The sequence below is a fragment of the Mesorhizobium sp. Root552 genome, assembly GCF_001427285.1.
Classification (GTDB): Bacteria; Pseudomonadota; Alphaproteobacteria; order Rhizobiales; family Rhizobiaceae; genus Mesorhizobium.
The window spans coordinates 57349-115019 of sequence record NZ_LMFV01000034.1 but is presented as its reverse complement, the minus strand read 5'-3'; the positions used below and the strand labels follow the sequence as shown (position 1 = coordinate 115019).

Annotated in this window: 51 protein-coding genes (2 of these 51 only partly in view); 24 read left to right on the top strand and 27 right to left on the bottom strand. The window is 60.9% G+C overall.

The genetic code is table 11. The features are described from left to right. Positions 1 to 692, bottom strand: the 5' portion of a protein-coding gene (trpD, locus tag ASD50_RS14015; protein WP_056242366.1) for an anthranilate phosphoribosyltransferase. The gene continues 319 nt to the left of window position 1, outside the view; the window shows 692 of its 1011 coding nt (coding positions 1–692); the start codon lies at positions 690 to 692; its stop codon lies beyond the left edge, outside the window. Continuing rightward, the gene (locus tag ASD50_RS14010) at positions 689 to 2581 is read right to left on the bottom strand and encodes a SurA N-terminal domain-containing protein (RefSeq protein WP_056242589.1); all 1893 of its coding nucleotides are present in this window, start codon (positions 2579 to 2581) and stop codon (positions 689 to 691) included. Before ASD50_RS14010 ends, trpD begins: the two co-directional genes overlap by 4 nt. Before the next feature lie 122 nt (positions 2582 to 2703). Between ASD50_RS14010 and tpiA the strand changes: the two genes are divergently transcribed. From tpiA to ASD50_RS13990, 4 genes are all read left to right on the top strand, one after another. Continuing rightward, a complete protein-coding gene (tpiA, locus tag ASD50_RS14005; RefSeq protein ID WP_056242587.1) occupies positions 2704 to 3468 on the top strand; it encodes a triose-phosphate isomerase in 765 nt (254 codons plus the stop codon). A 186-nt stretch (positions 3469 to 3654) separates the two neighbouring features. Further along, entirely contained in the window at positions 3655 to 4122 is a 468-nt protein-coding gene (gene secG, locus ASD50_RS14000) for a preprotein translocase subunit SecG (RefSeq protein WP_056242363.1), read from the top strand. Positions 4123 to 4341: 219 nt separating this feature from the next. Continuing rightward, the gene (locus ASD50_RS13995) at positions 4342 to 5454 is read left to right on the top strand and encodes a L,D-transpeptidase (RefSeq protein ID WP_056242360.1); all 1113 of its coding nucleotides are present in this window, start codon (positions 4342 to 4344) and stop codon (positions 5452 to 5454) included. A 136-nt stretch (positions 5455 to 5590) separates the two neighbouring features. After that, on the top strand, positions 5591 to 7219 hold the full coding sequence (locus ASD50_RS13990) for a CTP synthase (RefSeq protein WP_056242583.1): 1629 nt from the start codon (positions 5591 to 5593) through the stop codon (positions 7217 to 7219). Positions 7220 to 7421: 202 nt separating this feature from the next. Here ASD50_RS13990 and ASD50_RS13985 read toward each other — a convergent pair whose 3' ends face one another. Beyond that, complete coding sequence (locus ASD50_RS13985; RefSeq protein ID WP_056242356.1) at positions 7422 to 8864, bottom strand: DEAD/DEAH box helicase; 1443 nt, start codon at positions 8862 to 8864, stop codon at positions 7422 to 7424. Positions 8865 to 9272: 408 nt separating this feature from the next. Between ASD50_RS13985 and ASD50_RS13980 the strand changes: the two genes are divergently transcribed. Then, positions 9273 to 10805: an acyl-CoA carboxylase subunit beta gene (locus ASD50_RS13980; RefSeq protein WP_056242354.1), complete on the top strand. Its 1533-nt coding sequence runs from the start codon at positions 9273 to 9275 to the stop codon at positions 10803 to 10805. Positions 10806 to 11101: 296 nt separating this feature from the next. Here the strand turns inward: ASD50_RS13980 and ASD50_RS13975 are convergent, their stop codons facing one another. After that, positions 11102 to 11944 (bottom strand): SDR family NAD(P)-dependent oxidoreductase, encoded by an 843-nt coding sequence (locus tag ASD50_RS13975; RefSeq protein ID WP_056242350.1) that lies wholly within the window; start codon positions 11942 to 11944, stop codon positions 11102 to 11104. 209 nt (positions 11945 to 12153) lie between these two features. On the opposite strand from ASD50_RS13975, the gene ASD50_RS13970 reads away from it, so the two are divergent. The 9 genes from ASD50_RS13970 to hflX all read left to right on the top strand — a co-directional run bounded on the left by ASD50_RS13970 (position 12154) and on the right by hflX (position 19956). Then, positions 12154 to 13188: a cysteine synthase A gene (locus ASD50_RS13970; RefSeq protein WP_056242347.1), complete on the top strand. Its 1035-nt coding sequence runs from the start codon at positions 12154 to 12156 to the stop codon at positions 13186 to 13188. Continuing rightward, entirely contained in the window at positions 13188 to 13931 is a 744-nt protein-coding gene (locus tag ASD50_RS13965) for an alanyl-tRNA editing protein (RefSeq protein WP_056242344.1), read from the top strand. Before ASD50_RS13970 ends, ASD50_RS13965 begins: the two co-directional genes overlap by 1 nt. 47 nt (positions 13932 to 13978) lie before the next feature. Next, entirely contained in the window at positions 13979 to 14830 is an 852-nt protein-coding gene (sseA, locus tag ASD50_RS13960) for a 3-mercaptopyruvate sulfurtransferase (RefSeq protein WP_056242341.1), read from the top strand. Between the two features lie 5 nt (positions 14831 to 14835). After that, positions 14836 to 15399 carry a GNAT family N-acetyltransferase gene (locus tag ASD50_RS13955; RefSeq protein WP_056242334.1) on the top strand — a complete coding sequence of 188 codons (564 nt, stop codon included), beginning with the start codon at positions 14836 to 14838 and terminating at the stop codon, positions 15397 to 15399. A 92-nt stretch (positions 15400 to 15491) separates the two neighbouring features. Beyond that, the gene (locus ASD50_RS13950) at positions 15492 to 16049 is read left to right on the top strand and encodes an OmpA family protein (protein WP_056242581.1); all 558 of its coding nucleotides are present in this window, start codon (positions 15492 to 15494) and stop codon (positions 16047 to 16049) included. 106 nt (positions 16050 to 16155) lie between these two features. Then, complete coding sequence (gene dapB / locus ASD50_RS13945; protein ID WP_056242333.1) at positions 16156 to 16962, top strand: 4-hydroxy-tetrahydrodipicolinate reductase; 807 nt, start codon at positions 16156 to 16158, stop codon at positions 16960 to 16962. Positions 16963 to 17309: 347 nt separating this feature from the next. Then, on the top strand, positions 17310 to 18173 hold the full coding sequence (locus ASD50_RS13940; RefSeq protein ID WP_056242579.1) for a D-amino-acid transaminase: 864 nt from the start codon (positions 17310 to 17312) through the stop codon (positions 18171 to 18173). A gap of 145 nt (positions 18174 to 18318) precedes the next feature. Further along, entirely contained in the window at positions 18319 to 18564 is a 246-nt protein-coding gene (gene hfq / locus ASD50_RS13935; protein ID WP_018428055.1) for an RNA chaperone Hfq, read from the top strand. Further along, positions 18565 to 19956: a GTPase HflX gene (hflX, locus tag ASD50_RS13930; RefSeq protein ID WP_082549666.1), complete on the top strand. Its 1392-nt coding sequence runs from the start codon at positions 18565 to 18567 to the stop codon at positions 19954 to 19956. A gap of 1 nt (position 19957) precedes the next feature. On the opposite strand, the gene mazG is transcribed toward hflX, so the two are convergent. Both mazG and ASD50_RS13920 read right to left on the bottom strand, forming a co-directional pair. Then, a complete protein-coding gene (gene mazG / locus ASD50_RS13925; protein ID WP_056242329.1) occupies positions 19958 to 20782 on the bottom strand; it encodes a nucleoside triphosphate pyrophosphohydrolase in 825 nt (274 codons plus the stop codon). Between the two features lie 15 nt (positions 20783 to 20797). After that, entirely contained in the window at positions 20798 to 21982 is a 1185-nt protein-coding gene (locus ASD50_RS13920; protein WP_056242576.1) for an aromatic amino acid transaminase, read from the bottom strand. Positions 21983 to 22225: 243 nt separating this feature from the next. On the opposite strand from ASD50_RS13920, the gene ASD50_RS13915 reads away from it, so the two are divergent. Beyond that, positions 22226 to 23065 carry a DUF1194 domain-containing protein gene (locus ASD50_RS13915; RefSeq protein WP_082549665.1) on the top strand — a complete coding sequence of 280 codons (840 nt, stop codon included), beginning with the start codon at positions 22226 to 22228 and terminating at the stop codon, positions 23063 to 23065. A gap of 45 nt (positions 23066 to 23110) precedes the next feature. Here the strand turns inward: ASD50_RS13915 and dgoD are convergent, their stop codons facing one another. Continuing rightward, on the bottom strand, positions 23111 to 24259 hold the full coding sequence (dgoD, locus tag ASD50_RS13910; RefSeq protein WP_056242325.1) for a galactonate dehydratase: 1149 nt from the start codon (positions 24257 to 24259) through the stop codon (positions 23111 to 23113). Between the two features lie 21 nt (positions 24260 to 24280). Then, complete coding sequence (locus ASD50_RS13905; protein WP_056242323.1) at positions 24281 to 25027, bottom strand: FadR/GntR family transcriptional regulator; 747 nt, start codon at positions 25025 to 25027, stop codon at positions 24281 to 24283. Between the two features lie 212 nt (positions 25028 to 25239). On the opposite strand from ASD50_RS13905, the gene ASD50_RS13900 reads away from it, so the two are divergent. The 7 genes from ASD50_RS13900 to ASD50_RS13870 all read left to right on the top strand — a co-directional run bounded on the left by ASD50_RS13900 (position 25240) and on the right by ASD50_RS13870 (position 33148). Then, the gene (locus tag ASD50_RS13900) at positions 25240 to 26232 is read left to right on the top strand and encodes an arabinose ABC transporter substrate-binding protein (protein ID WP_056242575.1); all 993 of its coding nucleotides are present in this window, start codon (positions 25240 to 25242) and stop codon (positions 26230 to 26232) included. Positions 26233 to 26303: 71 nt separating this feature from the next. Beyond that, positions 26304 to 27815, top strand: coding sequence for an L-arabinose ABC transporter ATP-binding protein AraG (gene araG, locus ASD50_RS13895; protein WP_056242318.1), 1512 nt, complete (start codon positions 26304 to 26306; stop codon positions 27813 to 27815). An 11-nt stretch (positions 27816 to 27826) separates the two neighbouring features. Continuing rightward, on the top strand, positions 27827 to 28777 hold the full coding sequence (gene araH / locus ASD50_RS13890; protein ID WP_056242315.1) for an L-arabinose ABC transporter permease AraH: 951 nt from the start codon (positions 27827 to 27829) through the stop codon (positions 28775 to 28777). Between the two features lie 8 nt (positions 28778 to 28785). After that, entirely contained in the window at positions 28786 to 29670 is an 885-nt protein-coding gene (locus ASD50_RS13885; RefSeq protein WP_056242312.1) for an aldose 1-epimerase, read from the top strand. Further along, on the top strand, positions 29667 to 30446 hold the full coding sequence (locus ASD50_RS13880) for an SDR family oxidoreductase (protein ID WP_056242310.1): 780 nt from the start codon (positions 29667 to 29669) through the stop codon (positions 30444 to 30446). Before ASD50_RS13885 ends, ASD50_RS13880 begins: the two co-directional genes overlap by 4 nt. Before the next feature lie 57 nt (positions 30447 to 30503). Beyond that, the gene (araD, locus tag ASD50_RS13875) at positions 30504 to 32219 is read left to right on the top strand and encodes an L-arabinonate dehydratase (protein ID WP_056242307.1); all 1716 of its coding nucleotides are present in this window, start codon (positions 30504 to 30506) and stop codon (positions 32217 to 32219) included. After that, positions 32219 to 33148 (top strand): dihydrodipicolinate synthase family protein, encoded by a 930-nt coding sequence (locus ASD50_RS13870; protein WP_056242304.1) that lies wholly within the window; start codon positions 32219 to 32221, stop codon positions 33146 to 33148. Before araD ends, ASD50_RS13870 begins: the two co-directional genes overlap by 1 nt. A gap of 56 nt (positions 33149 to 33204) precedes the next feature. Here the strand turns inward: ASD50_RS13870 and ASD50_RS13865 are convergent, their stop codons facing one another. The 16 genes from ASD50_RS13865 to ASD50_RS13790 form a co-directional block, all read right to left on the bottom strand. Continuing rightward, the gene (locus ASD50_RS13865) at positions 33205 to 33936 is read right to left on the bottom strand and encodes an ABC transporter ATP-binding protein (RefSeq protein WP_200952417.1); all 732 of its coding nucleotides are present in this window, start codon (positions 33934 to 33936) and stop codon (positions 33205 to 33207) included. Beyond that, entirely contained in the window at positions 33917 to 34642 is a 726-nt protein-coding gene (locus tag ASD50_RS13860) for an ABC transporter ATP-binding protein (protein WP_056242301.1), read from the bottom strand. The genes ASD50_RS13865 and ASD50_RS13860 overlap by 20 nt, the downstream gene beginning before the upstream one ends. Then, positions 34639 to 35589, bottom strand: coding sequence for a branched-chain amino acid ABC transporter permease (locus tag ASD50_RS13855; RefSeq protein WP_056242299.1), 951 nt, complete (start codon positions 35587 to 35589; stop codon positions 34639 to 34641). Before ASD50_RS13855 ends, ASD50_RS13860 begins: the two co-directional genes overlap by 4 nt. Further along, on the bottom strand, positions 35586 to 36464 hold the full coding sequence (locus ASD50_RS13850; RefSeq protein ID WP_056242298.1) for a branched-chain amino acid ABC transporter permease: 879 nt from the start codon (positions 36462 to 36464) through the stop codon (positions 35586 to 35588). Before ASD50_RS13850 ends, ASD50_RS13855 begins: the two co-directional genes overlap by 4 nt. 61 nt (positions 36465 to 36525) lie before the next feature. Then, positions 36526 to 37758 carry an amino acid ABC transporter substrate-binding protein gene (locus ASD50_RS13845; protein ID WP_162252025.1) on the bottom strand — a complete coding sequence of 411 codons (1233 nt, stop codon included), beginning with the start codon at positions 37756 to 37758 and terminating at the stop codon, positions 36526 to 36528. A gap of 363 nt (positions 37759 to 38121) precedes the next feature. Continuing rightward, a complete protein-coding gene (locus ASD50_RS23410) occupies positions 38122 to 38436 on the bottom strand; it encodes a DoxX family protein (RefSeq protein WP_162252024.1) in 315 nt (104 codons plus the stop codon). A 46-nt stretch (positions 38437 to 38482) separates the two neighbouring features. After that, on the bottom strand, positions 38483 to 39880 hold the full coding sequence (locus ASD50_RS13835; protein WP_082549663.1) for an amidohydrolase family protein: 1398 nt from the start codon (positions 39878 to 39880) through the stop codon (positions 38483 to 38485). A gap of 137 nt (positions 39881 to 40017) precedes the next feature. After that, positions 40018 to 41034, bottom strand: a complete 1017-nt coding sequence (locus tag ASD50_RS13830) for an ABC transporter substrate-binding protein (RefSeq protein ID WP_056242289.1) — start codon at positions 41032 to 41034, stop codon at positions 40018 to 40020. Positions 41035 to 41126: 92 nt separating this feature from the next. Further along, positions 41127 to 41987, bottom strand: coding sequence for an ABC transporter permease (locus ASD50_RS13825; protein ID WP_156465099.1), 861 nt, complete (start codon positions 41985 to 41987; stop codon positions 41127 to 41129). 50 nt (positions 41988 to 42037) lie between these two features. Next, the gene (locus tag ASD50_RS13820; protein WP_056242285.1) at positions 42038 to 42826 is read right to left on the bottom strand and encodes an ABC transporter ATP-binding protein; all 789 of its coding nucleotides are present in this window, start codon (positions 42824 to 42826) and stop codon (positions 42038 to 42040) included. A gap of 343 nt (positions 42827 to 43169) precedes the next feature. After that, a complete protein-coding gene (locus tag ASD50_RS13815; RefSeq protein ID WP_056242282.1) occupies positions 43170 to 43535 on the bottom strand; it encodes a hypothetical protein in 366 nt (121 codons plus the stop codon). After that, positions 43532 to 44392: an extradiol ring-cleavage dioxygenase gene (locus tag ASD50_RS13810; protein ID WP_056242279.1), complete on the bottom strand. Its 861-nt coding sequence runs from the start codon at positions 44390 to 44392 to the stop codon at positions 43532 to 43534. The genes ASD50_RS13815 and ASD50_RS13810 overlap by 4 nt, the downstream gene beginning before the upstream one ends. A 24-nt stretch (positions 44393 to 44416) precedes the next feature. After that, complete coding sequence (locus tag ASD50_RS13805) at positions 44417 to 45616, bottom strand: CaiB/BaiF CoA transferase family protein (protein WP_056242276.1); 1200 nt, start codon at positions 45614 to 45616, stop codon at positions 44417 to 44419. 8 nt (positions 45617 to 45624) lie between these two features. Continuing rightward, positions 45625 to 46437, bottom strand: a complete 813-nt coding sequence (locus ASD50_RS13800) for a citryl-CoA lyase (protein ID WP_056242272.1) — start codon at positions 46435 to 46437, stop codon at positions 45625 to 45627. A 24-nt stretch (positions 46438 to 46461) separates the two neighbouring features. Further along, entirely contained in the window at positions 46462 to 47040 is a 579-nt protein-coding gene (locus tag ASD50_RS13795) for an NADPH-dependent FMN reductase (protein ID WP_056242269.1), read from the bottom strand. Between the two features lie 287 nt (positions 47041 to 47327). Further along, a complete protein-coding gene (locus ASD50_RS13790; protein ID WP_056242265.1) occupies positions 47328 to 48128 on the bottom strand; it encodes an IclR family transcriptional regulator C-terminal domain-containing protein in 801 nt (266 codons plus the stop codon). 296 nt (positions 48129 to 48424) lie between these two features. On the opposite strand from ASD50_RS13790, the gene ASD50_RS13785 reads away from it, so the two are divergent. Next, positions 48425 to 51088, top strand: coding sequence for an EAL domain-containing protein (locus ASD50_RS13785; RefSeq protein WP_413813894.1), 2664 nt, complete (start codon positions 48425 to 48427; stop codon positions 51086 to 51088). Positions 51089 to 51181: 93 nt separating this feature from the next. Here the strand turns inward: ASD50_RS13785 and ASD50_RS13780 are convergent, their stop codons facing one another. Further along, positions 51182 to 52276, bottom strand: a complete 1095-nt coding sequence (locus tag ASD50_RS13780) for a patatin-like phospholipase family protein (RefSeq protein WP_056242264.1) — start codon at positions 52274 to 52276, stop codon at positions 51182 to 51184. Beyond that, positions 52273 to 55326 (bottom strand): hypothetical protein, encoded by a 3054-nt coding sequence (locus tag ASD50_RS13775; RefSeq protein ID WP_056242261.1) that lies wholly within the window; start codon positions 55324 to 55326, stop codon positions 52273 to 52275. The genes ASD50_RS13780 and ASD50_RS13775 overlap by 4 nt, the downstream gene beginning before the upstream one ends. A 223-nt stretch (positions 55327 to 55549) precedes the next feature. Between ASD50_RS13775 and ASD50_RS13770 the strand changes: the two genes are divergently transcribed. Beyond that, entirely contained in the window at positions 55550 to 57175 is a 1626-nt protein-coding gene (locus tag ASD50_RS13770) for a TIR domain-containing protein (protein ID WP_056242258.1), read from the top strand. 7 nt (positions 57176 to 57182) lie between these two features. On the opposite strand, the gene ASD50_RS13765 is transcribed toward ASD50_RS13770, so the two are convergent. Then, positions 57183 to 57671, bottom strand: the 3' end of a protein-coding gene (locus ASD50_RS13765) for a tetratricopeptide repeat protein (RefSeq protein ID WP_162252023.1). 711 nt of this gene lie beyond the right edge of the window; only the last 489 of its 1200 coding nucleotides appear in the window; its start codon lies off the right edge, out of view — the gene reads right to left on this strand; the stop codon is at positions 57183 to 57185.

The window sequence follows — 57671 nt, the reverse complement described above, 5'->3', positions numbered from 1 at the left end:
CCGGTCGTGGTGATTTCGTCGTAGCCGTCGCCGTGGGCGACCCATGCGTGCTCCGCGCCGAGCTTCTTGAGCGCTTCCGCCACGGGCACGACCCATTCGGGCGAGAATACGCCGACCATCTGGCGCTTGACGCCGGCCGGGTTGGACAGCGGCCCGAGCAGGTTGAAGATGGTGCGCGTGCCGAGTTCGACGCGCGTCGGCCCGACATGCTTCATGGCTGGATGGTGGGCGGGAGCGAACATGAAGCCGACGCCGCTTTGCTCGATGCAGCGGGCAATGACTTCCGGGGTGACGTCGATCTTGATGCCGAGGCCCATCAGCACGTCCGCCGCGCCGGTCTGCGAGGAGAGGCCGCGATTGCCGTGCTTGGCGACCGGCACGCCGGAGGCGGCGATGACGAAGGCGGAGGCGCTGGAGATGTTGACGCTGTGCGAGCCGTCGCCGCCGGTGCCGACGATGTCGATGGCATTTGCGGGAGCCTCAACGCGCAACATCTTGTCGCGCATGGTGGCGACCGCGCCGGAAATCTCGCTCACCGTTTCGCCGCGCACGCGCAGCGCCATCAGGAAGCCGCCGATCTGGCCGGGCGTCGCGTCGCCGGACATGATGATGTCGAAAGCTTCGCGCGCTTCCTCGAACGTGAGCGCGTCGCCCGCGGCGACCTTGGCGATATGAGGCTTCAGGCCGTTCATCTGGCGAGCGCCTGCGAAATCGCGACCTGATCGACCTCGACGCTGTACTGCGTCTGCAACTGGGCGACGAGCTGGTCGAGCAGGTCGTCGCTCATGCCGGAGGCAAACGCCTTGCGGGTGTCTTCCTCGATGGAGCTTGCCTCTGCGCCTGCCGGCTCGAACACCTGCACGACCTTGAACAGGATCTGGCCGTCGCCGGTGGGCGAGGGCACGACGCCCGTGCCGCCTTCGGCAACGCCGAACATGGCGGCTGCGCCTTCCTTGCCGAAATCGGCGTCGTCGGCGGCACGCTTCAGGCCGCGCTTAGTCTGCTTTTCAAGCGAGATTTCGGTGGCGATGGCGTCGAGGTCGGTGCCGGCCTTGAGGCGCTGCTCGAACTCGGTTGCCTTGGCGCCGAGCCGCTTGGCGGTTTCCGCAGCGGTCCAGTCGGCGGTGGCCCTGGCGCGCACTTCTTCCAGCGTGCGGTCGCGGGCAGGGATGGTGCCGTTGACTTCATAGAACAGGTAGCCGTTGTCCTTCGTGGTCAGGCTTTCGTTCTCGACGCCGGTTTCGGCATCGAAGGCGGCCCTGATCAGGTCGGCCGATTCCGGCAGGTCCTTGACCACGGCGCCGTCCGGCGCCTGGCCGGCGCGGTCGATCGCTTCCACGGTCACGACCTTGAGCTTCTGCTTCGACGCGGCTTCTTCCATGCTGTCGCCGCCGGCGCGGGCGTCTTCATAGGCGTCATGGGCATCGAGAAGTACGCGGCTGGCTTCGCCAATGGCGATATCCTTGCGGATCTGCTCGGAAACCTCGGAGAGCGGCTTCACCACTTCAGGGTTGATCTCGCTTACGCGCAGCAGGACGGGGCCGAAAGCGCCCTTCACGACCTGGCTGACCTGGTTGAGGCCGAGCGCAAAGGCTGCCTCAGCGACGGCCTGGTCGCCGATCTTGTCCCTGGAAAGCGTGCCGAGCAGCATATCGGCCTCGGTCTTGCCCTCGGAGGCAGCGATCTTGTCGAAGGTCGCGCCGGTATTGAGGGAATCGTGCGCTGCCTTGGCCGCGTCCTCCGACTTGAAGACGAGCTGCTCGATCTTTCGCGTCTCGGGCGTCGTATAGCGCTCCTTGTTCCTGGCGTAATCCTCCTCGACCTGCTGGTCGGTCACGGAGGTCAGGTCCATGATGTCTTCAGGCTCGAGGCGGATATAGGAGAACTTGCGGTATTCCGGTGCGGCGTAGGTCTTCTTGTTTTCTTCGAAGTAGGTCGAAAGATCGGTGTCGGAGGGGGTCGGGATCGGTTCGACAAGCGACTTCGGCAGCACAAGATAGTCGACGGTGCGGTCTTCGCCCTGATAGAGCGCGACCGCCTTGAGGAAGGTGTCCGGCGCCTTCAAGCCATCGGAGACGGCCTCGACGATCTGCTGGCGCTTGGCGACCTGCGAGCGATTGAGGAGGTAGTCGTCGGGACGCATGCCGATCTGGCGCAGCACGTAGTCGAAGGTCTGGCGGTCGAACTGGCCGCCCGGTCCCTGGAATGCCGGGTCCTCGCGGGTCAGCGCGGCAAGCCTGTCCTTGGAGATGCCGAGGCCCATCTTTCGTGCCTGCTCGTCCAGCAATGCGCCTGAAACCAGTTGCGTCAGCACCTGGTTGCCAAGGCCAAAGGCGTTTGCCTGCTCCTGCGTCAGCCGCTGGCCGAACTGCTGCGACATGAGGTTGACCTGGCGGTCGTAGGCGAGGCGGTAGTCGTTGACCGAGACGGTGGTCCCGCCCACCGTGACGACGGACTCGTGGCCGCCGATGACGCCCGAAATCTGACCGGAGATACCCCAGACAGCGAAGCTCAGCACCAGGATAAGAAGGAGAGCCTTGGAGACCCAGGTGTTCGCTGCATTTCTTAAGCTAGTGAGCATGATCACGTCCGGTTTCAGCTGTTGGAAGGGCAATAGCGTCCTTCTCCGCCAGTGTCGATTGCTTTGTGGTTTGATTTTGGTACTGAGTGTGCGCATCACGGATCCGTCGGAGAATGAACGCCATGACGCCAGGAATTCGCCCGCTTGTGGCCGGCAACTGGAAAATGAACGGCACCAGCGCCTCGCTCAATGAGCTGAGGATGATCGGCAACGGCTTCATGGGTGGACTGGACGCGCAGACGGAGGCGCTGATCTGCGTGCCAGCGACGCTGCTGACGCGCGCTGCCGAAATCCTCTCGCGGACCCCGGTTCATACCGGCGCGGAAGATTGCCATGCCAAGGAGAGCGGCGCACATACCGGCGACATCTCTGCCGAAATGATCAAGGACGCGGGCGCCAGCCATGTGATCGTCGGCCACTCCGAACGCCGCACCGATCATGGAGAGGACGACGCCACCGTGCAGGCAAAGGCGGTTGCTGCCTGGCGCGCCGGCCTTGTCGCCGTCATCTGCATCGGCGAGACGCACGCCGAGCGCGAGGCTGGAGCCACGCTTGACGTGCTTTCACGCCAGATCGAGGGATCGGTGCCGATGGGTGCGACGGCGGCCAATACCGTTGTTGCCTACGAGCCTGTGTGGGCAATCGGCACCGGGCTGACGCCGACAGCAGACGATGTTGCCAAGGCGCATGCCCATATCCGCGCAAGGCTGGGCGACAGGTTGGGCGCGATCGCGGACGGCGTGCGCATTCTCTATGGCGGTTCGGTCAAGCCTTCGAACGCGGTCGAGCTTCTCGGTGTAAACAATGTCGACGGAGCGCTTGTTGGCGGGGCCAGCCTGAAGGCTGCCGATTTTCTCGGCATCGCCGAAGCTTACAACCAGATGTGATCGACATTTCCGGAGGCGCGGCGCGGGCTGCGTCACAATAGTGTGTCGGCGCTGCCGATGCTTGCAAAGCAGGGATGGGGCACCATATTCCGGGCGCGGGCTTGGAAATGCCATCAAAGCATTGTATTGAGCCGCCTCCAAAGAGCAGCCGCATCGTAAGGCTGACAGGCATTGCCAAGGTAGATTATGGAAACCGTACTCATTGTCGTCCACCTGATGATCGTGCTCGCCCTTGTCGGCGTGGTGCTGGTGCAGCGCTCCGAAGGTGGCGGCCTCGATATCGGCGGCGGTTCGGGCTTCATGACGGCGCGCGGTGCGGCCAACGCCCTGACGCGTGCGACGGCTATCCTAGCGGCGGCGTTCTTCGCGACCTCGCTGCTGCTTTCGATCCTTGCCCGCTATGGCGACAAGCCAACCGACATTCTGGACAGCGCTCCCGCCACGCAAGGCACCACTCAAGGCAATGGCGTTCTCGACCAGCTTCCGGGCACGACCGCTCCGGCAGCGCCGTCCTCCACGAACGGCGCGGCGACCACGGCTCCCGCCGAGGCGCCGGCCAGCGGCGCCACCACTGCGCCGGCAACTGATTCGGCCACCACGCCTGCTCCGGCAGAGCCGGCCCAGCCGATGGCGCCGCAGGTTCCCAACCACTAATCGTACTTCGTATTTGTATTAGGTTTGCGGCAACTGTTGTTCTTTGAACACAGTTGCCGCAAATGCGTTCAGGGGTGGGCAATCGCCAAGCCGGGCGGCTTCGTGCCGCTTGAGAAAACCTGTTTTCTTCGCCTATAGCTTGGCTGCGGTGGATGTGGTGCCTGCGGGGTGCCGAGCAGGGCCGTGGGCAACAAGCTTTTCTGTGATCGGATTTTCGCCATGCAGCTTCGCAGCTTCATTTTAGCTGGCCTGTGCGCCGCATTTTGCATTGGGGCTCCCGCCTATGCAGCGTCGCCGGCTTCCACCGCGGCAGCACCTGCCGTAGCAACGACCGACGTCGTTACCGTCGCGGCCAAGAGCCCGACTGCGGAACTGCGCACGCTGAAGAAGAAAAAGAAGCCGACCGACGAGGACCTGGCGCGGATCAAGGAACTCGAAGCCAAGATCAAGGCCGACCAGGCTGCCGCCAAGGTGAAGGCGCTCGAAGCGAAGAAGCAGGCGATGCGCGATACGGCCAAGGCAAAGGCCGAGGCTTCGCGGCAAGCCTTCCTCGACAAGAAGGGCCAGAAGCCGGCTGCCAAGGTTGCCGAAGCCAAGCCGGCAAAGCAGATCAAGCCTGTCGAGCCGGCCGAACCGATCCAGCAGGTGGAAGAACCCATCCCGGCCGAGGCGATGAATGTTGCGCTCACTGGCAACAATGGCGAGCTGCGCAGCGAGCCGAAGCCGGGCGAGAAGCGGGTGAGAAGCAGCGGCGGCCTGTTTGCCGGCCTGTTCGGCGGCACAACGTCGTCGATGAGCATGCTGCCGGAAACACGTGCCCTGGATTCGGTGCTGCGCCAGCAGCAGGCCAAGAAGCAGTTCAAGGTGAAATCCGAATTCGAGCCGCAAGAAGTGAACTTCACCGGCTACAAGGCCGGCACCATCGTCATCGATACGAACGAGCGTCGTCTCTATCTGGTGGAATCCGCTTTCACCGCCCGTCGCTATGCGATTGCGGTTGGCCGCGAGGGCTTGCAGTTCAAGGGCATGACCACCGTCGGCGACAAGCAGGAATGGCCGCGCTGGATCCCCACCAAGGAGATGCAGGAGCGCGAGCCCAAGAAGTACGGCCAGTACAAGGACGGCATGGCAGGCGGACCCGAGAACCCGTTGGGTGCTCGTGCCATCTATCTCTACGAGGGCAAGAAGGACACGCACCTGCGCATCCACGGCACAAACCAGCCGCAGAGCATCGGAACGAGCGCCTCGAACGGCTGCTTCCGCATGATCAACGATCACGTGATGGATCTTTACCGACGCGTGAAAATGGGTACCCAGGTCGTTATTCTCTGACGCCCTGCCAGAACGACACAAAGGGCCGGCGGCCAGCCGGCCCTTTTGTTTTGAGCAAAGTCTTGGCCGGGAAAAACCACGCGCGGCGGTTTTTCCACTGGCGGAATCAGTCCAGCCGCGCTAAGCGATGGTTCCCATGGCGCGATATGTATTCATCACCGGCGGCGTGGTCTCCTCACTTGGAAAAGGCATTGCATCGGCAGCTCTAGGAGCTCTGTTGCAGGCGCGCGGCTATCGCGTGCGCCTCAAGAAGCTGGACCCGTACCTCAATGTAGATCCCGGCACGATGTCGCCGTACCAGCACGGCGAAGTGTTCGTGACCGACGACGGGGCGGAGACCGATCTCGACCTTGGCCACTACGAGCGCTTCACGGGACGTTCGGCAAACAGCCACGACAACATCACCACCGGCCGCATCTACAAGAACATCATCGAGAAGGAACGCCGCGGCGACTATCTCGGCGCGACGGTCCAGGTGATCCCGCACGTAACCGACGAAATCAAGAACTTCATTGTCGACGGCAATGAGGAGTACGACTTCGTGCTGTGCGAAATCGGCGGCACGGCGGGCGACATCGAGGCGATGCCGTTCCTCGAAGCGATCCGCCAGCTTGGCAACGACCTGCCGCGCAACAACGCGGTTTATGTGCATCTGACCTTGATGCCCTACATTCCGACCGCCGGCGAGTTGAAGACCAAGCCGACGCAGCATTCCGTCAAGGAGTTGCGCGGCATCGGCATCGCGCCGGACATCCTGCTTGTGCGCGCCGACCGGCCTATCCCGAAGGAAGAACGCCGCAAGCTTTCGCTGTTCTGCAATGTGCGCGAGTCGGCCGTGATCCAGGCGCTGGATGTGGGCCACATCTACGACGTGCCGATGGCCTACCATAAGGAAGGGCTCGATTCCGAAGTGCTGGCGGCATTCGGCATCGACCCGGCGCCCAAGCCGCGCATGGAGCCTTGGCAGGGCGTGTCGGAGCGCATCCACAATCCGGAAGGCGAGGTCACCATCGCCATCGTCGGCAAGTATACCGGCCTCAAGGACGCGTACAAATCGCTGATCGAGGCGCTCTCGCACGGCGGCCTCGCCAATCGCGTGAAGGTGAAGCTCGACTGGATCGAAAGCGAAATCTTCGAGAAGGAAGACCCGTCGCCGTGGCTGGAAAAGGTGCACGGTATCCTGGTGCCCGGCGGCTTCGGCGAGCGCGGTTCGGAAGGCAAGATCATGGCCGCGAAGTTCGCGCGCGAGCGCAAGGTGCCGTATTTCGGCATCTGCTTCGGCATGCAGATGGCGTGCATAGAAGCGGCTCGATCGCTGGCCGGTGTGGAGCACGCCTCATCGACTGAGTTCGGCCCGACCAAGGAGCCGGTCGTCGGCCTGATGACGGAATGGCTGAAGGGCAACATGCTGGAAAAGCGTAGGGAAACCGGCGACCTTGGCGGCACGATGCGCCTTGGGGCTTATGACGCTCGCCTGGCACCGGACTCCAAGATCGCGGCGATCTACGGCGGCAGCGAGATTTCCGAGCGCCACCGCCACCGCTATGAGGTCAACATCGACTACAAGCAGCGGCTGGAGGATTGCGGGCTGGTGTTCGCCGGCATGTCGCCGGATGGCGTGCTGCCGGAAACGGTCGAGTATCCCGACCATCCGTGGTTCATCGGGGTGCAGTATCACCCTGAACTGAAGAGCCGTCCGCTTGAGCCGCATCCGCTGTTTGCCTCGTTCATCGAGGCGGCGGTAGAGCAGAGCCGGCTGGTCTAGGCACATTCAGGTGAGGGTGGCCTGCGAATGCCGGGCGCCTGCGCGTCCGGTGCTCATGTACCTTCAGTACGTGTACCTTTGGTACCTTGGGCTCCGGTTCTTGGCAGCCGCCATTTTCGACTCACCCTGACCTGAATCCCAGCGCATCTATGTACTGACAGGTGAACGGAGCTGCTGCGAGCTCCGTTCGTTTTTCCTGTCGTCAGGCTGCGCGTGCGGCTGGCCGCTTGCCGCCGAAACGGCGCTTGTTGTTGCCCTTGAACGGCTTTGCGCCTTCGGGCTTGCGTTCGCCGTTCGGCTTGCCGGCAAAGGGCTTGTCGCCGAACGACCTCGTTCCCGCGGGCTTGCCGCCGAAACGCTTCTTCTTGCCGAAGCCATTGTTAGGCTTGCCGCCTTCGTGCTGGCGTGCCTCGCGCGGGCCGTTGCGGTCGTTGGCGGGCTGGAAATCACCATCGGTGCGCGGCTGATGCGGGGCGGGCTGCGGGTCCGGGCTATCCAGATGGTCCGCTATCACCGGCAGCTTGGTGCGGATGATGCGCTCGACCTGGCGAAGCTTGGCGTTCTCCGAAGGATCGACCAGCGTGACGGCCACGCCGTCCTGGCCGTTGCGGCCAGTGCGGCCAATGCGGTGGACGTAGCTCTCGGCTTCGTCGGGCAGGTCGAAATTGACGACATGGCTGATACCGGGCACGTCGATGCCGCGCGCGGCGATGTCGGTGGCAACGAGGATGCGAACCGAGCCGGCGCGGAACTCGTTGAGGGCCTTCTGGCGCGCGTTCTGCGACTTGTTGCCGTGGATGACGGCGGCGTTGAAGCCGTCGCGCTCCAGATCACGCACGACGCGGTCGGCGCCATGCTTGGTGCGGGCGAACACGATGACCGAGCGCATTTTTTCGTCAGCCAGCATCTTCGACAGGACCTGGCGCTTCTGCTTGGTGCGGGCAAAGACGACGCCCTGCACGATCTCGGCAGCGGCGGTGCTTTGCGGGGCGACCTCGACCCGAACCGGGTTCTTGAGAAGGCCCTTTGCAAGGTCGGCGATCTCATCGGGCATGGTGGCGGAGAACAGGGCCGTCTGGCGGTCCGGCGCGGTTGCCTTGGCGATGCGCTTGACGTCGTTGATGAAGCCCATGTCGAGCATGCGGTCGCCTTCGTCGAGCACCAGCCATTTGGTGTCGGCGAGGTTGAGGTCGCCTTCGCGGACCAGATCGGTGAGACGGCCGGGGGTTGCCACCAGAACGTCGACGCCGGGTCCGATCTTCTTGACCTGGCTGAAACGGGATACGCCGCCGAGAACCAGCGCGGTGGAAACATGCGCGCCCTTGGCGAGCAGCTTGATGGTGTCCTCGATCTGGACGGCGAGTTCGCGCGTCGGGGCGAGGATGAGCGCGCGCGCCGTCTTCGGGCGGCGCTTGGTGCCGAGCGCGATGATCCTGGAGAGGATCGGCAGGGCAAAGGCCGCGGTCTTGCCGGAGCCGGTCTGGGCGATGCCGAGGATGTCGCGGCCTTCGAGCTGGGCGGGAATGGCCTGTTCCTGAATCGGCTTCGGTTCGGTGAAGCCGGCGCCGTGGGTGGCCTTCAAAAGCTGGCCGGAAATTCCGAGTTTGGCGAAGCCGGTAAGCTCCGCAGTGGTTTCAATGGTCAAAATAATCTTCTTTCACGCGGCGCATTGGCCGCAAAGGGTTTGGCGACAGGGCGCAACCTGCCGTCGGTATAATCTTCGTGGAACGACAAGGCGGCGGACGTGACCGTCCGCGCGGCTGCGCTGTCGTGCCCGCAAGCGTTGTCTCGCGGGGCTTTTCGCCGCTTCGCCGAAAGCCGGAAAAGGGAGAAACAGACGCAACCAGTCTCATTCGAGGAGAGAGCCAGCGTATCCGGCCCAAGCGCCTATGGTTGCGCATATGGAGGAGTTCGCCCTGAAAAGCAAGGGCTTTCATGTTGCGGTGCAACAAAATCGGGTGGCAAACGGTGCCGATACTCTACCAAAGCCAAGCTTGCGCTCAGGCGAACGCACCGATACCAACACGGCAGGTTTGCCGAAGGGAGTGCCGCGATGAAGGATGTGCTGAAGGAACTTGAACGCCGCCGCGAGACAGCACGGGCCGGCGGCGGACCGGCACGCATCGAGGCGCAGCACAAGAAGGGCAAGCTTACGGCGCGCGAGCGCATCGAGATTTTTCTCGACGAAGGATCGTTCGAGGAGTTCGACATGTATGTCGAACATCGCTCCACCGATTTCGGCATGGAGAAGTCGAAGATTGCCGGCGATGGCGTGGTGACGGGCTGGGGCACGATCAACGGCCGCCCGGTCTATCTGTTCGCCAAGGATTTTACCGTGTTCGGCGGCTCGCTTTCCGAGGCGCACGCCGAAAAGGTGGTGAAGGTGCAGGAAATGGCGCTGCGCAACCGCGCGCCGATCATCGGGCTTTACGATGCGGGCGGGGCGCGCATCCAGGAGGGCGTGGCCGCACTTGGCGGTTATGCGGAAATCTTCCAGCGCAACGTGCTGGCTTCCGGCGTCATTCCGCAGATTTCGGTGATCATGGGACCCTGCGCGGGCGGCGATGTGTACTCACCGGCGATGACCGATTTCATCTTCATGGTGCGCGACACCTCCTACATGTTCGTGACAGGGCCGGACGTGGTAAAGACCGTGACCAACGAGACGGTGACGGCGGAGGAACTTGGCGGCGCATCGGTGCACACCACTAAGTCCTCCATCGCCGACGACGCCTATGACAACGACGTCGAGGCGCTGTTGCAGATGCGCCGGCTGATCGACCTTTTGCCGGCGTCGAACACAGCCGAAACGCCGGAGATCGAATGCTTCCAGTCGGTGACGGAGCATGACCTGTCGCTGGACCGGCTTATCCCGGACAACGCGAACAAGCCTTACGACATCAAGGAACTGATCCTGAAGACGATCGACGAGGGCGACTTCTTCGAGATCCAGCCGAGCTTCGCCAAGAACATCGTCACCGGCTTCGGGCGGGTGGAAGGCCGTACGGTCGGCTTCGTCGCCAACCAGCCGATGGTGCTGGCGGGCGTGCTGGATTCGGACGCCAGCCGCAAGGCGGCGCGGTTCGTCCGCTTCTGCGACTGCTTCAACATTCCGATCGTGACCTTCGTCGACGTGCCGGGCTTCCTGCCGGGTACGGCGCAGGAATATGGCGGTCTCATCAAGCATGGCGCGAAGCTTCTGTTCGCCTATGCCGAGGCAACGGTGCCGAAGATCACCGTCATTACGCGCAAGGCCTATGGCGGGGCCTATGACGTTATGGCCTCGAAGCATCTGCGCGGCGACATGAACTATGCATGGCCCACGGCGCAGATCGCGGTGATGGGAGCCAAGGGCGCGGTCGAGATCATCTACCGCAAGGATATTGGCGATGCCGACAAGATCGCGGCGCATACTGCGGCCTATGAGGACCGCTTCCTGTCGCCGTTCGTCGCGGCCGAGCGCGGCTATGTGGACGAGGTGATCATGCCGCACTCGACCCGCCGGCGCGTGGCGCGGGCGCTGAGGATGCTGCGCAACAAGGATCTGACTAATCCCTGGAAGAAGCACGACAACATTCCGCTATAGATTCAGGTGATCGCGGCCTGCGAACGGCACCTTCCTGCGCTTCCGGTGCTCGTGTACTTTTGTGTACACTGCGCTCCGGTTCTCGGACGGCACCCTTCTCGGCTCGCGCTGACCTGAATCCGGCGATCTCCAGAAGTTGTCGCGGCCTGCGAACGGCACCTTCCTGCGCTTCCGGTGCTCGTGTACTTTTGTGTACACTGCGCTCCGGTTCCCGGACGGCACCCTTCTCGGCTCGCGCTGACCTGAATCCCAGCGCACTCCAGAAGTGGTCGCGGCCTGCGAGCGGCACCGATCCGCTAACGATCGGCAGTTTCGGTCCTTTTGCGAGGGGCTTTGCGGCCGAAGCTCAGTGGCCGCGATTTCCAGCCTGTCAGCGTGGAAATCAGCCAGTGGCGCACTGGCTGCGGCATGATGCTGGCAAATTTCAACCCCCATACCAGCCTGCGCGGGAAGGCAATCTCGAAGCCGCCGGAGTTGATGCCCTTGAACAGGCGACGCGCCGCTTCTCCCGCAGGCATCATGGCGGGCAGCGAGGGAGCGGTCTGCTTGAGCAGCGGCGTATCGACAAAGCCTGGATTGGCGACCTGGATACGAATGTTGATCTTGTCGAAATCGTATTTCAACGCCTGCGCCATGACATTGAGCGATGCCTTGGAAGCGCCGTAAGCAGCGGTGGTGGGCCAGCCGAACCACGCACTGATCGAGCCGACGAGGAGCACATGGCCTTTTCCGCGCGCCTGCATGGATCGCACCGTGGGAACAAGGCCGTTGACCACACCCAGCACATTCACCTCGAAGGTGCGGCGGAACTTGCGCACCGACATGTTTTCGCCAGCCATCGGGATGTAGGCACCTGCGTTGAAGACGGCGAGCGCGATAGGGCCGACGCGGCCCTCGATCGCAGCAATTGTATCGGCCATGCGGATTTCGTCGGAAACGTCGCAAGGGAAGGAGACGATCTTGCCCGGCAGCGAAGCCGCCTCCGCTATCAACATGTCGATGGGGTCGCCTTCGCGCGCAGTGACCGCGACGGTGTAGCCTGCGCTGGCGAGTTCCTTGGCGAGAGCCCTGCCTATTCCCGAACTGCCGCCGGTAATCCAGGCGACGCCGTCCTGGGGGCTGGCCCGATAAAGTTTCATTCAAGTTCCCGTTGCTTGCTGGGCGAAGGTCTAAACAGCCGAATGTGGAAAGGGAAGGGCGAGGTCGGGGAAATCCAGATCATGGTATCGACTTTCGGCTACTGGACGCCGGCAAAGCCCAAATGCGACTGGTCCAGGCAAAATCGTGCCTTGAAAGGTGGCGTTCACATTTCTAGGGTTTGGCCGCACGCAGACAATGAGGAATTCCAATGCACCGTTCGGTGATCGACGCTATCGGCAACACTCCCTTGATCAAGCTGAGGCGCGCGTCCGAAGCGACGGGTTGCGAAATCTACGGCAAGGCCGAGTTCATGAATCCGGGCCAGTCGGTGAAGGATCGGGCAGGCCTGTTCATCATCCGCGATGCGGAAAAGCGCGGCTTGTTGAAGCCCGGCGGCGTGATCGTAGAGGGGACCGCCGGCAACACCGGCATTGGCCTGACGCTGGTTGCCAAGGCGCTTGGCTATCGCACGGTGATCGTAATCCCCGAAACGCAAAGCCAGGAGAAGAAGGACACGATCCATCTGCTTGGGGCCGAACTGATAGAAGTGCCTGCGGTGCCTTACAGGAACCCCAACAATTATGTGAAGCTATCGGGGCGGCTGGCCGAACAGATGGCAAAGACCGAAGCGAAAGGCGCAATCTGGGCCAACCAGTTCGACAATGTTGCGAACCGTGACGGACATGTCGATACGACCGCCAAGGAAATCTGGGAACAGACTGGCGGAAAGGTGGATGGCTTCGTCTCGGCTGTGGGGTCTGGCGGCACGCTGGCAGGCGTTGCCGAGGGCCTGAGGAAGCGCGGCAAGAACGTGAAGATCGCGCTGGCCGATCCGTTGGGCGCCGCGCTTTATTCGTTCTACACCGATGGCGAATTGAAGTCGGAAGGCAGCTCGATCACCGAGGGGATCGGGCAGGGCCGCATCACGGCAAACCTGGAAGGCTTTGCGCCTGATTTTTCCTACCAGATCCCGGATGAAGAGGCGCTGCCGGTTGTCTTCGATCTTATCCAGGAAGAGGGTCTTTGCGTGGGTGGCTCGACCGGCATCAACATTGCCGGTGCGATCCGGTTGGCCAAGGAACTCGGCCCCGGACATACGATCGTGACCATCCTTGCCGACTACGGCACGCGTTATCAGTCGAAACTTTTCAATCCGGAATTCCTGCGCGGCAAAAACCTACCTGTTCCGGGCTGGATGGAAGGCAAAAGCAATATCAGCGTGCCGTATGAACAGGTCGCATGATGGGGCGTAAGACAGAGACGCTGTTTCGCGCCGACTCTTATCTAAAAGAAGCCGAGGCCAGCGTCGTCGCGATCAACGAACGTGGCGGCGTTATTTTCGACGAGACCATCTTCTATGCGACTTCGGGCGGGCAGCCGGGCGATACCGGCTATCTCGAACGGAGCGATGGCAGCCGCATCGCCATCGCGGCAACCATTACCGGCGAGACGAAGGACGAGATCATCCATGTTCCCGCTCCCGAACAGCCTGCCGCGGCGATAGGTGAGCGGCTGAAACTGGTGATCGACTGGCCGCGACGGCACTTGCTGATGCGGATGCACACGGCTTGCCATTTGCTTACCGTCGTCTGCCCCTATCCGATCACAGGCGCTGCGGTGTCGGAGGACGATTCCCGCGTCGATTTCGATATTCCGGATACGGGATTCAGCAAGGAAGACGTGACGGCCAGGCTGATGGAGCTGGTTCGCGCGGATCATCCGGTTTTCATCCGAGAGATCGGCGATGAAGAACTGGCGGCCAATCCCGGACTGGTCAAGTCCAAGAATGTCAGGCCGCCGAGCGGAACCGGGAGGATAAGGCTGGTGTGCATCGGCAAGGACGGTGCGGTAGATAGCCAGCCCTGCGGCGGCACGCATGTGAAAAGCACGGCGGAAGTGGGCGAAATCCATATCGGCAAGATCGAGAAGAAGGGGCGCGAGAACCGGCGTTTCCGCATCCGTTTCGGGCCGCAGCCTGCCACTTGACCACAAACCCATTCCGCGCACAGTTTCGTGCGACAAAAGGAGACCACATGGCCGAGGACAGCCCGTTCACCGTCGATGCCGATTGGCTGCAGGAGCGGCTTGGCGAGCCCGGCATCACCATTGTCGATGCATCGTGGTACCTGCCGGCCCAGAAGCGCGACGCGCGCGGCGAATATGAGGCCGCACATATTCCCGGCGCGGTCTTCTTCGACCAGGATGCCGTGTCGGACGGCGCATCGAACCTGCCGCATACGTTGCCTTCGCCGCAGGATTTCGCCCGCTTCGTCGGCACGCTTGGAATTTCGGCAGACGACACCATCGTCGTCTACGATGGCCCCGGCTTCTTTTCGGCACCTCGGGCATGGTGGATGTTCAGGGTGATGGGCGTGTTCCAGGTCTATGTGCTGGATGGCGGATTCGACGGCTGGAAGGCTTCGGGGCGACCAGTCACCGCAGACATCACCAAGATCGCGCCTTGCATCTTCCACGCCGAATTCGACGAGGCGCGCGTTGCCAGCCTTGCCGACATGCGCCGCATCGTCGAGACCAAGGAAAGCCAGATCGCCGACGCGCGCGGAGCAGGGCGGTTTGCCGGCACCGAACCGGAGCCGAGAGCCGGCGTCCGCTCAGGCCACATGCCGGGCGCGCGCAATGTTCCAGTGTCCGTGCTGTCGGAGAACGGACAGTTGCTGCCAAAGGCGCGCCTGCGCGAGATATTCGAGGGAGCCGGCCTTGACCTTTCGAAGCCTGTGGTGACGTCGTGCGGCTCCGGCGTGACCGCGGCTGCGATCACCCTTGCGCTCGAAACACTCGGCCACACCGACAACCGTCTCTATGATGGCTCCTGGACCGAGTGGGGCGGGTTGGCCGATACGCCAGTCGCAACCGGCAAGGATTGATCTTCATGGATGAGGGCGTTCCCGACAGCATCGAGGTGACGGTCACGTTTCTTGAAATGGAGGCTCCGCCCGCGCACGCGCCGGCGCTGCCCTACAACCGCCAGATCGCATTGCTGAAGGCAAAGGACATGCCACTGCATTTCTACCGCTACCTGGCGGATCGCGTCGGCAGGAAATGGCATTGGGTGAACATCCTGCGCATGAGCGACGAAGAACTGGCGGCAGGCATTCATCACGAAGACCGCGAGATCAGCGTGCTTTACCTCGACGGTTCGCCGGCGGGTTTCTTCGATATCAAGCCGCATCTGCCCGACGAGGTGGAGCTTGCCTATTTTGGAATGATGGAGCATGCGACCGGGCAGGGGCTGGGGCGCTGGTTTTTGGGAACGGCAATCTCAGCCTGCTGGGCGCTGGGGCCGAAGCGGGTGACGGTGCAGACCTGCACGCTGGACCATCCGGCAGCACTGCCGCTCTACCAGAAGCTGGGGTTCAATCCGGTGGGGCAGAAGAAAGAGATCGTGCACCCGCTGCCCTTTGCCGAGCGGTCGGCAAGCGTCATGCGACCCTGAACGAGCCGTTCATTCCTGTTTCAGATTCGCTCTGCAATGTTGTCCGCATGAACCAACCGGCGGGGTGCCGGGGTGACGAGAAGGAGAACATCATGCTGAACCGCCGTGCCGTTGCGACTGGACTGCTTGCCGCCTTGATCATGCCGAGCGTTGCGCTGGCGCAGGCGACCACGCCTTCGGCGACGCAGATCGAACGCCAGCTCGAAGTTGCGCCGCGCATCCAGTTGCAGCCTAACAAGCGGGTGACGGTGCGCGAGTTCAAGCGCCGGCCGGACCTGCGGCGTGCGGCACCTTCCATCGACATCCAGTCGATCAATTTCGAGTTCGGTTCGGCGGAAATTCCGTTCTCTCAATATCGCAAGGTCGAGAACATCGCCGATGGTCTCAACCGCATTCTGCGGCGCGACCGGCGTGCAACGATCCTGATCGAGGGGCACACCGACGCGGTCGGCTCGTTTGCCTCCAACCAGGTGCTTTCCGAGCGCCGCGCGGACTCGCTGAAGCGCGTGCTGGTTCGCGAGTTCGGTGTTCCGTCGCGGTCGCTGGAAACAGTCGGATACGGCGAGGAATTCCTGCTGGTGCCGACGCGGAACGAAAACTGGCGCAACCGCCGCGTGACCTTGCGGCGAATCGACAGCTTCCTGCGCTGACGGCGCGCTTTCTCTGGCACAATGGTCTGCCAAGGGCCCGGCTTGACTAGCCGGGCCCTATTGGTTTCCCGTTCTGGCAAATCCGCAGGAAACGAAAGGAACGGGAATGGCGATCCGGGTGGTCATGGCTGGAGCGACGGGGTGGGTTGGCAAGGCGCTCATCCCTGCAATCGCTGCGCAAAAGGATTTCATCTTGGCCGGCGCCGTGTCGCGCAGCGCTGCCGGGCAGGATGCGGGCAGGGCAGTTGGAATGGATGCTAACGGTGTTACCGTGGCCGCTACGCTGGACGAAGCGCTTGCCGCTCCTTCGGATGTGATGGTCGACTACACCAAGCCCAATGTGGTGAAGGCAAACACGCTGCTGGCAATTTCGAAGGGCCGGCATGTGGTGATCGGCACTTCGGGTTTGGGAGCGGCGGACTATGCCGAAATCGATGCGGCGGCTCGCACCAACGGGGTCGGCGTGCTGGCGGCTGGCAATTTCTCGATCACGGCCACGCTGATGAAACGGTTTGCCCTGATGGCGGCGATGTATGTGCCGGATGTCGAGGTGATCGACTATGCCAGCGCCAAGAAGCCGGATGCTCCGTCAGGAACGGCGCGTGAACTGGCCGAGGCCTTGGCCGAGGTTCGCGGAAAATCGTCCGCGCGACCCAAGGCGGATGTGTCCGGCGTGCCGGAAACGCGCGGTGGTACGGTCGGTGCAGGTGAAGGCGTGCAGGTGCATGCGCTGAGGCTTCCGTTCTACATCCTATCCTGCGAGGCGCTGTTCGGCCTGCCCGACGAACGCCTGACGATCCGCCACGACGCGGGGTCTTCGGCTGCGCCATACGTGGCCGGGACCTTGCTGGCCATACGGCGCGTCGGCGGCATCAAGGGACTGGTGCGTGGGTTGGATGCGCTGATGGACTAGGGCGTGCGGGCATCTGGACGATGGTGGCCTGCAATGGCAGCGCACCCCAAGCGTTCGGAAACGAATCGTTAACCATCGTGGCCGCAGTATTAATGCGCCTGTCGTATTGCCGTAACATTGCTTCGGTAGAACGCAGGTGTCGACTGGATGCCGACCGCGGATGGACCGGCGGCAGACCTCGGCAGACGAGGAAGCGGGGCATTTGCTCCGCTTTTTTGTTTCTGACCCCTGGAGGGGTTGTATCCACGCAATCCTGACCAGTGAGCCAGCTACGGCGGGGCGTGGTTTGTGCGTTACGCGGTGCGCGGAATCACGTAATGAGGGGCGAAACCCTCCGTGAGTCCGATATGCCACGCATTTCCTATGTGAACGGGCGCTATGTCGCCCATAGAGACGCTTCGGTGCATATCGAGGATCGCGGTTTCCAGTTCGGCGACGGCGTCTATGAAGTCTGCGAGATTTCGCGCGGTTTCATCGTAGACATGACGCGGCATCTCGACCGGCTGGACCGCTCGCTCACAGAGCTTTCAATCGCCTGGCCGATGACGCGCAAGGCACTCACGGTTGTCATACGCGAGGTGATCCGGCGCAACCGGGTCGTGGATGGGCTCGTCTATGTGCAGGTGACGCGCGGTGTCGCCAGCCGCGACTTTGTTTTCCCGCGCTCTGACCTGCAGCCTTCGCTGGTGGTGATCGCGCGCAATGTGGACGTGGCCGCTGTCGCAAAGAAGGTCGAGAACGGCCTGAAGGTCATCACCGTGCCGGAGAATCGCTGGGACCGCGTCGACATCAAGTCGACCGGACTCTTGCCGAACGTGCTTGCCAAGCAGAAGGCCAAGGAAGCCGGCTGCCAGGAGGCGTGGTTCGTCGATGCCGACGGCAAGGTGAAGGAAGGCGGCTCGTCCAACGCATGGATCGTCACCAAGGATGGCGTTCTGGTGACCCGACCGGCCGACCACGGCATTTTGCGGGGCATCACGCGCACGACGCTTTTCGACGTGGCGGCGAAGCTGGGCTACAAAATAGAAGAACGTGGATTTAGCGTGGCCGAGGCCAAGGCCGCACGCGAGGTGTTCCTGTCTTCAGCAACCACCATTGCGATGCCGATAGTTGAAATCGACGGCCAACCGGTTGCGAATGGCCATCCTGGCACTATAACACTTTCATTGCGGCAGGCATTTTTTGACATTGCGGAAAAAAGTCCGGCCTGATAACCGCAAAGGTGGAAACAACAGAAATATATCTCGTTCTGCTTGTCGTCCTGGACGGCAAGGGCGTTTGCGAGCTTGACATGCGCTTCTTATTTTGGCGCACTGACTTGCAAATGGAAGGGGATCCGGCGGGAAGATAAGAACAATGGCGGAACGTTCGCAAAATCTCCAGGACCTGTTCCTGAATTCTGTTCGCAAGAGCAAAAACCCACTTACCATTTTCCTGATAAACGGCGTGAAGCTGACCGGTGTGGTGACCTCGTTCGACAATTTCTGCGTCCTTCTGCGGCGCGACGGTCACTCCCAGCTTGTCTACAAGCACGCCATTTCCACGATCATGCCGAGCCAGCCGGTTCAGATGTTCGATGGCGAGGAAAGCCAGGGCGGCTGATTGACACGTACCGACGACGCGGCGGGAAAATCCGGAACGCGACATGACAGCAATGGCGGGGATGGCAAGAAGCCGCCGACCCGCGCCGTTGTCATCGTGCCTGTCGTTACCCGCGCAACGGCGGACGACGGTGGCCGGCCACGCCTGAGCAGATCGCCCGAAGCCCGCCACGACGAAGCTGTCGGGCTGACGCGGGCTATCGATCTGGAACCGGTTCATTCCGCCGTTGTCACGGTCAACGATCCGCGCCCGGCAACGCTGCTCGGCAGCGGCAAGGTGGCCGAGTTCGCCGATATCGTGAAGGACAAGCACGCGGAACTGGTTATCGTCGACCATCCGCTGACACCGGTGCAGCAGCGCAATCTCGAGAAGGAAATGAACGTCAAGGTGCTCGACCGCACCGGGCTCATTCTCGAGATTTTCGGCGAGCGCGCCCGCACCAAGGAAGGCACGCTGCAGGTCGAACTGGCCCACCTGAATTACCAGAAGGGCCGGCTGGTGCGGAGCTGGACCCACCTTGAACGGCAACGCGGCGGCGCGGGCTTCCTTGGCGGTCCGGGCGAAACGCAGATCGAGGCCGACCGGCGCATCCTGCAGGACAAGATCGTCAAGCTGAAACGCGAACTGGAGACCGTGCGTCGCACGCGCGACCTGCACCGCGCCAAGCGCAAGAAGGTGCCGTTTCCGGTGGTTGCCATTGTCGGCTATACCAATGCCGGCAAGTCGACGCTGTTCAACAAGCTGACCGGGGCAGGGGTGCTTGCCGAGGACATGCTGTTCGCGACGCTCGACCCGACGCTGAGGCGCCTCGTCCTGCCGCACGGCACGCCGGTGATATTGTCCGATACGGTCGGATTCATCTCGGACCTGCCGACGCATCTTGTGGCGGCGTTTCGAGCGACGCTGGAAGAGGTGGTGGAAGCGGACCTCGTCATCCACCTGCGCGACATTTCCGACCCGGATACGGCAGCGCAAGCGGAAGACGTCGAGCGCATTCTCGACGATCTTGGCGTCGATGCGAATGACGACCGGCGGGTGATCGAGGTCTGGAACAAGATCGACCTGCTGGACGAGGGCAACCGCTCACGGCTTCTGGACGAGGCGCAGGGCCGCGAGGGCAGCAAGCCGGTCGCCATTTCTGCCATCACCGGCGAGGGCTTTGAGGCGCTCAAGGAAACGATCGAAGCGCGGGTATCCGGTGAACTGGCATCGCTTACCGTTACGCTTGCTCCGAGCCAGCTTGGGATGGTCGACTGGCTTTACCGCAATGGTGAGGTCACGGCGCGGATCGACAATGAGGACGGCAGCGTTGAGATTTCGCTGCGCGCGACCAAGAGCGCACGCGACGAAATCCAGAACCGCTTGCGCCAGGGCGGCTCCAAGAAGCAATAGGTCAGACTTTGCCCTTGGCCTGCTGCCAGAGGGCTTCCATTTCCTCCAGCGTTGCCGCTTCCAGGGAATGGCCCTTGTCCTTTAGTGCCTGCTCGACGTGATGAAAACGCTGGCGGAACTTGTCGTTGGTGCCGCTAAGCGCCGCTTCCGAATCAAGCTTCAGATGGCGGCCAAGGTTGACGAGCGCAAACAGGGTATCGCCAAATTCATCCTTGATCGAAGCGGTGTCGCCGCTGGACAGCGCTTCGCGCAACTCTGCGATCTCTTCTTCGATCTTGTCGAGGATGGGCGCTGCTTCGCCCCAATCGAAGCCGACGCGCGCGGCCTTTTCCTGAAGCTTCAACGCCCGGGTGAGCGCGGGCAGGTTGACCGGCACGCCGTCCAGGTAGCCTTTGCCGTGGTCCTCTGGGTCGAGGCCGCGCGCAAGCCGCGCCTGGCGTTTCTCGGCCTTCTCCTCGGCCTTGATCTTTTCCCACATGCCCTTGGCCATTCCGGCGCTGCGGGCCGTCTCGTCGCCAAAGACGTGCGGATGGCGGCGGATCATCTTGGTGGTGATGGCCTCGACGACATCGGCAAAGGCGAACTCCTCTGCTTCCTCGGCCATTTGGGCGTGATAGACGACCTGTAACAACAGGTCGCCGAGTTCTTCACGCAAATCATCGAGATCGCCGCGCTGGATGGCGTCGGCGACTTCGTAAGCTTCCTCTATGGTGTAGGGCGCGATGGTGTTGAAATCCTGCTCGATATCCCATGGGCAGCCGGTCTGGGGCGCGCGCAGCGCTGCCATGATCTCGATCAGCCTGGAAATATCCTTTGAGGGCTTCATCGCCAGGACCTTGCCCTAATCCAATACCGATACAATCGCTTTGGCCAACCAATCCAGCTTGTCTTCCGGCAAACCGGCAACGTTGATGCGACTGTCGCCAACCATGTAGACGCCGTGCTCGGTGCGCAAACGATCGACTTGGGGTTCGGTCAAGCCGAGGCGCGAGAACATGCCGCGATGGGTGGCGACGAAATCGAACCGGTCCGAATTCGACTGACGACGAAGCGCCTCGGCAAAGGCAATGCGCAGCCGCAACATGCGCAGGCGCATTTCCTCAAGTTCGGCCTGCCAGTCGGCTCGCAACTGAGCGTCTGCGAGCACGATGCGCACGGCAGCAGCGCCGTGATCCGGCGGCATCGAGTACATGGTGCGTGCGGCCGACAGCACCTGGCTCATGGCAATGTCTGCTTCGGCCCCGGTTCGGCCCATGACGATGGCGGCTCCGACGCGGTCGCGGTAGACAGCAAAATTCTTCGAGCAACTTGCCGCGACGACCATTTCCGGTGCTTTGCCGGCGAGGATACGCAAGCCCTCGGCATCGGCGTCGAGGCCTTCTCCGAAGCCTTGATATGCAATGTCTACAAAAGGCAGCAGGCCGCGCTTGACCAGCAAGTCCGCCACCGATTGCCATTGCGCGGCGGAAAGATTGGCTCCAGTCGGATTATGGCAGCAACCATGCAGCAGCACGATGTCGCCGCGGTCTGCCTGCCCCAACGCTTCCAGCATCGCCTCGAAACGTACGGTGCCGGATGCCGCGTCAAAATAGGGATATTCGCGAATCTGCAACCCCGCGCCACGCATCATCGGGATATGGTTCGGCCAAGTAGGATTGGATATCCAGACGGTGGCGTCCGCCTTGGTGCGCTTCAGCAGTTCCGCAACGAGCCGCAGCGCGCCTGAGCCTCCCGGCGCCTGTGCCGCCCGGATGCGCGAGAAGTCGGCCTGCTCGCCGAAAACCAGACTGGCAATTGCAGCGTTGAATTCGATATCGCCAGCAAGCCCAAGATATGTCTTGGATTTCTGTTTGTTCAGCAGGCGCTTTTCAGCCTCTCGCACGGCGCGCATTATCGGGGTCGCGCCATCGCGATCCTTGTAGACGCCGACGCCCAGATCAACCTTGTCGGTTCGTGGGTCAGCACGATAGGCGCTAATCAGCGCTAGAATCTTGTCGGCTGGAGCAGCTTGCAGGTCTTCGAACATGACGTGGATTCCGTTCACTTGGCGCGGGAGTGATACGCAAATCACCGGGCAACCGCCAGCGCTTTTCGCTGATCAGAAGTTGCGAATATATCGTATGATCGTATGATCGTACGCGTACCGACCGGGGGAATATTCGGCGGACGGGAACCTAGAGCAATTTGCATCCAAAACCGACGCTGCCTTGATTCGCTTCAGGCGCTGAGGAAGACAGTGACTGCTTTCGCTATTTGAGAGGGGATCGCCATGCGCGCGAACTTCCTTGTCAAGTTGGCGGCGATATCTGTTGTTGCCGCTGGCTCGACGGCCGAGGCTGGGGATGTCGATGTCGCCATTGTGTTTGCGGTTGATGTTTCGGCATCGGTCGGCCCGGCAACTGCCTATTTGCAACGTGAGGGCCACGCAGAGGCGCTGAGTTCGCCTGAAACGATGGCGGCCATTGAGATCAACCCTGTGGGCTGCATTGCCGTGACGTATCTGGAGTGGTCCAGCCCCGGCCAGTTGCGCACCATCGTGCCCTGGTCAACCATTTGCAATGCAGTCGATGCCGAACCCATCGCGGCTGCGATTCGCAAAAATGGCTACCAAGGCGCAGGTTGCGCTCGCAAATGCTCGACCTCGATTTCCTTCGCGCTCGACGCTGCCAGAACAATCCTGGGCCGCTACGCAGGAGCCGTCCGGCGCAAGGTGATCGATATTTCCGCCAATGGCGTCAACAACGATGGCTTTGCCGTCGAAGTCAGCCGGCAAGAGGCGGTCAATCAAGGCTACACGATCAACGCAATTGCGATCCCGGAACGGACCTATGGCGTGAAGGAGGACCTGTTCGGCTATTTTGCCGAAAAGGTCATTGGCGGTCCGGGCGCATTCGTTATCGAGCCTGCGGATTTGGGCGACTACGGAAAGGCGCTACGCCGCAAGCTCGTGCTTGAAATAGCGGATGCGAGCGGTGCTATCGAGGAGGCAAGCCCGAGCTACAGGCTCAAGAGCAGCATTGCGCGACGCCGACCCATTTCGGCAATGCCCATGCAAGTCGCAAAGGCGCGGTATCGCCCGGGCATGGCTCGCAACGGATACCGAGGATAGATGTGGGCAGCGGCGTCGGGAAATGATGTCGGATTGCGCCGGTGACTACCACTCCGCGAGAGAGCCGTCGGCGTGCCGCCATATCGGGTTGCGCCAGCGGTGGCCTTTCCTGGCGCGTTCCTTGACATAGTCCTCGTCGACATCGACGCCGAGGCCCGGTCCCTGCGGGATGGCAACGAAGCCATCTTCATAGCGGAACACGTCCTTGTTCTTCGCGTAGTCGATGAGGTCGTTGCCCTTGTTGTAGTGGATGCCGAGGCTCTGTTCCTGGATAAAGGCGTTGTAAGTTACGGCGTCGAGTTGCAGGCAGGCGGCGAGCGCGATGGGGCCGAGAGGGCAGTGAGGCGCTACCGCCACGTCATAGGCTTCGGCCATGGCGGCGATCTTGCGGCATTCCGTGATGCCCCCGGCATGCGACAGATCGGGCTGGATGATGTCGGCAGCCGCTTCCTCGAACACGCTCTTGAAGTCCCAGCGGCTGTAGAGGCGTTCGCCCAGCGCAATCGGCACGGGCGAGCAGGCGGCAATCTCCTTCAGCGCCTCGCGGCTTTCGCTGAGCACCGGCTCCTCGATGAACATCAGGCGATAAGGTTCGAGCTCCTTGACGAGGATACGCGCCATCGGGCGGTGGACGCGACCGTGGAAATCGACGGCGATGCCGATATGCGGACCGACAGCTTCGCGCACGGTGGCGACGCGTTCGACGGCAGCATCGATCTTGTCGTAGCTATCGACGATCTGGAGTTCCTCGGTGCCGTTCATCTTGAGCGCGGAGAAGCCGCGCTCAACGACATCCTTGGCGCCCGCTGCGACTTCCGATGGGCGGTCACCACCGATCCATGAATAGACCTTGATGCGATCGCGGCAGCGGCCACCGAGCAGTTCATGCACCGGCACGCCCAATGCGCGGCCCTTGATGTCCCAAAGGGCCTGGTCGATGCCGGCGATGGCGCTCATCAGGATCGGGCCGCCGCGATAGAAGCCGCCACGGTACATGACATTCCAGTGGTCTTCGATGAGGCGGGGGTCCTTGCCGACCAGATAGTCGGCGAACTCGTGCACCGCCGCCTCGACGGTCAGGGCACGGCCTTCGATGACCGGTTCGCCCCAGCCACTGACGCCTTCGTCGGTTTCAATTTTCAGGAACAGCCAGCGCGGCGGAACGATGTATGTCTTGAGGGCCGTGATTTTCATTTGAGCGCTTCTTTCTGCCCGTCAACTGTTTTTCAGGCTCTTGGCGCGGGCCAGATCGCGGGCGGCCAGATCGAGAATCTCAACCGATGCCTTGCGCGCCGCGGTCCCATCGCGCATGCGCAGGGCCTCCACCACGCCGAAGTGGGCCTTGACTGCCTCGTCGCGGCGGTCGACCGAGTTGGCGGTTGTTTCGAGCGCGAAGTTCAAAGCTGTTTCGATCAGGCCGCCGATCTGGCGGAAGATCGGATTGTGGCAGGCGCTATAAAGCACCTGGTGGAAGGCGGCGTCCGAGCGGGCAAAGCGGCTGACGTCGCTGCCGGCGTCGGCCATGCCTTTCCATGCAGCCTCCAGATCGGCAATTTCCTGCAACGAAGCACGCGTGGCGGCGAGTTCGGCCACCAAGGGTTCGATGGCGCGGCGCGTCTCGAGGATGGAATCGAACAGCTTCGGATCCAGCGTGTTGGGCGCGTGCCACTCCAGAACTTGCGGGTCGATGATGTTCCAATTGTCGCGCTCGCAGACGACTGTGCCGATGCGCGGGCGACTGAGCACCAGTCCCTTGGCGCCGAGCATCTTCAAGGCTTCGCGAATGACGGTGCGGCTGACGCCATATTCGGCGCCAAGGTCGTTTTCGCTGGGCAAGGTGGCGGCAGGCGGATAGCGGCCGGACAAGATGTCGGCGGCAATGGCGCGCACCACATCGGGCATCACGCGAGGGCGGCGCGACTTCGGCGCGGCGGTCCCGACGTTAGCCAAATCGCTGACCATGCTTGCTCTCCCCCTGGCTTGTTCTTTTCGTTCTTATGCGTGCTCTGTGCACCGGGCAACGCCTTCGGTTGTCGCGACCGACGTCGTCCCGCTCCTCGATTTCGAGAAGTTATCTCATTTATCATACAAGTGCAATTGACTGGTATGATAAAAGACGTTACTAACGGCTTGTCACACTGGGCTGGATGCCCGGCGCATTTTGGGAGGAAATCATGCGATTGTTGAATAAGGCGCTCATTGCTGGCGCCCTTGCCGTGCTGTCCGTCACCACCATCGCTTCTGCCTATGCGCAGGAGACCAAGATCGGCTTCATCGTGAAGCAGCCTGAAGAGCCGTGGTTCCAGGACGAATGGAAGTTTGCCGACCAGGCGGCCAAGGAAAAGGGCTTCACGCTGGTGAAGATCGGCGCCGAGGACGGCGAAAAGCTGATGTCGGCTATCGACAATCTGGGCGCACAGGGCGCGCAGGGTTTCGTCGTCTGCACCCCCGACGTGAAGCTCGGGCCTGGCATTGTCGCCAAGGCGGCTGCGAACAATCTCAAGCTGATGACCGTTGACGACCGTCTGGTCGGCGCGGACGGCAAGCCGATCGAAGAAGTGCCGCACATGGGCATCTCCGCCACCAAGATCGGCGAAGCTGTGGGGCAGGCGATTGTCGACGAGATGAAGGCGCGTGGCTGGAACGCTGACGAGGTTGGCGCGATCCGCGTCTCCTATGACCAACTCCCGACCGCGGTCGATCGCGTCGAAGGCGCGATTTCGGTGCTGAAGGCAAACGGCTTCAAGGCCGAGAACATCTTCGATGCGCCGCAGGCCAAGACCGACACGGAAGCTGCGCTCAACGCCGCGACGGTTGTTCTGAACAAGAACGCCAATATCAAGAAGTGGGTGGCATTCGGCCTCAACGACGAAGCCGTGCTGGGTGCGGTGCGCGCTTCCGAAAGCGTCGGCATTCCGGCTGACGGCATGATCGGCGTCGGCATTGGTGGCGCGGACTCGGCGATCAACGAGTTCAAGAAGCCGACTGCAACCGGTTTTGTCGGTTCGGTGATCATTTCGCCGAAGCGTCACGGCTACGAAACCGCGCTCAACATGTATGACTGGGTCGCCAACAACAAGGAGCCGGAGAAGCTGATCCTCACCGCCGGCGCCTTGGCCAAGCGCGGCGACTATGAAGCGGTGCGCAAAGACCTCGGCATCGAGTAAGCTTCTACATTGAACGGTGTCCGGCGGCGGGTTTGCCAATTCCCGCTGCCGGATATGTCGGAGGACCGTCGATGTCGTTTCTCGAATTTTCCCACATCTCCAAGACCTACCCCGGCGTCAAAGCCCTGTCCGATGTCTCGTTCAGCGTCGAGAAGGGCGCAGTCCACGGCTTGATGGGCGAAAACGGGGCCGGCAAATCGACGCTGATCCGCGTGCTTTCCGGTGATCAGCAGGCCGATGGCGGCGAGATCAGCATAGACGGCCAGGCGCAGAAATATGCGTCCACGCGCGATGCGTTCCATGCCGGCGTGATCGTGATCCACCAGGAACTGCAACTGGTTCCTGAACTCACGGTAGCGGAGAATTTGCGGCTCGGACGCTTCCCCGCCAATGCAGGCGTCATCCAGGCCAGACAGATGTTTTCCGAGGTTGGCGAGAAACTGAAGTCCGCCGGCATCGACATCGATCCGCGCCGTAAGGTGAAGACACTGTCCATCGGCGAACGCCAGATGGTCGAGATCGCCAAGGCGATAATGCTCGATGCGCGGGTGATCGCGCTCGATGAACCGACGTCATCGCTGTCTTCGCGCGAAAGCGAAATCCTTTTCGCCCTGATCGAGCGCCTGCGCGCCGAGGGCAAGGTCATTCTCTATATCTCGCATCGCCTCGACGAGGTGTTCAGGCTTTGCGACAGCTTGACGGTGCTGCGCGACGGCAAGCTCGCTGCCCATCATCCAAGCCTCAAGGACGTTACCCGTGAGCAGGTGGTGGCCGAGATGGTTGGTCGTGAGATCTCCAACGTATGGGGCTGGCGGCCACGCAAGGCGGGCGAGGTCCGGCTCAAGGTTGATGGAATTTCGGGTGAGAAGCTCCCGCAGCCGGCAAGCTTCGAGGTTCATGCCGGCGAAATACTGGGCTTCTTCGGGCTGATCGGTGCGGGCCGCTCAGAGCTTATGCGCCTGGTGTATGCCGCCGATGCTGCTGATGCAGGCAAGATCACGGTGGATGGCAAGCCGGTGCGCAGCGCCGACCCACATCAAGCCATACGGGCTGGAATCGTACTGTGTTCCGAAGACCGCAAGCACGACGGCATCATTCAGGGGCGTTCGCTCGAGGAGAACATCAACATCTCCTCGCGCCGCCATCATACGCGCTTAGGAATCCTCAATCCGAAAAAGGAGATTGAGGTTGCCGAGACCTTCATCAAGAAGCTGAAGGTGCGAACGCCATCGCGCAAGCAGGACATCGTCAACCTCTCCGGAGGCAACCAGCAGAAGGTTATCCTTGGCCGCTGGCTCTCTGAAGAAGGCATCCGCGTCCTGATCGTCGACGAGCCGACACGCGGCATCGATGTCGGTGCGAAGTCTGAAATCTACGATATCCTCTATCAACTGGCTGAAGACGGTATGGCGATCGTCGTCGTCTCCAGCGAGCTTCCGGAAGTGATGGGGATTTGCGACCGCATACTCGTGATGTGCGGCGGCCGCATCTCCGGCGAATTGAGGCGCGACCAGTTTGCTGAGAAGGCGATCCTGGCCGCGGCCTTGCCCGATAAGAAGACCCCAACAGCAATCGCATCTTGAGGACCCAAGGTATGACCACCCAGCTCAAGCGAATCCTGCTCGGCGATCAGGGCCTTGTCGTCATTTTCGTGGTGGCCTTTGCACTGGTCGCCCTTCTGGTGCCGAATTTCCTCACTGAACGCAACATACTGGGCCTGCTGCAATCGGTCGTCACGGTCGGCATCGTTGCCTGCACCATGATGTTTTGCCTGGCGGCGCGCGACTTCGATCTTTCGGTCGGTTCCATCGTCGCCTTTGCAGGCATGGTGGCGGTGATGGCCTCCAACGCTACCGGGTCGATTTTCGCCGGTGTGCTGGCCGCGTTGCTCTGCGGTTCGATCGTGGGCCTGTTCAATGGGCTGGTCATCGCCAAATTTCGCATCAACGCGCTGATCACTACGCTTGCGACGATGCAGATCGTGCGCGGCCTGGCGCTGATTTCGTCGGATGGCCGTGCCGTGGGCATCAACGATCCGAATTTCTATCAGCTTGCGCTCTCCAAGCTGGTCGGCATTCCGACGCCGATCTGGGTGCTTGCGATTCTGTTCCTGATCTTCGGCTTCGTGCTCAATCGCACCGTGTTCGGCAAGAATACGCTGGCCATTGGCGGCAATCCTGAAGCCTCGCGTCTTGCCGGCGTGAATGTCGACCGCACCCGCATCTGGATATTCGCATTGCAGGGACTGGTCTGCGGCATTGCAGGTATATTGCTTGCCTCGCGCATTACGTCCGGCCAGCCAAATGCCGCTGTCGGGCTGGAGCTTTCGGTCATCTCGGCCTGCGTTCTGGGCGGTGTCTCGCTCGCCGGTGGCAGGGCTACGATGGCGGGCGTCATCGTCGGCGTGATGATCATGGGCATTGCAGAAAACGTCATGAACCTGCTCAACATCCCGGCCTTCTACCAGTACATCGTGCGCGGAGTGATCCTGCTGCTGGCAGTGCTGCTCGACAACCTGCGGTCCAGTGCGCTCGGACGGCGCTGAGCCGTGAGATGGCGCAGTTTCTTGAACTTGCCAATGAGCGCCTGTCGCTGCGCGTGAGCGAACAGGGCGGGGCGGTCGTTGATGGCCGCACCAGCGACGGTCTGGCGTTCCTGCGACCGTATCGTGGTGCTGAAGATGCCTTCGATGTTCTGCAATGTGCCTGCTTTCCGCTCGTGCCGCTTGGCAACCGTGTCGAGGGCAACAGCTTTGACATGGGCGGGAGGCGTTACCGCTTCGAGCCGAACACCGAAGAACCCTTCTATATTCACGGTGACGGCTGGCTTGGCCGATGGAAGGTAGAGGAAAAATCCGAGGCGGGGATTACGTTGTCTTTCGTCCGGGATGAGCCGGGTCAGTCGCCGCATGTTTACCGGGCTATACAGTCGATCACGCTTGATGGTGCGACCTTGCGAATGAAGTTGTCGGTGCAGAATTGCGGGACCGAGCCGCTGCCGTTCGGGATCGGCTTCCATCCTTATTTTCCGCGCAGTGCGGGCATGAAGCTCGCCGCTCCCGCTTCATCATGGTGGACGGAAGCAGCTGACTATTTGCCGAAAGTGCAGGAGCCCGTGCCGGAGATGGCCGACTTTTCACGGTTGCGTGCGTTACCTGCCCGACGGTTGAACAACTGCTTTGAAGGATGGACTGGTAAGGCGGAGGTCGTCTGGCCAGAGATAGGGCTTGGCGCCAAGATCGCAGCCGACCCATTGTTTTCCAGATATATGCTCTATGCCCCGGAGGAAGATCTGGCGTTCTTCTGTCTGGAGCCCATGTCGCATGCGCCGAATGCACTGGCGATGGCGGGTCCGGATGGTCTTCATGTGCTCTCGCCGGGTGAAACTCTTTCCGGTGACTTTTCAATTTCGGTCTTCAATCACGGTGAAGCGCAATGACTGATCGTCTGGCCGGCAAGCGGATTTTCCTGACGGGGGCGGCGCAAGGCATCGGGCTCGCCATTGCCGAGGAGTGCCTGAAGGAAGGCGCAAAGCTTTTCGTCATCGACCGCGACGGGCCGATGCTGGGCGAGACCGTGGCGCGGCTGGGGACGGACGAGGGCGCGCTGGCCTCAGCGCAAGCCGACATATCCGATGCGCAGGCAATTGCCGCCGCGATGGCCGAAGCAGGAAAAACCATCGGGCCGATCAACGCGCTGATCAACAATGCCGGCATCAATGTCTTCAATGCGCCGCTGGAAACGACGGATGAAGAATGGCAGCGATGCTTCGACGTCAACCTGAAAGGCGCGTGGAACTGCTGCAAGGCGGCGCTTCCAGGGATGATTTCAGCCGGCGGCGGCGCAATCCTCAACATTGCCTCGACGCACTCTTTCACGATCATCCCGCACACATTTCCCTATCCGCTGGCCAAGCATGCGCTACTTGGCATGACAAAGTCGCTGGCGCTGGAATATGCGGCGGCCGGGGTGCGGGTGAACGCGCTGGCGCCAGGCTACGTCGAGACGCAGAAGAACATCGACTACTGGAACAGCTTTCCCGACCCGGCGAAAGCAAAGGCCGAGACGCTGGCGCTTCATCCTGGCAAGCGGATCGCCCAACCGTCAGAGATCGCCAAGGCCGCTGTATTCATGATCTCGGACGAATGCCCGTTCATGAACGCGGCGTGCCTGGTTGTTGATGGTGGGTTGAGTGTGCTCCAGCATGCCGTTTGATTGCCCGGCCAAAAAGGCTCGATGCCGCCATACGGACCAATAACAGGATAGACAAAAGTGACACGGAAATTGCGTTCCCAGGCTTGGTTCGGTGGTATCGGCAAGGATGCCTTCATTCACCGCAGCTGGATGAAGAACAACGGCCTGCCCGACGACGCCTTCGACGGACGACCGGTGATCGGCATCTGCAACACGTTTTCCGAACTCACGCCGTGCAACGCCCATTTTCGCGGCTTGGTCGAACATGTGAAGGCGGGTGTTCTGGAAGCAGGCGGGCTGCCGCTGGAATTCCCGGTGTTTTCGTGCGGCGAATCCAACTTGCGCCCGACGGCCATGCTGTTCCGCAATCTTGCTTCGATGGACGTCGAGGAATCCATACGCGGCAATCCCATGGACGGCGTCGTGCTCATGGCAGGCTGCGACAAGACCACGCCGTCGCTGGTGATGGGTGCGGCATCTTGCGATGTGCCGGCCATCGTCGTTTCCGGCGGGCCGATGTTGAACGGCCGCTTTCGTGGCAAGGCGATTGGTTCAGGCACCGATGTGTGGAAGTTCTCCGAGGATGTTCGCGCCGGCGTCATGAGCGAACAGGAATTTGCCGCTGCCGAAAGCGCGATGTCGCGCTCGCCCGGCCACTGCATGACCATGGGCACTGCATCGACCATGGCCTCCATGGTGGAGGCGCTCGGGTTGGCCCTGCCAGGCAACGCCGCCTATCCGGCAGTGGACGCTCACCGCGCGCGGCTGGCGAGGCTTTCGGGGCGGCGCATTGTCGAGATGGTGAAGGAGGATTTGCGCCTCTCGGCCATCCTGACGCGAAAGGCCTTTGCCAACGCCATCCGAGTCAATGGCGCCATCGGTGGCTCGACCAATGCGGTGGTGCACCTGCTGGCGATTGCGGGCCGGATAGGCACCGAACTCTCGCTCGACGATTGGGATCGTTTCGGGCGCGACATCCCGACCATCCTGAACCTGATGCCATCGGGGAAATTCCTGATGGAAGAGTTCTGCTATGCTGGCGGTTTGCCCGCCGTGATGAAGGAGGTTTCTGATCTACTCGACCTCGACGCCTTGACGGTTACCGGCAAGACGGTTGGCGAGAACATTGCCGGCGCGGAGAATTTCAACGAAGAGGTGATCCTGCCGCGCGCCAAGGCGCTGACGAAACAAGGCGGTATCGCGGTGCTGCGCGGCAATCTGGCCCCAGATGGTGCGATCCTGAAGCCTTCCGCTGCCTCGCCGGAACTGATGCGCCATCGCGGGCGCGCTGTCGTGTTCGAGAATGTCGAGCACTACAAGGCGCGCGTCGATCAGCCGGATCTCGATATCGACGAGACGTGCGTGATGGTGCTGAAGAACTGTGGCCCCAAGGGATATCCCGGCATGGCCGAGGTGGGCAACATGGCGCTGCCGCAGAAGCTGCTGCAAAAGGGTGTTCGCGACATGGTGCGTATCTCGGATGCGCGCATGTCCGGTACGGCCTTCGGCACCGTCGTGCTGCACGCCGCTCCCGAGGCGGCGATTGGCGGCCCGCTGGCGCTGGTCAAAGACGGCGACATGATTGAACTGGATGTCGAAAACCGCCGGCTCCATCTCGACGTGCCGGATGAGGAGCTGGCTCGCCGCCGCGCGCGCTGGACCGCGCCGCAAGTTGCCATGCAGGGTGGCTACCAGAGCCTTTATGTCGAGCGCGTTATGCAAGCGGACCGTGGTGCGGACCTGGACTTCCTGGTCGGTTGTCGTGGCCATGAAGTTCCGCGCGAGAGCCACTGATGAGCGAGACCGTGACAAGCTTCCACGTGGGCGATCTGCATGGCATCCATGCCATTCTCTACGCGCTTTTCGATGAACGCGAACAACTCGACCGCGTGGCGATGCGCCGGCAGGTCGAGCTTTGCCTGTCGGTTGGCGTACATGGCATGGCAGCGCTTGGCCTTGTCACGGAAGTGTCGAAGCTGACCGAGGCCGAGCGGCGAACGGTGATGGACTGGGTTGCCGAGGATACCGGCGGACGGGTGCCGCTGGCGTTGACCATATTCGGTTCGTCGGTGGCAGAGCAGGTGGCGCAAGTGCGACATGCCGAAAGCGTAGGCGCGGACTGGCTGATCCTGCAGCCGCCGATGGTTGGCCAGTTCGGTGCAGCGGAATATATCCGCTTTTTCGGCCGCGTGGCTGAAGCTACCGACCTGCCGGTAGCAATACAGAATGCCCCGGCTTTCATGGGGCGCGGGCTTACCTCAGGCGAAATCGCCGATCTGGTGCGCCAGCACCCCAATATCCAGTTGGTCAAGGGCGAAGGTCCGGTGGTCGAGATTGCCGGGTTGATCGAGGCAACGAACAACCGCTTGCCTGTCTTCAACGGCCGCGCCGGACTCGAAATGCTCGACAATCTTCGCATTGGTTGTCGCGGGTTGATCCTTGCGCCGGACTGCATTGACTATGCGGTGGCAGCCTACGATGCCTTTCGTGCGGGCGATGAAGAAGGCGCACAGGAAATCTATCGCAAGATGTTGCCTGCAGTCGTTTCGACCATGCAGGGTCTCGAGAACCTGATCTGCTACGGCAAGCGGCTATTTGCCTTGCGCGGTGGGCTCGTTGTCAGTGACCGCGCGCCCGCCATGCGGCCCAATGCAACAGGGCTAGCGATGGTGGGGCGCTTTGCCGCTGATCTGGGGCCGTTGAAGCGGCAAGCGAGTTCCTAAACCAAAAGGTTATCATTATTGCTCATAATATTGATATTGCTATATAATTGCTTAATCTAACCTGCGCCGAGCAACGCTCGGCGTATCTCTTCCTGATCGATTGTACCGGCATTGCTGTCGAAGTGGCGGGCAATGCGACCATGGGCCAGAATGTAGGCCCGCGATGCGACATCGATGGTCTGCAGGAAGCTCTGCTCCGCCATCAATATGGTCAGGTTGCTCTCCCGCTGCAGGGTCTGGATCGCTTCGATGACCTGACTGACCACGATTGGCGCGAGGCCGACCGACGGCTCATCGACGACGACAATCTTCGGGACCGTCATCAGCGAGCGGGCGATTGCAAGCAATTGCTGCTGGCCGCCGCTCATCGTGCCGGCAAGTTGTGTCTTGCGTTCGAGCAGGAGCGGGAAGGTGCGGTAGCAGTAAGCGAGATTTTCGTTCAGGCGATCGCGCACCACCGGATTGCTGCCGGCCAGCTTCAGATTGTCTTCGACGGAGAGGCTGGGCACGAGCCTGCGGCCTTCCGGAACCATGGAAAGGCCACGACGGACGATTTCGTGCGGAGGCATCGCAGTCAGGTCGAGCGTGCGGCCATCATGCTCGAGGACAATGCGCCCGCTGGTGGGCTTGATGAAGCCCATGATGCAGTTCAGCAACGTGCTCTTGCCGTTGCCATTGGTGCCGAGCAGGGCGACGAATTCTCCCTCGGAGACTTCGATCGATACTTGATGGAGGACGGACACTGCGCCATATCCGGCGCTCAGATTTTCAATGATGAGCCTGTTCACCGAAATACACCTTCTGCACCTTCGGGTCCCTGGTAACTTCCTCAGCGGTGCCGGAAGCGATCAGCTGCCCCATTTCAAAGCAAACGATGCGCTGCGAAAAACGCATGACGGCATGCATGATGTGCTCGATCATGATGACCGCAACGCCTTGCTGGTTGAGCTTCATCAGGATGGCCAGAACCTCGTCGATCTCGGCTTCCGACAGCCCGGCCATTGCTTCGTCGGCGATCAGCACCTTGGGATTGCCGACGAGCGCCCGGGCCAGCTCGAGCTTGCGGAGTTCGAGCTGGGACAGGTCTTCCGAAGGATGTGCGGCGCGGGCGGACAGTCCTACCGATTCCAGCACTTCGGCGGCGCGCCGGCGTTTGTTGGCAGTACCGTGAAGGTAATCCAGCGGGACGAGCAGGTTTTCGGTGACCGACATGCCCCTGAATGGCTGGGGAATCTGGAAGGTGCGCGAGATGCCGAGGCGTGCACGCTTGAAACTGGGCTGGACGGTGATGTCTATGCCTTCGAATTTCACCGAGCCATTGTCCGGCTTCAGGACACCGGTGATGCAGTTGATGAGGGTGGTCTTTCCGGCGCCGTTCGGCCCGATGATGCCTAGCCGCTCTTGCGGCATCAGCTCGAGATCGACGGGACCAAGCGCGCGGAACAGACCGAAGGACTTTTCAACGCCGTGCATGGAAAGAACAGGGCTGCTCATCGCGGCGTCTCCCGTGAACGGCGAGCGACAAGGCCCAGAATGCCATTCGGGGCAAGTGCGACGAATGCGATGAGGACGATGCCGACGAAAAGTATGTTCAACTCGGACGATATGGTGATGGTGGCGATCTGCTGGGTGGAGGCCATAAGCAGGGCGCCGATGACAGGACCGAGCCAGGTGCGCGTGCCGCCGATCAAGGGCATGGCTATGGCGTTGAGACCGATCAGCAGGCTGAACACTGTTACGGGCTCGACGAATGAAGTGTAGAAGGGGTAGGGCGCGCCGGCTGCAGCCAGAACTGCGCCGCTGGCGGCGCAGGCAAGCAGCTTCAGCCGCAATGTCGGCACGCCGGAACATTCCGCCGCGTTCTCGCTGGCGCGAACGGCACGCAGGCCGCGCCCGACCCAGGATATCTGCATCCACCGCGCCAGGGATACGCTGGCGACGGCGATGAGCAGCATGAGGAAGAACATGTATTGCGAAGGGCCTGCCGCCCATGCAGGCGGCGGAGGGCCATAGACGACTATTCCGCGGGCTCCGCCGAGGGCGGGGATGTTATGGATGATCGTTTCGAGGATTATGACCAGCCCCAATGTAGCGATGGCGAAATAGACACCCTGGATGCGCAGCGTCAGATAGCCCATCAGCACGCCCAACAGCGCGCCAATCAGGCAGGCTGCGACGAGGCCGCCCAACAATGGGATGCCGAAGGTGTTGAACAGGAAGGCGGATGCGTAGGCTCCGGCCCCGAAGAACCCCGCAGCGCCAAAGTTGATGTAGCCCGCGTAGCCTCCGAGGATGTTCCAGCCGGTGGCGATGACGACGTATTGCAGGATGACGTAGCCCGCGAAGAAATAGAACGGGTTCTTCAGCACGTGCGGAGCGAGAAGCCCAGCGAGCAAAACAGCCACTGCCGCTATCAGAAAGATCTTGCTGTCGCGTGTCATCGCGCGGCTCCGAACAGCCCTTGAGGACGCAATGCGAGCGCCGCGAGAAGGATGGCGAAGGCAACGCCGGGAGACCAGGCTGGGTTAAGGTAAGAGGAGACTAGGGATTCGGCGATGCCGAGCATTATTGCCACGACCAGCGTGCCCGGGATCGAGCCCATGCCGGCAAGGACGACAATGGCGAAAACGCGCCCAATCTGGAAACGCCCACCGAACGGGTCGATAGGTCCGATAAGTACCAGGGCTGTGCCGCCGATGACGGCGGTGGCGGTGGCCAGCCCAAAGGCCCGGCGCTTGACCGCAGCGGGGTCGAGGCCGGCGATGGAAAGCGCTCTCTCGTCATGGGCAACCGCGCGGATGGCGGTGCCGGAATTGGTGTATTTGAAATAGAGCCAGAGCAAGCCGATTGTGACCGGCCCAAGCAAGGCCGGCACGAGCAGCCGACCGGGAATGGCAATCTGGCCGAACTTCAGGCTGGTTCCTATGTAGGGCGCGCTCACCGATTGCAGTTCGGACCCGAAGAGCAGAACGAGAAATATCTCGATGACCAGCGACAGCCCGAAGAAAAGCGTGAGGCTTTGCAGCACCTCGGCGCGTCCGCGCCGTTCAAAGCTATTGGCATAGAAGGTGTAAAGCAGCATGCCGAGCAGATAGAACGGGATGATGCCGAGGGCAGCGGCGATCAACGGATCTATGCCGAGCCTGTTTGCCTGAACGACAAAATATCCGCCCATGATCACCAGAGCAGGGTGGGCGATGTTCGGGATGTGCAGGATGCCGAAGGTGATCGCCAGTCCGAGCGCGACGACGGCGTATATGCTGCCGAATAGCACGCCGGAAACCAGCACGTTCAAAAGGATGTCCAGTGTTGTCATATGGCCTCGTCCGAAGCCGGGCGTTGGCTTGCCCGGCTTCGCCGTCTCGTGCTGGTGGCGGCTAGCTGGCGCGAGCCTTGTTGTAGGGATGGATAAACTCGCCGGACTTTAGTTCCGGAGGATCAAGGATGACCTGATGGCCCGGTTCGCGGAACTGGGCGAGATCATTGCCCTTTACGTTCTGGATCTGAACCATCAGGACGCGGCGCTTCGTCCAGTCGCCGATGTCGTTGAACGCTGCCGGACCGACGATAGTTTCGACGGTATTGCCGTGAAGCCAGGCGGCCATCGCTGCCTGATCGAGCGACCCCGCGCCGGTGATTGCGGCAGCCGCAAGTTGGCCGGCGACGTAGTAGAACGGCGGTACATAATAGCCGAGCGGATCGACGCCCTGCTTCTCGGCGATAGGCACGTAACGATCGAAGAATTTCTTGATCTCAGGTGTTTGCATCGTCGGCTCCGGGGCAAACAGATGGCTGTTCACCACGCCGTTCAGTTCCGGACCAAGCGAACTCAGAAGCGACCCATATTGCGGGCCGATCATGGCGCCGCCGAATATCTGGACGCTGTCAGGAAGGCCGATTTCGCGAATGCCGTGGATGATCGCCGTGCTGTCGGCGGGATATGAGCCGACGAATACCGCATCGGGATTGGCGGCACTTATGTTGCGCAGGATCGATGAGAAATCTGAGGTATTCGGCGGGTAGCTCTGGTTGAAGACGATTTCCATGCTGTATTCTTCCGCGACCTTGGCTCCGCCGACCGCCGCGTTCTTGGAGAACTCAAGGTCGTTGGCGAGGATGGCGACGCGCTTCACGCCCACCGATTTGGCAAGGTCGAAGAAACCGCGCGCCCAATCCGTTCCAGAGTTCGGACCCCATGCGGCGCTGTGGAAGAATTTGTCGTGGCGAGCCTTTTCGTTGGCGGCGAGCGGGAACATGCCGATCATGAACAGGTCGCGCTGCTTGATGAAGGGCATGACGGGGGCGGTAAGGCTGGCGCCGTATGGCCCGAACAGGACATCGCACTTCTCGACATCGGCGAGCGCCGAATAGATTGCCGGGATGTTCGACGCCGAGCTCTGGTCATCGAGCAGGACAAGCTCGACCTGTCTTCCCAGCAGGCCGCCTGAGGCATTGACGTCATCACGCCAAAGTTCGTAACCGATCTGGCCGTTCTTGGTGCCGGACAGGGCGCCGGTGAGCGAAATGCTGGCGCCGAAGCGGATTGGCGTGTCCTGGCCGAAGGCTCGGCCAGCCAGCACCGAAGGCATGGCGATACTGGACGCCGCCACGGCTGCCAGCCTATTGAAATTCCGTCTCGTAATCACAGTCTGCTCCTTCATATATTTCGCTAAGCGAAATCTTTTTCATTATTTGAGAGTAACCGCTGACCTATGCTTGTCAATGCTACTTGCGAAGGAGAGGGGTATACCTCGCGAGTATTTTACTCGGGGCAGGGGAATAGATATTGGCAGATGGAGGGCCGGCAAGCAGACTCGCCGCATCCATTGCAATTGAAACGCGCCAGATGCTTGCAGCTTACGTGCTTGTGCATGCCGGCGGTTGAGCGTCGGGCCGGGTTGGGATCAGGTATTGCTGGCAGAATTGTTGCTGGACGGAACTTTCTGGCAAGTTCACTGCCAAGTTGGCTGTTGTTACAACAAGAGGCCGATGCAGAGTGCCGCCATCAGGAGCGGAAATTGCATGCGTAGCCATTCCTGTGTCTTGCTGAGCGAGAATACCACCCCAGCCAGGACTACAAGAGCGAGAAGGGCACCGTAGCTGCGTGTCGATGCAAACAGCAACGCGGCAGCCGAGAGGAGTTCAGCAACGCCAACTGCAACGGGCAGCCATGAAGGATAGCCCCAGTGGGCAAACTCTTCCTTCACGAAATCCGGCCCGGTGAGGTTGAGGTAAGCCGAGCCGGCGAGGATGAGCGCGAGCGACCACACAACTATCTGTTCAAGCACGCCCATCCCCCCATCTGAACCGCAAATTATTCCGCTTACAGGCCGGTTAGCAGGCTGTCGCGCGATAAACGGCGTTTCCTGCGCAGCCCGGACATTGCGGAGCGAGGATGCCGCCAGCCGCCGTGCGGATGCGCATGGCCGACTTGCCGGCATTGCCGACGATGGCGGGCACATCCGCTCCCACCAGCTTGCCGCCACGCTTGAGGATGCGGCCATCGACCATGACGGTGTCGATGTTGGCCGGTGTTGCCGACATGACGACCGTTGCCTCGATGTTTGCCAACGGGGCTATGTTCACGTCGTCCGTGCGAATGAGGATGATATCGGCCTGTTTGCCGGGCGTCAGCGATCCGGTGACGTCGCCGAGACCAAGGGCGCGGGCTCCGTTGATGGTGCCCATTTCGATGACCTCGTGCAGGCCGATGGGCGGCAGATGCGCGGTGTCTGTGCCCTGCCACGGAACTCCCATATTCCAGGTGAGACGCATGTTTTCGAGCATGTTCGGCGGTGCGAGAGAGGTGGCGTCCGAAGAGAGCGAGATCATCACACCGGCCTCCCGCATTTTCAGCAGGGCGCGGCGCGCATCGCCGGTTTCGCCAAGGCGCAGTTCCGAGTGCGTCGCATAGCTGAGCGGGGTGCCGGTGCGGGCCATCGCCGCGCGGTCGCTCTCTGTTGCCGCGATGTAATGGCAAAACAGGAAGTTGGGGCCGAGGAAGCCGCGGCGTTCGTAGTCGGCGGCATCGTCGGTGTTGGGTGCTGCCTGGCTGGCATGGATGGCGACCGGAAGCCCAAGCTTCAGCATCGTCTCCATTTCTTCGTAGAAGACTTCGATATTGCTCTGGATAGGGCCGCGCAGATTGACACCGAGATGCACCAGACCTTTCAGTCTTGTCGGATCGGCAAACCATTCGTCCTGGACGCGCGGCAAATCCTCGTAGCGATTGACCTGATCGACGGGCAGCTTGTCGATGTGGCCCATGGCGTAGCGGGCACGCAGACCCGAATCCCGATGCGCCCGCAATTCGCCGTCGAGGTGTGCCGGTGAGCGGTTGTTGTGCGACCAGTTGTGCACGGTTGTGACGCCGCCATTGGCAAGTTCGGCCAATCCGAGGCGGACGCTGTTGTAGAAGTCGTCGGCATCGTAGAGCGCGGCGGTGGCCCACTTGGCAGGGAAGTACTCATAACCGCCATCGGAGACGAAGTTGCGGCCAAGCGCGCTCCACATATGGTAGTGGGAATCGATCAGGCCGGGCATGACGATCATATTGCTGGCATCGATGACTTCGACCCCGGCGGCCTCAATGCCGTCTGCGATCTTTTCGATGCGGCCATCGCGAACCAGCACATCCGCGCGCGGCAGCGTGCCAATCGCGCGATCGACGGTGATTACCGCCCCGCCACGAATGAGATAGCTGCCTTTTGCCTGGTCGATGATTACCGTCATGTCTGAAAGTCCTTGTCGTGTGAACTGCTTGTTTTGAGAGGCCGGCCTTTGCGCCGTTGCCGGCCCCTGGCAATGAAAGGGCACGGTCGGGTATTGCCTTAACCCGACCGTGCCTGCGGCAGATACCGCCTGGAAGGCTATTTCAGGTAATCGTTCGTGACGGCTTGGCTGACGTCGACATCGGCCGAGATCAAACCGTTCTCTAACATGAACTTCTCCTGCTTCTCCCAGACGGCCGGGTCCTGCCAGCCAATACCGTTTGCTTCGGTTTCGGCGCTGACCGAAATGCTTGCGATCTCGGCAAGTGAAACCACTGCCTCTTCCTTGCTGATCGACGGGATCTGCTTGATGACACCGTCGGCGGCGGCAGACTGGTTGGCGATCATCCACTCGACGCTCTTGCGCCATGCGCGCAGGAACTTCTTGTAGAGGTCGGGGTTCTTCTTCAACGCTTCCTCGTCGCCAACGAGACCGAAGGTGTAGAAGCGCGGCACGCCGTAGTCGGTGAAAGTGAAGTAAGTGTAGGTCGACTTGTCGTCGGCAGGCTTCTTGATCTGGACGTTATAGATCGGCGGCTCGTCCCAGCAGATGGCGTCGCCCAGCGCGTCGATGCGTTGGCTGAGCAGAAGCGGCATCTGCGTGAAGCCGACGGTGACGACGTTGACCTTGGAAAGGTCGGCACCGCCCGCCTTCAGGCTGTGCTCCAGCATGACCTTGTTGAAGGGAATGCCGGTGATGCCGACGTTCTTGCCTTCAAGCTGCTTGAGGTCCTTCACGCCGGCTTCGGCGGGAACAAGAATGCCGGTCGTGCCGGTCTGATGGTTGGCGCCGATCGAGACCACCGGGAGGCCCTTGCTGCGGGCCGTGATGACGTCGGTGGAGTGGGCCGTGGCGAGTTCAGCGCCGCCTGTGGCGACGAGTTTCAGGCCGTCGGCGGGCGATGTCGGCGAAATCAGTTCGAGTTCCAGGCCTTCGTCGGCGAAGAACTTGTTGTCGATACCGTTGATGACGGCTGCGTCCCAAATGCCGGGCTTGGCGATTAGCGCGTATCTGAACTTGGTGAGGTCAGCCGCCAGCACTGAACTGGTCAACGCAATTGTGGAAGTGAGCGCGGCAACGGCGATGGTCCACGGCTTCAGTCTGAAGGCAGTCATATTTGCTTCCCCTTGAATGCGACGGTTGTACGTCTTTGTTATGGTTGGGTTTTCGTTTCTAGGCTGGTGAAGAACTTCCAATCCGGCGGCGGTCACTGCCGGGGGCGAGCGACCGCCGCGGCGGGAGCTCTGGGGTTTTGGCTGGCGCGTAGCCACGCCATTGACGGGCGGGCGTAGATCCATGGCATGGACAGGCGTTCGATCAGCCCGACAAGGCCGAACAACGCCATGCCGGCAACGCCGAGCACGGTCAGCGAGGCGAATACGCGGGTGGTGTTGAGAAGCGCGGTGTCCTGGGCGATGAGGTAGCCGATGCCTTGGCTCGCACCGACCCACTCACTGATGGTGGCACCGATGACGGCCAGCGTGGCGGCCACCTTCAGGCCGCCGAAGATGCTGGGCAGCGCAACCGGCAGGCGCAGCTTGAAGAAGATCTGCGCAGGGGTCGCGTTGAGCGAACGGAAGAAGTCGATGAACTGCGGTTCGAGGCTTTTCAGGCCGGTCACCGCAGCGATGGTTAGCGGGAAGAAGGCGACAATCGCGGTGATGATGATGCGCGGCAGGCTGTTGTAGCCGAACCAGATGACCAGCACCGGAGCCATGGTGATGATCGGAATGGTCTGCGAGGCGACAATGAGCGGCAGCACGCCACGGCGGAACGTGGACGAATAAAGGATCAACACGCTGAGGATTGCCGAAATGATCACCGCCGCGAGATAGCCGGCCAATGTCTCGATCAGAGTTACGTGCAACTGCGGCAGGATCACCGTCGGGCCGCTGATGAGGAGCTCCTTGAATATCTCCGTCGGCGCCGGCAGCACGAAGGGCTGGATCTTCAACAAATGGACGGCTGCCTCCCACGTGGCGAGCAGCGCCACGACGATGCCGAACGGCAGTGCCGCATCGCCGAGATGCGAGAGGAGGGAAGCGTTTCTGCTTTTCTGCGCGGTCATTACGGTGCCTTCGTCGAATTGTTGGTCCGGCGGGTCGTTGCGCCGGATTTTCAATGCAGGGCGTCGAGTGCGCCTTTGTCGCCTCGCAGCAAGGCGAGGACCTGCCGCTTATGGTCAGCAAACTGAGGGGTCATGGTTACGTCCCGGCCTCGGTCGTAGGGCAGTTCGATCGGCACGATGCCGGCAAAGCGCATCGGCCGGGGTGTCGCTACGTACACGCGATCCGACAGATAGATGGCTTCATCGGGGTCGTGGGTGATGAGGATCATCGTCTGCTGGAATTCACGCTGAATGCCGAGCAGCCACTCATGCATCGTTGCCCTGGTCAAAGCGTCCAGCGCGCCGAAGGGTTCATCGAGAAGCACCACGGAGCGGTCGCACAGAATGGTGCGCAACAGCGCTGCGCGCTGGCGCATGCCGCCCGACAGAGATGAGGGATATGAATTTTCGTAGCCTTCGAGACCGAAACGGCGCAGGAGCGCCGCCGCACGGTTGCGAGCCGCTTCCATTGGTTTGCCGGCAAGTTCTGGGCCGAGCACGACGTTGTCGAGGATGGTGCGCCAGGGCAGCAGGAGGTCGCGCTGCATCATGTAGGCGACATGGCCCGGGCGTCCGACAATAGCCTTGCCGTCCAGCGCGACCTCACCGGAAGTCGGGCTGAGCAGGCCGGCGATAACGTTGAAGAGGGTCGATTTCCCGCAACCGCTGGGGCCGATGATGGACACGAATTCGTTGCGGTTCAGCGCGAGATCGACGCCGTCCACTGTAGGCACCAAGCCGCGATCGGGCGTCGCGTAGCCGCTATGCAGGTTGGAAATCTGAAGTCTTACGCCGTCCATACGCCCCAAACCTCGTTTGCTCGCAATGACGGAGGTAAGGCCAAAGGGACGATTGGCGCTTTTGCGCTTCTCATCGTTGGTCCTCCCACCAATAGCAAGAACTCTAACATCGCTGGAAATTTCGGTCAACGAAATATTTTTCGCGCAACGTCGATTTTTTTGAAAAAGAAGTCGGCGGGCCGTTGCCGCCTGCCTGTTGCTTGAAAACGCAAAAGCCGCCCCGGTCGCGATCGACCGAAACGGCTGAATTACCGGGATTTTTGGGTCTGACGAGGCGCGCCGCCCTCAACCCTGTTCGGCCAGGCCCAAAAGTTGTGCTGGCACTGCCTGAGGCGCAACAAGCCTATTCGCCAACGGGCGGGTAGTCGCGACCTTCCCAATGGGCGAGGCGCTTGGCAAAGTCGCGCTGGAAGGAAAGCGGCCCATATTTCTGCATCCAATCCTCGTCGTAAATGGCGATGAATATAGTCAACGACAGGAAGAAATGTGCGCCCATCTCAAACAGCGCCACAATATCGTGGTTGATCAGGGCGTCACGTTCGGCGTCCGTCAGTGAGTGGACGGTCGAGCGTTCCACATCGTTGAGCTTGGGGCCGATCGACTGTTCCCAGGTCGTGACGAGGCTTCTGGGGTCTTCCTTGTAGCGGCGCAGCAGTTCCGGATCCCGGTCTACCGTGAAAAGGAACTTGTTGACGTAATATCTGCTCATTGCGCCGCTCCTTCCGGGTACCAGGTGATGTAGGCTTCCATCGTGTGGAACAGGCTGAGGCTATCGGAATAAGCCGCAGGGATCGGCCCGGCGATACCCATCATCAGGATCAGGTCCATGAAACCGTGGGTCGCGTTGCCGCTCCTGGCCATGCTTTCATGAGTGACGTTGGCGAGAATGGCGTCGATGTTGCCGGTGGAAAGCCATTCGATGGCCTGCCTGTCGAACTCGGGATCGGGACCGGTTTCGCGGAATTGACGCGGCCCGCCCAGTTCAAGCGACAGATGCCCGCTGCCGATCGCGGCGATGCGCTTGTCGGACGGATATTCGTCGATGATCTCGCGGATAGCGCGCCCCAGATCCCAAAAGCGCTTTGGCGAAGGCAGTGGCGGAGCGAAGATGTTGGTGTAGATCGGCACGACAGGCAGGTCGGCCTGTGGTCGTGTGGTGATGATCGGGCAGATGATGGAGTGGTCGAGCTTCAGTTCGTTGCTGAAGGCGAAATCGAAGCCGCGCGCCAAAAGGCCTTTGTGCATGAAGTTCGACAGGTCTTCATGGCCTTCCAGGACATATTTCGGAATGCCGAATTCGCGCTCTTCATTGTAGAAGGTCGCGTCGTAGCGGGGCGACTTGCCGATCAGGAACTGCGGGTAGTTGTCGAGGAAGAACTGGTGGAAGTGGTCCGCGCCGACCATGACCAGAAGTTCCGGCTCGGCCTTGGTCAAGGTTTCGCGATAGGCTTCAACCTTGCGCTTCCATTCCGGTGCTTCGGGGATCTGTTGATCCGCCGGTGCGGTCGTCGCCTTCAGATAGAATGGGTGGTGCGTCGTGGCCAGCACGGCTGCCAACTTTGCCATTGGTTCTCCTCCTGTTGGCCTGCTTCAGGCGATAGCTGCGCTGCTTGCCGGCGTTTTGGTCTCTGCTTCGCGCTGCGGCCACGCCTTTGGCGCGTGTGCCAGCGCCTCGCGGATAGCGTCGCCATGCTGGTTGATGACGGGAGCCGCACTGACGGTTCGTGCCTTTTCACCATCGAACGAATAGGCGGGGCGCACGGATTTATGGGCTCCTTCGACACGGTTCGCGACAGGCACGATCATTTCAAGGTGTTGCGCCTGCGGATCGCTGACCACGTCCGAAATCGAGTTGATCGGAGCAAAGGGCACATCGAAAGCCGAGAAGCGCTCATTCCATTCGCCGCGGTTGCGGGTCGCGAAGATGGCGTTCAACTCGGCATTCAGCGCATCATAATTCTCGATGCGGAGAAGGCGGGTAGCAAAACGCGGATCGGCGTTGAGGTGCTGCGCATCAATGGCTTCGACCAACGCGTCCCAGAATTTCTCCAGTGACGAGAGATGGAACGCGAACAGCTTGTTGTCCTTGCAGCGCATGATGTAGGCCTGCGCCAGCCTTGGCCGGTCGGTGCCGCTCGGTTCTTCGCCCAACGCGAAATAGCCCATGAAGGGCTCGACTGCGAAATGCATCATGGCTTCCAGCATGGAGATGTCGATTCGTTTGCCCTTGCCGGTGCGGTTGCGTTCCACCAAGGCCCCCGAGATTCCAAGCGAGGCATAAATGCCGGTAATCGCGTCGGCCAAGGCAGGTCCGATGAAACGCGGTTGCTTCGGATCGATGGCGACGCTGAGGAAGCCGCTGACTGCCTGGGCGACGGAATCATATACGGGCCGCTGCGCATACGGACCGTCCGGCCCGAAGCCGCTGATCGAGCAATAGACAAGCTTCGGGTTGATCTTGATGAGGGTGTCGAAATCGGCGCCGAAGCGAGCGGCCGCGCCGGGCCGGAAATTCTGGATGTAGACATCGGACTGGGCGATGAGCTGGTAGAATATGTCCCTGTCGGCCGGAGCTTTCAGGTCGAGCCCGATGGCCCGCTTGTTGCGGTTGTAGGCCTGGAAATGGGCGCTGTAGAACCCGGTCTTGAAGGCGCGATAGGGATCGCCGTTGCCCGCCGATTCCACCTTGATGACATCGGCGCCGAGATCCGCCAGCATCATGCCGGCACAGGGGCCGGTAATGAAGGTGCCTTGCTCGACGATACGAATTCCGTTCAATACGCTTGTCATGACTTGCCTTAATTCTCGTTGGCTACGAAGCCGGCCGGGGCAGGGCCGTCGTAGCTGATGACGCTTGCTGCGCCGCTGGACATGATGAAGCCAATGGAGCGCTGCTGTTCTTCAAGCAGATGCGCGACCAGGCTGGCGGTGCGCGCCAGAAGCGGAACGCCCTTCAACGCCAGAAGCGGATAGCCGGCATCGAGCAGCACGCACGGAATGCCGCCGGAGACGTTCATCATCAGGGGCTTGCCGATGATGTCGGGCAGCACGCGCTCGACCGTTCGCGCGATCTGCGCATAGATGCCGGCGGTCTTGACCTTTTCGCCCAGGGTGATGAGTTTCTCGGCGCGCGGGTCGCGGCCCTTGTGAAGAGGGTGGCCGTAACCGGGAATGGCGCGCTTTTCCGCACGATAGCGGCGAAGCACGGTTTCCGTGGCCGCTTCGACGCTGCCCGCGGCTGCCTTCTGCTCGTCGACGATATCCTGATAAAGGCGGCCTGCCGCTTCGGAAGCGCCGAGTATGACGGAGCCACAACCCAAAAGGCCTGCTGCGACGGCTCCTTGCAGCGCCTCGGGGGCGGCGGCAAGGGTCATGCGGCTGACCTGGACGCTTGGCACCATGCCATGCTCGGCGATGGCGACCAGAGTCGCATCGAGAATGCGCCGCTGTGCATCCGTAGGCATCTGACCGGTAATGAGAAGCCAGATGTGTTCCGTGAATGAAATTTCCCCGACGAGATTTTCGACCAGATCGTGGCCGCGCACGATGATCGTCTCGGGATTGGACGTGCAAATGGACTGGAACGGGGAGGTCTGTTTGCCGATTTTCATGATTTTTCTCGCACACTCAAACCGTCAGCCGAGAACCGGCTCTGCGACCCGGGAGTGGGTGCGCACCCAGCGGTGGAATTTTTGCATGTAGCCTTGCAGGAAAGCCTTGGTGGATTCGTCGGCAATCTCGCCGTCTGATGTGATCATGCCTGCCGTCAATTGCAGGTAGACCTCGGGCTGTCCCATGGTTGGCATGTCGAGATAGCCCAATATTGCGCGCAGGTGCTGCTGCGCGGCGACTGTGCCCAGCCTTCCTAGGGACGCGCCGGCGATTGCCACCGGCTTGCCTGTCCAGGAATTGGCATTGGCGGGCCGCGACAACCAATCGAGCGAGTTCTTGAGAAGTGCGGTTATCGAGCGGTTGTGCTCAGGCGTCACGATCAGAATGCCGTCGGCGGCCTCGATCGATTTTCGCAAGCGAAGCACCGGCGAGGGCATGCCGGCTTCCAGGAGGCTTTGATTGAACAAGGGCAGGTCATCGAGTTGGGGGACGTCAAAGCTGAGGTCGGTTCCGGCAAGGCGCATCATTGCCTTTGCAAGGCTCTGGTTTACGGAACCGGGCCTCGAACTGCCGATCAGAACTGCAACGCGTAGCGGTGCCAAACTCTTGCCTCCCCAGTCGAGGAGCCGCCCTCCTGGCGGTGCATCCTCAACTCAATAATTCGTCAGGCGAAATTATTTTCGGATTATGAAGATGCCGACATAGGGTTGTCAAGCTCGGGAAAGCGGTTTTTGTACATAAGTAGAATGAGGGCGAGGTCGCGCGGGTAAGGGAAAACAGAACACCCTGGCCCGGCGCGTTTTCTTGTGCGCGCAAGGCTTGGCCTGCTTATTCCAGGTTGCGTATGAGAACTATCGAAAAGGTCGATTTTGCCAGCCGGCCTGATACATCAATGCATACCGAGCGAATGAAGCAGGGCAGGGTAGCGAAGGAGCAGGTTCGAGACGCGGGCGGCTGCTACCCGCAATTCGGCAAGCCGCTGTTCCAAAAGGTCCTGCGGCTTCAGTCGTGGCGAATAGCCGGATGTGTTGACCGCAGCCACCACCTTGCCGACGTTGTCGCGGATCGGTACGGCAAGGGCCGTAATGCCGTAGTCGAGCTGGTCAACGGTGACCGAGTAGCCATTGACCCGAACATCGGCCAGGATTTTGCGCATTTCTTTTTCACCGGTGACGGTAACGTCGGTGAGTTTGCGCAACTCCGTTTTCTCAAAGTAGGCGTCGATCTCTTCCGGTGGCAAATGTGCCAGCAGGACACGTCCCATCGATGTCGCGTAAGCCGGGTAGGTGACGCCGATGCTGGCCATGCGGCGGGCAGCCCGCGTTTCGGACACATGGGCTATGTAAAGAACGTTGGCACCGTCGAGCACGCCGACATTGGCTGCATCGCCGAAGAGTTCAGTGATGCGATGGAGTTCAGGCATTATCGCTTCGTCGACGCGAACCGCCTTCAGATAGGCAGAACCCAAGGTGAGGATACGCGGCGCCAGCAGGAAATGCTTGTGATTGCGGCGCACGAAGCCCAGTGCTTCAAGCGTGTGCAGGTTGCGCCTGACCGTGGCTGGCGACATGTCGACCTTGCGAGCCAGCTCGGTTAGCGTCATCTCCGGTGTCGATTCGTCAAACGCTTCGATGACGGCGAGGCCTCTTGCCAGCGCTTCGACATATTCGGGGTTTTTGTCTTCGCTCATCGGCTGCTGCAATATCTCGGCGGGTTCGATGGTGTCTCAATGACACAAAGAGATTCTATCATGCAATGTCTTAACCGAATGGAATTTCGTGTAGCGAAAGTGGTGATAAGCTTTTTGCCGAGGCGCTGAAATCGATTTTCTCTAACGCTGCCGCTGTTCGTTTGGACCACTCTTGGCCTGATCTCGATTGAAATGTTCATCCAATGTTTTGTACGTAACACTGCAAGGCTAATTTAAGTTAGTTGCATTTAAGATGACCGCGACACGCCACAGGTGCGTTTAACGTCAGCGGTATGATGCGTTTGTCTATCGTCAAATTTCGTCGGCTTTGGCCCGCCTTGGCAACATGGTCGAACGTCCCTGCGGCGATCGCAACGGTTGTGCTTTTGCTGGCCGCGTTTTTTGCCGACTATCAGAACAAGATCGTGTCCGAGCAGTCGCTTCGGGCGGAAGTTGCCAGTCACGTCAATCTCATTCGAGCCAAACTCGAAGGCAACATCAATGCCGATATCCAGCTTGTCCGGGGTCTTGTCGCGACGATCGTGACCGAGCCGGACATGAAGCAGGACCGTTTTGCCGAACTTGCAAAGAATGTGTTCCAGGAAGAAAGCCAGCTTCGCAACATTGCCGGCGCCCCCGGCCTCGTCATCAGCTTGATGTATCCGCTGGAAGGGAATGAGAAAGCGATAGGGCTGGACTATAGCCAAGACGAAAAGCAGCGCGAAGCGGCGCTACGGGCGCGCGAAACACACCAGATGATACTCGCCGGACCGGTTGACCTTCGTCAGGGCGGGCAGGGATTTATTGGCAGGTTTCCGGTGTTCCTCAATCGGGGTCAGCCCAACGAGACGTTCTGGGGTGTGATCTCCGCAGTCATCGACATGCATAAACTTTACCAGGACTCCGGCCTTCTCGATGAAAATCTGCCGATTGAAATCGCCTTGACGGGAAAGGATGCTTTGGGCGGTGGGGGTACCCGCTTCTACGGGGGCGGCCGCATAACCGATGACAAGCCGGTTACCGCGCAGGTCCTCCTTCCAACGGGGTCCTGGCAAATCGACGCTATTCCCGTGGGTGGGTGGGGTTCTGCTCGCACCAATACATGGCTGCTGAGGGCAATCATGCTTGCCGGCGGCTTGCTGGTCATTGGGCCGATAACAGTTGCCGGCAGGTTGTTCAGGGAAAGGCAGGAACACTATCGCGACCTGCACGACAGCGAACAACGGCTGCGCAGGCTGTCGCGCCGGCTGGAATTGGCGCTGGACGCGTCGCAACTCGGCGTTTGGGAACTCGACCTGCAGACGAATGTGATCTGGTGGGACGATCGTCTCAATGAAATCTACGGCAGGCCTGCGGATGGAGAACCGAGACGTCTCGAAGATTGGGCGAATACGGTCCACCCCGACGATCGGGAGCGGGCGAGGGTCGACTTCGAGCGCGGGGTTGCCCAGGGCTTCTATTCATCCGAGTATCGGCTGCTTTTACCTGGCGGACAAATCAAGCATGTCCGGGCCCGGGCAGTTCGCTATCAGGACGGCGACGAGGCGCCGAAACTTGTCGGTGCGGAATGGGATGTTACAACCGATATCGCGATGACGCGCGAACTGCAGGGTGCGAAGAACCTTGCGGAAATCCGAAATGCGGAGCTGATCGACGCTCAATCGCGCATAGAATACGATGCGCTTCACGATTCCCTGACGGGTCTGCCCAATCGGCGCTATCTGGACAGCGAACTCAAACGGGACGGTTCATTCGGTTCCGACAAAATTGCCATCCTTCATATTGACCTGGACCGCTTCAAACAGATCAACGATACGCTGGGCCACGCGGCGGGCGACGCCATGTTGATCCATGTGGCCGGGGTCCTGAAATCTGCGGTTAGTCCGGAAGATTTCGTTGCCCGTATCGGAGGGGATGAGTTCGTCGTCCTGTGCCGCTCCGGCTTCGATGCAGACCAACTTGGCGTGCTGGCCGACGAGATCATCTCTCAAATGCGCCAACCCGTTTACTACCACGGCCATCAGTGCCGGTTTGGCGTCAGCATTGGCATTGCGCTGGAGGATTCGGAGTTGTCCGACCCGCGGCGCCTGTTGGTGAACGCCGATATCGCGCTCTACCGTGCAAAAAGCATGGGCCGCAACCGGCACGAATTCTTCAGCAAAACCCTGCAAGCCGAGATCGTCAGAACCAAACGCGTGGCGGATGAAATCCTCGGCGGTCTCGAGCGCAATGAATTCTGCGCGCACTATCAACCGCAATTCGATGCGCGGACTTTGGAAATTGCTGGCGTCGAGGCGCTGGCACGCTGGAACCATCCCCGTGAAGGACTATTGGCGCCGGACGCGTTCCTGGGCGTGGCCGAGGAACTGAATGTCGTTGCGGATATCGACAAGGTGATCCTCGAGCAGACGCTGGCCAATTTCGCGCGGTGGAAACTTCTGGGTCTGCCGATACCGCGAACATCCGTCAATGTGTCGGCGCGACGCTTGCGCGACGAGGAACTGATCAAGAGCCTGAACAAACTCGACATTCCATCTGGTTCGGTTTCCTTCGAACTCGTCGAGTCGATCTTCCTTGATGAAAACGACGAAGTCGTCGTGCGTAACGTCGAGCAGATCAAGAAACTCGGCATCGACATCGAAATCGACGACTTCGGCACTGGCTATGCGTCAACCGTAAGCCTGCTTAGACTTCAGCCGCGCCGCCTGAAAATCGCTCGCCAGCTTATCGTGCCGATCGTGGAGTCACCCAAGCAGCGGCAAGTGGTCGCTTCGATCATCGATATCGGAAAATCACTTGGCATCGAAGTGGTGGCAGAAGGCGTCGAGACGATGCAGCATGTTCGGACCTTGCGGGACATGGGTTGCGACCTGTTGCAGGGCTATGCGCTGTGCAGACCGCTGACCGAAGCGGCTCTGACCGAGTTCGCGCGCTACGGGAAACATCGCCGCGCAATCTAGATGGCCACTTCTCAATGGGTTGGTCGCCGGGTTTTGTGGTGCCGGCCTTCGGCTCGCTATGCCCGCATCCGGTCTTTCCCGAGTAGCCGTGGGTTACAGCGACCCCGCAATCTGTTTTTCAGCCACTGCCGATGCCATGGAATAGATGCTCTCCATGGTGGAGAGGCTCGTAATGTCGCGAATCCTGGCCAATTGCCGGGCAGTCATGTCGATGCCAAGTTCGTCCTTCAGCCATTGGTGCTCCAGGAGGAGATCGTAGCGCCGGAACGTGAACAGCGGTTCGGGCGCTATGCATACTCCACACAAGTTTCCAATCTCGGAATTGATCGACCAAGGCGTCTGGCAGCGTCCTAGCGTCTGCATCATCATCAGAACCAGCGTGTCGTTGTCCGACATCATCGAGCGCAAGGCGTCGATGGCGAAGGGGGCGGCAAAGCGGGACGAGAAGGATTTGCGCTCGACGCGATAGCGAAACGAACCGGTCCCGATCGATGTTATCTCCAGTTGGTCCTGGCCTGTTTCCCAGCCGTAGCCGTAAGCGGGAACCGTAGCGATATGGAGCAACGCCAAGCCAGGGTTGTTATGTGGCGAAACGCCTCCGTCCACGAACAGGCCCGCGGTCTTGCCCTTCACGATCTCGATGAGGTGAGGGTCGAAAAAATGCGGAGCAGCCGTCGAGGCCCGGATGATGTTGGCAAGCGAGTAGTGGCGATTGCCGATGTAACTGCCGTCTTCGGGATCGTTCCAGTAGGGCGCTGCACTGTTGTTGGTCAGGAACCAGACGGCGCCGGTATCGACACGTTTGGTAATGATGGCGAGGCCTGTCTTGAGATCGGGGGCGGCAAGCGTGCGGTCGCCGACGATTCCGAGGAATTCACGCTGGAGGGCCTCCGCGCTGAAAATGGCGTGAACAAGAGGGATGCGGTTCCAGGCACGCCTGAAAACATTGGGCGCAAGCCTGAAATAGTGATCCTTGATCTCCGACAGTGGTTGTCCTAGCGCAAGACCTGTCGCGATGATCGAGCCTGTGGAAGTGCCCCCGATCAGGTCGAAATGCTCATGCAGTGCGATCGGGCGCCCGTGATCGAGCCGAAGCCTCTCTTCCAATCGTTCGAGGAACGCGATCGACGCCACGCCGCGCAGTCCACCGCCGTCGAGCGCCAGTATTCGTTTCGGCCTGTTCGTCATGTCCTTTGCCAATCCGTTGACGTTTCTTCGTCCGGATCGTCATGGCGCCAGTTTCCTTCCTCATCGCGAACTATGATGATGACTTTCTTCCCCATCGTCTTTGCCCGCAGCAGGGTATCTCCTGCGCTGCCGCTGCCGGAATTGCCCGCACCGTCATAGACGGCCACAAGTACATCGCAGTTGTCGAGGATATCGGATGCCTGGCTGCGGTGCGCATCGAGACCTGGCCTCGGTTGCGAGGTTCTGGCGACCCCCACATGGGCAATATCTCCGTGCGGTACCCATTCAGCCGCACCTTCGACCGCACCTTCTTCGGTAAGATGGATGAGGTTGTCCGTGCCGGAACTGTCTTTCTCGACCCTGGAGAACGGAAAAAACAACAATGGCTTGGTAGCGCCGAGGCCTGTCCAGGCGTCGACCGCAATGCGGTCCGCTCCGGGTGCGTATCCACTGACGAGCCCTCCGATAGCGCCACGCGCAAGCCGGCCGGCAAAAAACACTTCGAGAAACAGCGCCAGGCCCTGAGGCCCGTTCGTCCGATCTAGATCTCGATGGCCGACGAATCCGAAAACGGGCGCTGGAGTTTCCTGCCAATCCCACAGCGATGAAATTTCAACAGGCACCTGTACATTTGGTCTGCCGCTCTTTGGGGGCGGGGCCGCCCAAGCTCTGGCCGCCGCGCCTATGGCATTGGCCAATGCCAGCGTTTCCTCTGCCGGATGCGAAAAGAAATCGAAACGGACGCGGCACAGCCTTGCCGAGATGGCGGGCTTGGCCATGAGTGCCGAGAAAGCCTGACGAGCGCTTTCGATGGTGGCATCGAGACTGTCGCGACCGGGCTCGCCCGCAATGACGATGCGGATTTCCGTTGGCGAATGTGTCTCGCCGGAAAATGCGGGGTCCTGCACGAAGCGGCAACGCGGTTCGAAGACGGCGATGTTCGATTTCTTTGGCAGCTTTTCCGTTCTGGTTGCCAGTACGAGAGTACAAACGCGTTTCGTCCACGCGCTGACATCCACGTCGCGGCCACTGTCTCCTTCGACAAGCGTGCGCAAAAGGACAGCATCCCAGCGCCTCGTTACCGCGTCGAGATCAGACCAGCCATGCATGTTGTCGTGCAGGCGTCGCTCGTCGTTTCGTTGTGAGGGGGCGGGTTTCGGCGTCATTTTCCAGCCGTCCAGCGCTCGGTCCGCCGTCCAGCGATTGTGTTCGGCAATCGCCACGGCAAGTATTCTGGAAGCGCGATGCGTGCTCTCGATATCCTGAGCCGCGGCGCCGGATTTCCACCAGCGCCTTGGCAATTTGCCGTCCTGCATGACATCATAGTCCATGATGTTTTCGGTCGCGACATAGGGATCGCGCAGCTCGGCATCGACGGCGGGTACCATCCTGCCACGGTGCCGCCATTGCCCGCCCAAATCCTCGAACTTCATGACGGCATGGCGGTGAAGCCGCCGATTGGCGTTTCGTTTCGTTTCCGAGAGGTCGTCCCAGGGTTCGTCGCTGAATACGAAACTCGGATCGGCCAGCCGCATCCTGATGCCTTGGGCTCGATAGGCCTCGTGCAGCTCCCTTGCGATCTGATCCGGATCGTCGTCGCAAGCCGGCGTAGCGGCCATCGTTGCTTCCAGAGCCCCGAATGCCCGGGCAATGCCGATCGGATGGGTCGACAACACTGGCGTGTCGCCCTGATGCCCGCTCCAAATTCGTACATGGATCGGGGCAGGTGGAAGCGTTCTTTTCAAAATGGCCATGTGGAGTGCGGCGGCAGCCCGCAGGTTCAACGAGTCGTCGCCCGCGGCAAACACCCACGCCGTTGCCGGCCCATGTTCGGAAAGAACCCGCTTGAGGCCCTCGTCCGCCCCGAAATCGATCGTGTCGGCATCGGCAGCTTCGATGTTGATGCGGGCCCGCGCAGCGATAGGCAGTGATGGCTCGTTATCGTTCGGGAAAAGCGCCGGTGCCCGGCGCTTGAGCCGGCTACGGACAAGGGCAGCGTTTCGGTCGAATATCGATATGACGGGTGCCTCAAGACCCGTTCGCCAGGCTGTCAGCAAGGTTTCCACGGCAACCGACTCGCCCTGCGCGCCACACCCGACAATGACAAGATGAACGCGCCTCTGCCGCTTTTCGAGCGCCACGCGATCGAAGCGGGCTTGCGCAATCAACAGACGTGCGGCTTCGGCAGGCAGCGAAAAGCCCTGGACGTTGGCGGCTCCCAGAAAACCGCGAGGGGCGGTTTCAGGCAATGTTGCAGCAAGGTCAGGGTCGGACAGAACCGCACGTACGGCATGCGGCGCGTCGCTCAGGCTATTGCGGGCGGAGACCGCTGCATCGAGTGTTTGCATATCGCTGCCTGACGCGACAAACACGCATGACGAGCGCTCAATCCGCACGCGCCGGTGCAAGGCGGGGTCCGAGGGATCACCTTCGACGAGCACCACGTTGTCGCGTCGCGCCGTTTCGGCAAGAGCCGGCGTAACCTCGCTATGAATGGCGGTGACGAACCTGCCCTGCCTCCACCACTGGTCCACCTGCGCGACGACCGGCAGACCGAGCATCCATTGTCCAAGGCTATGCCTCAAGCCATCTACATGGGATATTGCCGCCGGCCGGTGCCGGACACGGGTAGCCAGTTCATGGGCAATGGCCTGGCCAACCGGGCCGTAGCCGAGAACGATGGCGCGCCTTCGATGGCCCAAGATCTGGATACGCAATAGAAGGCGGCGGGCGAGGCGGGGTGCGAAGAAGGCAACAACTGCCGCTGCTGAAAAAACCAAGGCGGCATAGCGCGCGGCCTCAAGAGCGAGATTTATCTCGGCAGATTGGGCGGGATTGTTGCAGTCTCGGTTGAATTCGAGGACGAAAAGTTGTGCAGCCCGGTAGAATGCGTCAGCCAGCCGCCGCAATCCCGGCCATTCCCAGCTCGCGCCGCCGCCATTCGCCAGGACGCAGCTATCAAAGAGAAACGCCGTGGCGCCGAATATCAGTACCGCGGCGAATGCCAGATACTTCCCGTATCTTAGCAAGCCGTCGACAAGGCGAACCATCCTCACGCCCCCGTTGCGCGCCTTGCCGATTTAGACACATCATTACCTGCATCGTCCATACATGCTCTTGTTTCCCCATTCGGGCGACGATGACGAGGCTTGTCCACCAGAAGCACTATGGGCCTCATCCATCGAAGGGGATTTTTGCGCCTTTTTTCCATTGCGTGGATTCTGTGACGCATGGCACTCTATTTTGAACAGCAGGTCCAAGGGGGATGGATCGATGAGCGAGGTCGTGCAGCGATGGCATTGCGTTCTCGCAGGAAAGGAGCATGGCCCGTTTGACACCGGCCAGCTTCAAGCCCTGATCGCCGAGGGGCGCGCGGGCGACCAGACTCTGGTCTGGGCGGAAGGCATGGCAGGGTGGGTTCCGCTGGCAGATACCGAATTGAAGGGCTTGCTGAAAAGCAAGCCGCCAGCACCGCCGCCATTGCAGACCCCACCGGCGCTTGCTGCGATCAAGACCGCCGCACCTCAGCAGCAACCGGCAAGCCCAACCTCGACCAAGCGAGACGCAATTGCCCTTGGTTCGGTTGAAAGCATAACACTGCCCCAGGCGGCGCCCGGCAGCACATTTCCCATCGAGCAGTTGCGCGACCCGATGGAGAAATTCTGGATAAAATTCATCTGGGGAGCCAACATCGTTGTTCTGGGCATCCCCTTGTTGCTGCTTCTGATAAACCCCCGGCTGCTGCTGGTCTTGCTGCCGTTGGCCGGCTATGTCGGGATCATCTGGCTGTTCTTCTGGATCACGTGGAAGCTTGCCCTTACACGCATCTACGGCAATGGCATTGAGGTCACCAAGGATCAGTATCCGCAGATCCACAACATCATCGTGCGCGCCAGCGACTTCCTCCAGATCGAACGGCCTACGGTTTTCGTCCTGCAGGGCGACGGGCTTTTCGAGATGCTGCTCGCCAAACGCTTTACGCGGCGAGGCGTAATCATCATAACGTCTGCAATGCTGGACGAATTCGCCGCCAAGCCAACCTCGCGCGAATTCATGATGTTCGTCGGCCGGCAGTTGGGGCACATCAAGGCAGGGCATTTCCAATACTGGTTCCTCAAGGATGTTATCGGCCGGGCGGCTATTTTCTTCCATGGTGCGTGGAAGAGAAGCTGCCACTACACCGCCGACCGGATCGGCCTGCTTGCTGCCGGCGATCTCTATTCTGCGGAACAGGCGCTGCTCATGATTACGGCTGGCGCCAAGATCGCGCCTGGAACAGATTTCAATGAGATTGTCGAACAGCGCAGGCGGCTCTACGATTCAGTCTGGGCATACATCACGCTCCTGCTCTCGTCCTATCCTTACATGCTCGACCGGATAATCCGGCTGCGCGAGTTCGCTCTCAACATCGGCATGAAAGCACCGGCAGCAGGCGCGTTCCCTATCGAGCACTCCGCCTTGAGGGCGGTTCCGATCCTCATCATTCACGGACACGACCAGGTCGCGTTGCTGGAGCTCAAGGATCTGCTCCACAGCAAGTTCCCGAACGTTGCCCTGAAGGTGATGCTGACGGACAATCTTGGCACAATGAGCATGCCGGAGAAGTTCGAAAAGGTCGCCGGGGATATCCGCGGTGCGATCGCTCTGGTTACGCCCGACGATGTCGGTTCCGCAGTCAACCGGCAGGATGCCGCCACCGCGCGGGCAAGACAGAACGTCATCATGGAAATCGGCTTCGTCTGGGGCCGCCTCGGCCGCGATAAATGCATGCTGATGACAAGAGGCGACCTTGAACTACCTTCCGATCTGTCAGGCATAGACTTCCAGAAATTCGACAAGAGTCCGCGCGAATGCGTTTTTGAGGTTCACACCTTCCTCAACCACGTCACCGGCGATTGAGAGCTGTTCATTTCTGTTCGCAGTAAACCTTTTCCGCCGCCAGCCGCGGAATGAGCGGCGGGTGGCAGGCGCCAATGCGAATGCTCGTGTTGGCGATGATCTTGCGCAGCAGGATACTGTCTTCGCCAGCCCCATAGAGAAGGTCGATATACGATCTTGGATTGACCGAGCGCACCGAGCATTGCTCGCGGTCCTTGCCATCGAAAATGCTCATGAATTCGCCTGCGACGATGCGCTTGCAGACAACGGCGTTCAGCTTGAGATCGCAGATATTGTAGTAGTCGAAGACGTTTTCATCATAAGATGATTTGCGTTTTTCGACGCAGCTCATCGCTTCGGTTGTCGGCATTGCCCGCAAGGCGTCGGCATAGGCGAGGACTTCGTCATCGAGCAGCTTTTTTGCATCCCCCAGCCCCTGTTCCGCCGCCTGCTTCAACAGTGACTCGGCCTTCAGCGCATCTTTGTCGGTGCCTTGCGCATTGAAATACATGTAGCC

What these genes read in the sequence shown, in the direction of transcription:
- ASD50_RS13775 (WP_056242261.1), bottom strand. Translation starts at nt 55,326, where the DNA reads ATGGTTCGCCTTGTCGACGGCTTGCTAAGATACGGGAAGTATCTGGCA.
- ASD50_RS13835 (WP_082549663.1), bottom strand. Translation starts at nt 39,880, where the DNA reads ATGACGGTAATCATCGACCAGGCAAAAGGCAGCTATCTCATTCGTGGC.
- ASD50_RS13830 (WP_056242289.1), bottom strand. Translation starts at nt 41,034, where the DNA reads ATGACTGCCTTCAGACTGAAGCCGTGGACCATCGCCGTTGCCGCGCTC.
- ASD50_RS13860 (WP_056242301.1), bottom strand. Translation starts at nt 34,642, where the DNA reads ATGAGCAGCCCTGTTCTTTCCATGCACGGCGTTGAAAAGTCCTTCGGT.
- ASD50_RS13965 (WP_056242344.1), top strand. Translation starts at nt 13,188, where the DNA reads ATGGGGCGTAAGACAGAGACGCTGTTTCGCGCCGACTCTTATCTAAAA.
- ASD50_RS13800 (WP_056242272.1), bottom strand. Translation starts at nt 46,437, where the DNA reads ATGAAAATCGGCAAACAGACCTCCCCGTTCCAGTCCATTTGCACGTCC.
- tpiA (WP_056242587.1), top strand. Translation starts at nt 2,704, where the DNA reads ATGACGCCAGGAATTCGCCCGCTTGTGGCCGGCAACTGGAAAATGAAC.
- ASD50_RS13905 (WP_056242323.1), bottom strand. Translation starts at nt 25,027, where the DNA reads ATGGTCAGCGATTTGGCTAACGTCGGGACCGCCGCGCCGAAGTCGCGC.
- ASD50_RS13850 (WP_056242298.1), bottom strand. Translation starts at nt 36,464, where the DNA reads ATGACAACACTGGACATCCTTTTGAACGTGCTGGTTTCCGGCGTGCTA.
- ASD50_RS13790 (WP_056242265.1), bottom strand. Translation starts at nt 48,128, where the DNA reads ATGAGCGAAGACAAAAACCCCGAATATGTCGAAGCGCTGGCAAGAGGC.
- sseA (WP_056242341.1), top strand. Translation starts at nt 13,979, where the DNA reads ATGGCCGAGGACAGCCCGTTCACCGTCGATGCCGATTGGCTGCAGGAG.
- ASD50_RS13820 (WP_056242285.1), bottom strand. Translation starts at nt 42,826, where the DNA reads ATGGACGGCGTAAGACTTCAGATTTCCAACCTGCATAGCGGCTACGCG.
- ASD50_RS13810 (WP_056242279.1), bottom strand. Translation starts at nt 44,392, where the DNA reads ATGGCAAAGTTGGCAGCCGTGCTGGCCACGACGCACCACCCATTCTAT.
- ASD50_RS13880 (WP_056242310.1), top strand. Translation starts at nt 29,667, where the DNA reads ATGACTGATCGTCTGGCCGGCAAGCGGATTTTCCTGACGGGGGCGGCG.
- ASD50_RS13990 (WP_056242583.1), top strand. Translation starts at nt 5,591, where the DNA reads ATGGCGCGATATGTATTCATCACCGGCGGCGTGGTCTCCTCACTTGGA.
- hfq (WP_018428055.1), top strand. Translation starts at nt 18,319, where the DNA reads ATGGCGGAACGTTCGCAAAATCTCCAGGACCTGTTCCTGAATTCTGTT.
- ASD50_RS13920 (WP_056242576.1), bottom strand. Translation starts at nt 21,982, where the DNA reads ATGTTCGAAGACCTGCAAGCTGCTCCAGCCGACAAGATTCTAGCGCTG.
- ASD50_RS13975 (WP_056242350.1), bottom strand. Translation starts at nt 11,944, where the DNA reads ATGAAACTTTATCGGGCCAGCCCCCAGGACGGCGTCGCCTGGATTACC.
- ASD50_RS14010 (WP_056242589.1), bottom strand. Translation starts at nt 2,581, where the DNA reads ATGCTCACTAGCTTAAGAAATGCAGCGAACACCTGGGTCTCCAAGGCT.
- ASD50_RS13995 (WP_056242360.1), top strand. Translation starts at nt 4,342, where the DNA reads ATGCAGCTTCGCAGCTTCATTTTAGCTGGCCTGTGCGCCGCATTTTGC.
- ASD50_RS13955 (WP_056242334.1), top strand. Translation starts at nt 14,836, where the DNA reads ATGGATGAGGGCGTTCCCGACAGCATCGAGGTGACGGTCACGTTTCTT.
- ASD50_RS13915 (WP_082549665.1), top strand. Translation starts at nt 22,226, where the DNA reads ATGCGCGCGAACTTCCTTGTCAAGTTGGCGGCGATATCTGTTGTTGCC.
- ASD50_RS13815 (WP_056242282.1), bottom strand. Translation starts at nt 43,535, where the DNA reads ATGAGCAGATATTACGTCAACAAGTTCCTTTTCACGGTAGACCGGGAT.
- ASD50_RS13950 (WP_056242581.1), top strand. Translation starts at nt 15,492, where the DNA reads ATGCTGAACCGCCGTGCCGTTGCGACTGGACTGCTTGCCGCCTTGATC.
- ASD50_RS13900 (WP_056242575.1), top strand. Translation starts at nt 25,240, where the DNA reads ATGCGATTGTTGAATAAGGCGCTCATTGCTGGCGCCCTTGCCGTGCTG.
- ASD50_RS13785 (WP_413813894.1), top strand. Translation starts at nt 48,425, where the DNA reads ATGCGTTTGTCTATCGTCAAATTTCGTCGGCTTTGGCCCGCCTTGGCA.
- araG (WP_056242318.1), top strand. Translation starts at nt 26,304, where the DNA reads ATGTCGTTTCTCGAATTTTCCCACATCTCCAAGACCTACCCCGGCGTC.
- ASD50_RS13780 (WP_056242264.1), bottom strand. Translation starts at nt 52,276, where the DNA reads ATGACGAACAGGCCGAAACGAATACTGGCGCTCGACGGCGGTGGACTG.
- ASD50_RS13885 (WP_056242312.1), top strand. Translation starts at nt 28,786, where the DNA reads ATGGCGCAGTTTCTTGAACTTGCCAATGAGCGCCTGTCGCTGCGCGTG.
- araH (WP_056242315.1), top strand. Translation starts at nt 27,827, where the DNA reads ATGACCACCCAGCTCAAGCGAATCCTGCTCGGCGATCAGGGCCTTGTC.
- ASD50_RS13980 (WP_056242354.1), top strand. Translation starts at nt 9,273, where the DNA reads ATGAAGGATGTGCTGAAGGAACTTGAACGCCGCCGCGAGACAGCACGG.
- ASD50_RS13825 (WP_156465099.1), bottom strand. Translation starts at nt 41,987, where the DNA reads ATGACCGCGCAGAAAAGCAGAAACGCTTCCCTCCTCTCGCATCTCGGC.
- ASD50_RS13770 (WP_056242258.1), top strand. Translation starts at nt 55,550, where the DNA reads ATGAGCGAGGTCGTGCAGCGATGGCATTGCGTTCTCGCAGGAAAGGAG.
- dgoD (WP_056242325.1), bottom strand. Translation starts at nt 24,259, where the DNA reads ATGAAAATCACGGCCCTCAAGACATACATCGTTCCGCCGCGCTGGCTG.
- ASD50_RS13940 (WP_056242579.1), top strand. Translation starts at nt 17,310, where the DNA reads ATGCCACGCATTTCCTATGTGAACGGGCGCTATGTCGCCCATAGAGAC.
- ASD50_RS13805 (WP_056242276.1), bottom strand. Translation starts at nt 45,616, where the DNA reads ATGACAAGCGTATTGAACGGAATTCGTATCGTCGAGCAAGGCACCTTC.
- ASD50_RS13970 (WP_056242347.1), top strand. Translation starts at nt 12,154, where the DNA reads ATGCACCGTTCGGTGATCGACGCTATCGGCAACACTCCCTTGATCAAG.
- ASD50_RS13855 (WP_056242299.1), bottom strand. Translation starts at nt 35,589, where the DNA reads ATGACACGCGACAGCAAGATCTTTCTGATAGCGGCAGTGGCTGTTTTG.
- secG (WP_056242363.1), top strand. Translation starts at nt 3,655, where the DNA reads ATGGAAACCGTACTCATTGTCGTCCACCTGATGATCGTGCTCGCCCTT.
- dapB (WP_056242333.1), top strand. Translation starts at nt 16,156, where the DNA reads ATGGCGATCCGGGTGGTCATGGCTGGAGCGACGGGGTGGGTTGGCAAG.
- ASD50_RS13870 (WP_056242304.1), top strand. Translation starts at nt 32,219, where the DNA reads ATGAGCGAGACCGTGACAAGCTTCCACGTGGGCGATCTGCATGGCATC.
- mazG (WP_056242329.1), bottom strand. Translation starts at nt 20,782, where the DNA reads ATGAAGCCCTCAAAGGATATTTCCAGGCTGATCGAGATCATGGCAGCG.